Genomic DNA, 52,096 nt, shown 5'->3' on the forward strand with positions numbered 1-52,096 from the left:
TTTGCTTCTCGCGCCGATGTTTTGCTTCTCGCGCCGATGTTTTGCTTCTCGCGCCGATGTTTTGGGCATCAATCCTCTAAAATCGGATTGATGCCCAAATTAAAACATCCAACACGGCTACCATAAATCTCCCCTCTCTTTTTTACGCTTTCGCATTTCTTCCGTCCATGCCTCAACTTGTTCATGAATATCATCAGATCGTTCGTCAATTTCTGCTATTTTTTCCGAGCGAAAATCTTGCATTTGATCCATCATATTACGATACCGATCAGAAATTAGAGTCTTTAATTTGTCTCTTACATCGGAATCCAGCATTTCTTCCTCTCTCAATATAGCTAATGCTTCATCATACCTTGCTTTTTCATTTTTAATTATCGTACGAATAATTTCTAATTCTTTATCAAACCGCTCATATTCATCTAGTTTTTCCCATGGTCCAGGGGCTTTTGTAAATGCCCATGCCAGGTCGATATTCGATGGTAGCCATTCTTTTTCAATCGTTGTTTGCAAATCATCCGCATCATCAGCACCATAATATTCACCTTTACCAGCTGTTGATACTGCTTTAAGTTGACTTTCCGCATCTTTGTCTACGTGAAAGCCAATAATATTTACAGTTCGTTTTTCATTATTTTTGATAAATGCTTTTGCCTCTTTAACCGGATCGCCATCACACGTTTCTACACCATCACTGACGATGTAAACTGTTATCGTACCATCCATATCTTTGCTCATTTCCGTTGCTTTTTTAATCGCACCGGCTAATGGTGTCCACCCTTTACTTTTAAACGTTGCCAACGATTCCTCGAACACTTCTTGATCATAAGAATTCATTGGATATATTTCTTCTATCCCGGTGCAAGATAATTGCTTATCCGCATCAGATTCCGATCCCTTATGACCGTAAACAACTAAAGATACTTCATTCTCCTGACCAATTGTTTCCGCAAAACGCTTTACTGCATCCTTGGCTATATCCATTTTCACTTCGTCATCAACACGTAAAAGCATACTGGAGCTAGCATCTAACAAGATAATTGCTTTTCCTGATCTAGGTTCGTTTTTCACTTCCTCAGCAGACTTTCCCGGATTAGGTAAAAAAGGCTCTTCAAATTCGGGCTCAAAATCCTCCGCTTGCTCAATTACTTCTGGATAATAATGGCTTCCCAATAAGTAAACGAGACCCTTTTGCAGCTTTACAGGATTTTGCGTTTCATCCGTCAATTTTTCTAGGCTACTTTTCAATTCCCTGACTGTCTTATTGCTCAATTCAGCATTATCCGCTTGCTCCAATTCCGCTTTTAAAGTCATATCCTTCATCAATTTTCCACCTTGTTGTGCTTTTAATTTTTTTCGAGAATCTCCTAGAATTATGGAATTCACTTGATTAACAGGTGAAACTGCTTCCTTGCTTTTTTCTTCCGTATTATCCTTGTTCGTATCTTTACTAACTTGTTTATCCTTATCACTGCATGCACCTAGCACCAACAGCAATGAAATGAAAAAAATCCCCACATACATTTTTTTCATCATTCGCTCATCCTCTCTATCCATCCTATATAGAAGCATGAACAGATAGACCTTGTTAGTCAATCATACAAAGGTTCTAAAAATATATTCGAATAGGTATATGGTACTGAATTCAAACCTACAAAAAAATGATGTATAGCCGTTTCCATTATGGTACTTGTGTCATCTAATATAGAAACAAGTGATATAAAGGATGGTAAATATGAGTCCAAAACTTACGAAATTTGTTGATCGCCTGCCAATCTTGAAAACATTGAGGCCAACTCGATCAACTAAAAATAAAGATTATTATGAAGTTCGTATGGAAGAGTTCCGGCAGAAATTACACAGAGATTTAAGACCAACGCGTTTGTGGGGATACAATCGTCAGTATCCAGGTCCAGTAATTGATGTCACACGCGGCAGACCAATTCAAGTAAAATGGATGAACAAACTTCCGGGCAACCATTTACTCCCTGTCGATCGTTCCATACACAATGTAAAAGAACTTCCGGAGGTACGCACCGTTACACATTTACATGGCAGTGAAACCAAACCGGAAAGTGATGGGTATCCAGAAGCATGGTTTACAAAAGATTTTAAAGAGGTCGGGCCATTTTTTGAGCGAAAGATTTACGAATACCCGAACCACCAAAGGGCTACTTTGCTGTGGTATCATGATCACGCAATGGGCATTACCAGGCTTAACATGTATGCAGGTTTGGCTGGTCTGTACATCATTCGCGACAAGCAAGAAGAATCATTGCAGCTACCAAAGGGAAAATATGAAATTCCTTTGATGATTCAGGATCGGTCATTCAATCGGGATGGTTCGCTTTTTTACCCACGACAACCAGACGATCCAGCTGAAAATTTACCGGATCCTTCGATTACACCGTTCTTTCTCGGTGACACAATCGTTGTGAATGGTAAAGTATGGCCGTTTCTCGAAGTGGAGCCACGAAAATATCGATTTCGCATCTTAAATGGTTCTAATACACGAGCATATCAACTATACCTAGACACCAACAAACCATTTTATCAAATCGGATCAGATGGGGGCCTATTACAAAAGACACTAAAAGTAAAAAAGTTGTCAATCGAACCAGCAGAACGCGTTGATGTAATTATTGATTTCTCAGATTTTGCAGGTCAAAAAATACATTTAAAAAATGACCTTGGTCCAGATGCTGATCCAGCTGACGAGACAAATGATGTGATGCAGTTTATCGTAAACATTCCACTTTCTAAAAAAGGCAAAGATACCATTCCTAAAAAATTATCTTCCGTTCCTTCCCTAAAGCAAAATAATGTATCAGCAATTAGAAATCTAAAACTTGTCGGTTCAACAGATGAACTTGGCCGACCTTTGCTGTTACTTGATAATAAAATGTGGATGGATCCGGTTACAGAAAAACCGCAATTAGGATCAACAGAAATATGGTCGTTAATGAACGTAACAGGATTTACGCATCCAATTCATATTCACTTAATCCAATTTCAAGTCTTAGATCGTCGACCATTTGATCTTGATCAATACAATAAAGATGGAAGTATTGTATACACCGGACCAGCTGTTCCACCAGAACCAAATGAACGGGGATGGAAAGACACTGTTGCTGCCCATTCCGCTGAAATTACGCGGGTGATTGCTAACTTCTCTCCTTATACAGGATATTATGTCTGGCATTGTCATATTTTAGAACACGAAGATTATGATATGATGCGTCCATTTATTGTTATCGACTCTGAGGAACAGGAATAACCAAATCTATTTTTGGTATAAGAAGTCTTCCTTTTTAAAATAATGATTTTGTTCCCTCCCTCTAGTTGGAAAGGAATATGCATTTTTCGAAAAAATTAGTTATTTTGGCGTATTGTTCAACTTTTACTAGACTGCTATCCTTTAACTAATAGATATACTAAATAAATGGTAGTTCCATCTGGAGGTAACCAATATGTTTAACGTGCAATTTTTCCAGTAGTTGATTTTTAAAATTAAAATCATTAGGGAGGAAGCAAAATGAGCAATAGAAAAAGGGTATGGTTTGAAGAAGCCGGTCGTAAATTAGATCCAGGGTTAGTCGAACAATTACATCAAAAAAGAAAAGAAGATCCCTATGAAACAAGCAACGATGGCATTCCAGTAATTCTTTTTACAAAAAACATTGAAAAGGATAAGAAAAATGATTTGCTGAAAACTTGCCAACAGGATGCAAACAACAAAGTAGACAGTGAATCAGAAATCGACAATACTGTATGCGGCCACATGACACCAAAGATGATCAGACAAATTAAAGATCATGAAGCAGTGGATCGCATTTTTTATGACCGGTATGTTACAACCCTCCTTGACATCGCAACAGAGCAAATCGGTGCAGTGCATGTCCAAGAACAACTTGGCTTCACCGGAAAAGATGTCACGGTTGCTGTAATTGATACTGGAATTCATCCCCACACCGATTTAACAAAACCTACTAATCGATTGATTGCTTTTAAAGATTTTATAAATGAACAAGAAGAACCTTACGATGATAATGGACATGGGACACATTGTGCTGGAGATGTTGCTGGGAATGCTTATCAATCGGAGGGCAAATATATTGGTCCTGCTCCTGAGGCCTCTATTGTAGGTGTAAAAGTTTTGGATCAAGATGGTGGGGGCAGATTGTCAACGATCATGAAAGGGATTGAATGGTGTATCAAACATAAAGAAGAACACGCTATTCGAATCATTTCCCTTTCATTAGGTGCCCAAGCATACGAATCCTACCGTGATGATCCATTAGCATTAGCTGCTCAAAAAGCGTGGCACCATGGTATTGTGGTTTGTGCAGCCGCTGGAAACAGTGGGCCAAAACCGAAAACGATCAGCACACCTGCTATCAACCCATTCATCATTACTGTAGGATCGACAGCTGATCAAAATAGTGTGACCCGAACGGATGACGAAATTGCTGATTTTTCAAGTCGTGGACCAACGATTGACTCTCTGATCAAACCAGATATTTACTCACCTGGATCAGATATCATTTCACTCTTGGCACCAGATTCTAATCTAGAAAAGCAATTACCAGAACAAATTATTGAGGATCATTATTTACAGTTATCCGGTACATCAATGGCTACTCCAATATGTGCGGGCGTGATTGCCCTAATGTTAGAGGCGAATCCTCAACTGAGCCCCAATGATGTAAAAAGTATTCTGCAGACAACAGCGCAACCAATGCTTGATGACCATTGGGGATATATAAAGGCACAGGATGCAGTAACAATGGCTCAAAATTATTTTCACTTTCAACAGAGTGTATCGGAAGCTAAGTAATATATCTTTAGTACGACGAAGTTAATTAGCAATAGTCACTTTAGAAAAGCTGTTCCCAAAAACGGAGTACTCCTTTGTGGAACAGCTTTTGAACATTTGCACTTCTCCTTCCCCTCAAGTCATTCTTGCGCAAATCTATTAATCAATGCTTTAAACCAGAGATAACCGACAACACTCCTTCAAGGTCTGCTATTTCAAAATCCGGGGTTACTTCCTGCCGCTTTCTTTTATTGCGATTCACCCAAACAGAAGTAATCCCTGCTCGAGATGCACCAAAAATATCCGTCATGATATTATCCCCAACCATCACTGCTTCGCCCTTCTGAACAGAAAGAAGTTTTAATGCATGTTCGAAAATTGCCGGGTCCGGTTTTCCTTTGCCAAAAGCTCCTGATACAACAATATGGTCAAAATATGGTGCCAGTTTTGGTGTCAAATCAAGCTTGGTTTGTTGTAAATCAGGAGAACCGTTTGTCAATAACAGCAAGTGATAGTCCGCCTTCAACTGATCCAGTACACGAAATGTATCATCAAAAACAAATGGCATTTGCTTGCGCATCCTTGGAAATGTTTCCCCTAGTTCATAACCTAATTGAGAATCATCAATACCAGCGTCTTTCAACCCCAATGTCCAAGCTTCTTTCCGATATTCAGGAGCAAGCTTTCTCAGCTTGTGAAAGGTTTCGCCTTCATCTAAAAAATTCCCCCATAACCCTTCGAAAGGATTGATACCAATTTTCTGGGTAAAATCATAGGTATCATAAGAGGCGTACAACTGGCGGGCATTTTCCTTCACCTTTTCCTCTAACAAAATCGGATTGAGAGCATATTTATCTAGAACCGGTTTACAAGTAGCTTTAAATGCTTCGTTAATACTTTTATTATCCCATAGCAACGTATCGTCCAGATCAAACAAAATCGCTTTTATCATTTTTAACTTCCTTTCATATATCACCCTTTTTCTTTAATTCGACAAATAAGGAATAATTTCCTCTCTTATGTTTTAATTCACAAATGAAGCTGGCGCTTGAAACCCGGCCTCATTTTTAGTCTCATCCATAAAATGAAACTTCTATATATAGGGAGTTATTAATGCGCATTACGTTCTGCAGTATCCGAGATCTCCTGTCATAGGGATAAACAGTTATTGTGCCGTATAACCACCATCTAACAAAACAGCTTGACCTGTCACACCTTTTGCTTTATCACTTGCCAAGTACATCGTATAATCTGCAATTTCCTGCACTTCCAACAATCGTTTCTGTGGGACTAACGGATAAATAACGTCCTCTAACACCTTTTCAAGTGAAACATTTCGATTATTCGCCAAGTCTTCAAGTTGATTCCTCACAAGTGGAGTATCCACATATCCCGGGCACATCGCATTAACTGTTATTCCGTCTTCAGCCCCTTCCAAAGCTGCTACTTTAGTTAGACCGATTAATCCGTGTTTGACACTGTTATAAGCAGCTTTGCCAGCAAAACCGATAACTCCATTAATCGATGCCATATTGATAATTCGTCCATACCCTTGTTTTTTCATAATTGGAAAAGCATGTTTAATTGCTGTGAACGGTGCAACGAGCATTATTTTGGTGATCAGCTCAAATTTTTCTGTTGGAAATTTCTCAATCGGGGCAATGTACTGTAATCCTGCATTGTTGATTAATATGTCAAGTCTGCCATACTTCTCAACTGTTTGATCAATCGCATTGGTTAATTGCTCTTCATTTGTCACATCGCACGTGATGCCAAAACAATCACATCCGTCCTTGATCAACTTTTCAGTAACCTCTTGCAATTTTTCCTCGTTAATATCCGAAAAGACAACTTTTGCGTTGTCTTTCGCGAATTCAACACCAATTTCATGACCAATTCCACTTGCAGCACCTGTTATGAATACTACCTTATCATCTACTAACACCGGGATACCTCCAAAATCATTAATTTACTTAAATGTCATTTTATTTAAATTAACGCTCAAAATTCCAATTATCACATGGTACTTTTCCTCATTTCAATATACTCTAAACACTACTCCAACATAACCAGTGACAAAGTATAAACTTATTACCCAGGAAATAAGTTATGAAAAAATTCAATTGTACGCCTGTCTTCACAAGTAATTAAAGGTAAGAAGGAGTATAAACGAGAAAAAAGGGTCTGTCCCCACTTGAGGGATCAGACCCTTTTTTTACGATCCTGAAGTGCCTGGACGACTTTGGATATTGTACTTTTTTTCACCTTTTTTCTTTTCCCTATCTAATGCATTCAGTTCTTCCTTACTTTTGTTTTTGGCCTTTTTACTCATGACATAACCTCCTCATTTTTAGTTTGACTCATTTTAATAAAAAGATGAGCACTAAATCCTACAAACAATGCATCTCATTTTCCGCCTGATCCCAAGGCACTTTATACCCTTGGCCTTTTGCACAAAATATAGAGTTGGACGAGTATTCTGGGTCAGCATCTTTATTGTAGCTGATTTTTTTATAACCTCTTCTGCATTATGACAACGATCATACCCGCCAAACTGAAGATTTAACCTTCCTTTCCCGTGAGTAAAAGAAGCAAACTTGAGGTTGTAATTCATGAATGTTGCTACAGGTACGCTCCCCTGCACAATCACCTTGTCCCCTATCGTTTTCGGCGGGTCAAAAGTTCCATGTGCTTGCTGTATATCTGATAACACTCTCCCAATATGGTCTAACCCTACTTTTATTTTAAAGTTATAATATGGTTCCAGTAATACATTTTTTGCCTTTTCCAAACCTTGTCGTAACGCGCGGTATGTAGCCTCTCGAAAATCACCGCCAGAAGTGTGCTTGTTATGTGCCTTTCCAGTTAATAAGGTGATTTTTATGTCAGTGAGAGCTGAACCCGTCAACAGACCATGATGATCTCGCTCAAATAAATGGCGGTGAATTAAATTTTGATTTCCAATCGACAAATCATTTGGATGACAGTCCGATTCAAAGGTAATTCCACTGTTTCTCTCAGCCGGCTCTATGTTGAGATGTACTTCAGCATAATGCTTTAATGGTTCAAAATGTCCATAACCAACTACTTGGCTTTCAATTGTCTCTTTATACAGAATTTCAGGTTCGGCAAAAGAAATGTTAAAACCAAACCTGCTCTTAACAAGTTGTTCCAATACTTCCAGCTGGATGACTCCCATAACATGGATATAAATTTCTTGAAAATTTTCATCCCATAAAACGTGTAAAGATGGGTCTTCTGCATCTAGGATATGAAAGAATTGCAATACTTCTTTTACATGAATAGATGAATCAAAGACAACTTTTGACTTTAAGGTTGGTATCATTTCATAGTGAACCTTTTCTTTAAGCGTACCTACGCCGTCTCCAACAGACGCCTTTGATAGTCCAACAACACCAAAAATTTCGCCTGCTGAAACTTGCTCAACTGTCTTGAAACTTCCGCCATGATAAATTCTTAATTGTGTTACTTTCTCCGTCACCCTATTTTCTTCATCACCATAGCTAATCTCATCCCGAACACGTAATGAACCATTGACTGCTTTTAGAAAAGTTACTCTAGTCCCGTTGTCATAGCGAATTTTATAAACCTGACCAGCGAATTCACCCTTGTCTGAAAAAGAAGTTATGGTAAGTTGATCCAGGTTATCAAAAAATTTAAGAACACCAGTATCCTGTAAAGCAGAACCATTAGAACAAGCAAAAACTTTATTCTCCTTAATGAGCTGTTGTAATGTTCGGAGCCACAGGTCTTTGTCATAACCTGATTCCATATAATGTTCAAGAACATGTTCGTCACGCTCTGCGACAAATTCGATTAATTCTTCTTTCATTTCCCCATTATGAAAGGTTGTTGTAATATCGCATACATCTTCTGTTAGGTTGGTACGAATTTCGTCCAAGACAGCTGCTACATTAGCCCCTTCACGATCCGTTTTATTAATAAAGAAAAATGTAGGAACATGATATTTTTGCAGCAATTGCCAAACTGTTTCTGTATGACCTTCTACACCTTCAACCGCACTAACCATGACAATAGCATAATCCATCACCTGGATGGCTCGTTCCATTTCCGGAGAAAAGTCCACATGACCAGGGGTGTCAATCAGAAAATAATTGGAATCCTTATATGTAATTAGCCCTTGATCTGCAAATACCGTGATCCCCCGTGCCTTTTCAATATCATGACGATCAAGATAAGCATCTCGATGATCAACACGGCCTTTTTGTCGGATGCTTTTTGTATGGTAAAGTAGTTGCTCCGAAAAGGTCGTCTTCCCAGCATCAACATGTGCTACTATTCCGATTGTCTTATTCATTGTGTCACCCCGACCAAATTTTTACGAATACGTTTATTATACCAAAAAATCGTCCATCGTTTTTCATGAGGTGTTATAAGAGGTTGTTCAAAAAGTCACCAAATGATAAGCGGCGAATCTCTTCGTTGGCTTGTCTTTGCGGTCCTCAAGACTACGCCGCCTCGATCTTCTTGCTTCTAATTTGGCAACTTTTTGAACACGCACTATAAAGTAAAAATTTATTCAGCAGGGTTTTCTTTATCCCCACTGAATGTTGGTTGAACAGAATCGGGCTTTTACGGGCAGTCGCCCCCCCACTTACAATTATTTATTCCCTCGAATTTTTGAAGTGGAAGTATTACTGCCCGTTAATGCGAGATAAAAGTAAAAGAAAAGGCCTTACGTCTATCAAGGTCTAAAATGTTTCATATTTATTGACCGAAGATATCATCGATTCGTTTTATATCTTTGTCCGATAATGTGATTTCTGCGGCTCTTTTGTTACTCTTTACTTGTTCAGGTCGTTTAGCACCAGGTATGACCACATCCAATGATGGACGAGAGAAGTACCAGGCAAGAATAATGTGAGCAACCTCTTCATCATAGGCATTTGCAATTTCTCTAACCTGTTCTATTTTTTCTAAGTTTTGCGTAAACAAGTCTCCCTGGAAACTCGGTTTGTTCGCACGCATATCCGAGAATTTCGTGTTCTTATTATACTTACCTGCTAAAAGACCAGACTCAAGAGGGAAATATGGGATAAATGTGATGTTATTTTCTGCTGTGTACGGGAAAATGTCTGTTTCAGCTTCTCGTTTCAACAGATTATATTCAGATTGTAAAACATCTACATATCCATCTATATTAGCTTCTTTTACCTGTTCAATTGAAAAATTGGATATGCCGATAGAACGAATTTTTCCTTCATCCTTTAATTCTTTTAACGCACCAACAGCTTCATCCTTTGGAGTATCGTCATCTGGAAAATGAATATAATATAAATCGAGATAATCCGTTTGCAACCGGCGCAAACTATTTTCCACCTGCTGCTTCAAGAAAGCTGGTGAATTATCCATGATTGTATTATCCCCAACAAATTTATGTGCTCCTTTGGTTGCTAGCACAATATCTTCTCGGCGATATTCTTTGATCACCTTTGCGATCAATTCCTCTGATCGCTCCGGACCATAGATAAACGCCGTGTCAAGAAGATTGATACCATTTTCAATTGCAGTTCGAACCACATCTTTCCCTTGTTCTTCATCAAGCAGATCAGGATAGATATTGTGACCTCCAACTGCATTTGTACCTAAACCAATCGGATATACTGCAACATCTGATTTGCCCAAATATGTTTGAATTGCCATAGCGTTATCGACTCCTTTACTTCGACTATCAATGAAACTATTTTACTTCTTAACTGTACCCATACATCTCAAAAAATAAACTGCATTTATAAAGGCTACTAATAAACACGCACTATATGGAAAGTTATCAAGAAATTCACTTAACAAGCAAATCCTTCATTTGTTTTCCAGGATGATGAACTGGCAACTGATCTCCATGACCAAATAAATTATCTCGTAGTGAACTCCCTTCATACTCTCGTTGAACCAATCCTCTTTCCTGCAAGATAGGAACAACATACTCAATAAAGTCTTTAAACGTACCAGGTGTAATCGCATAAGCAATGTTAAAGCCGTCAACACCAGCCTCATTTACCCATTGTTCCATCGTATCAGCGACTTGTTCAGGTGAACCCACGGTATAGGCACTCATGCCCCCAATCCCGACGAAGTTTTTAATCTCTTCAACTGTCCATCCTTTATTAGGATCCATCTTTGTAAAACCTTCAAGTGCTGAGCGAATTGAATCATTCTCAATATAACTGATAACTTGATCTGGTTCATAAACGGATAAATCAATTCCGGTCCATCCTCCGAATAAAGCGAGTGCTCCCTCATGGCTTATATGCTGTTGATAATCTACAAATTTGGCATTCGCTTCTGCCTCTGTTTTACCAACTATCGGTGTAAACATCGTAAGGATTTGCACTTCTTCCGGAGATCTTCCCGTTTTTTTGATATCCGCACGGAGCCGTTTAACCGTCTCTTTGGCTACGGCAAGTGTTGGCGCACCAATGAACACACATTCCGCATTTTCAGCTGCAAATGCACGCCCTTTTGTAGATGCACCCGCTTGATACAGGACAGGCGTTCGTTGTGGCGATGGTTCACTTAAGTGTGCACCAGGAACTTTAAAATATTTTCCTTCATGATGAATATCATGGACTTTGTCAGGATCCGTGTAGATGCCATTTTCTTTATCAACCTTAACAGCATTATCTTCCCAACTTTCTTCCCAAAGCTTATAGCATACATCCAAATATTCTGCTGCAATATCATAACGTTCATCATGTTTCATTTGATCAGCTAATCCCATATTGACTGCAGCACTCTTGAGATAGGAGGTTACAATGTTCCATCCCACACGCCCTTTCGTCAAATGATCTAACGTTGTCATCCGGCGAGCAAATGGATAAGGATGTTCATGTGTGACAGATGCTGTAACACCAAATCCAAGATGTTTCGTTACAGCTGACATTAATGGAACGACTAATAAAGGATCATTAACCGGGGATTGTGCTCCTTGCCGAACAGCCGCATCCCGAGAACCTTGATATACGTCATACGTACCCAATACATCCGCAATAAATACAGCATCAAATCGACCTCTTTCCAGTAGTTTAGCAAGTTCAATCCAATACTCACTATCTTTGTAGCGATGTGATTCATCTTCTGGATGAGTCCATAGTCCAGGAGATTGATGACCCGCACAGTTCATATCAAACGCATTTAAATAGATTCGTTTGTTTGGCATATTTTGATTGCCCTCCTTCATTTTTTCTCAAGTGTTTCTTTAATACAATGAAGATGCTAGTGCATTTTGTTTATACACTAATTCGATAAAGTAATGTAGTTGCTTTTTGGTGCGTTGTAAAATGTCCCCATCAACTATTGGATTTTTCTTTTGTTTGTCAATCTGACTATCAAGTAGATAGATACCTTTTAGGTTATGTCCTTTTAATGTTGCTAGCACAGGCTTTAATGCATATTCAATTGCTAGAAGATGAGACATACTCCCACCTGTCATGAGTGGAAGGACCGGTTTATGTTTGAGCACATCTTGCGGAAGTATATCAAGCAGTGCTTTTAAAACTCCCGAATAAGCGCCTTTATAGACAGGTGAGCCGACTATGACACCTTTAGCTGCTTGGGCTAATGTCGCGATCTCCCGGACGGTCGGACTATCAAAATCTCCCGAAAATAAAGTTTCAGGAGGTACATCTTTAACCGAAATATGGGTCACCGAAAAATGCTCCTGTTTAAGTAAAGTTCCCAAATATTTTAGGACCTGCTCTGATCGGGAATATGCGGATGGACTTCCGGATAAAACAACAATTTCACTCATAAACAATCATCCCTTCTTTTTTTCTAACGTTCGTCATTTCGCTACTGTAAACTTTTTCATAAGAAAACCCCCTTTTCTTTTACGTGAGAAAAGAGGGTTATTACGATTAACATTCAAATTCCGCTCTTATCTCCCAAGAATTACTCCCGCTGGAATTAGCACCTTCCTGAAAAATGTCAGAGGTTGCTGAAGCTTCATAGGGCCAGATCCCTCGGCTTCTCTTGATAAGATTATTTAATTTTAATATATAGTTTATTCTTATTAATCCGATAAGTCAAGCATGAATTTAAATTTCTTATGTACTAGAAGGAGAGAAGGTACTGATCAATATGTCCCCTTCTCTCCTGTTACTTTATTCCGTCAACAATGGATAATACCCTTCTTCATTATGTGTTTCTGTTCCTACAAGTGGTGGATTAAATACACACACCATGCGCATTTGTGTTCTTGCGCGAAGTAGGTGCTTATCATTTTCGTCTAGTGTATACATTGTTCCTGCTTTAAGCTGCCATACTTCACCAGTTTCTACTTTTTCAATTTCCCCTTCACCTTCAATACAATAAACTGCTTCAATATGGTTTTTATACCAAAAGTAGTTCTCAGTACCAGCTTTAATTAACGTATCATTCACACTAAAACCAACATTGTCCTTTTTCAATAAAAACCGGCGACTCGTCCAGTTTTCTCCTGATGTTTCGTCCTCAGTACCTATAATATCTTCAAGTGATTTTACGATCATTTCTTCATTTCTCCTCTCCATTTATAAGCATATCTATTAAAATATATTAAGCAAGAACGTCATGTATGCTTTCTTCCAAGATTCCAAGTCCATTTTTAAGTCCTTCCTCATCAATAATTAGCGGTGGAAGGAACTTAATGACCTCATCGTTTGGTCCTGAAGTTTCAACAATTAAGCCACGGTTAAATGCTTCTGAACAAATTTTACTTGTAAGATCATTTGTATTGTCAACTGCTATCCCCTGCATAAGGCCTCTACCACGAGCCTCACCATTAAGCTCCGGGAATTTTTCGATAATAGATTTAATGCCTTCTTTTAAAATAAATGCCTTCTCTTTAATTGCCTGACTTAATTCATCTGTTTCCCAATGGGTCAATGCTTCCGCTGCAGCAATAAATGCTAGATTATTACCGCGGAATGTCCCATTATGTTCACCAGGTCCCCATTGATCATATTCTGGTTTAATTAGCGTAATTGCCATTGGTAAGCCAATTCCGCCAATCGATTTGGAAAGACAGACAATATCCGGATTAATTCCAGCAGGTTCAAAACTAAAGAAAGTACCTGTTCTGCCGCATCCTGCCTGAACATCATCAACAATTAATAAAATGTCCCAGCGTTTACAAATATTTTCTATTCTTTTCAGCCATTCCATTCTTGCAGCATTTATACCACCTTCACCTTGAACGGTTTCCAAAATGATAGCTGCCGGTAATGCTACACCGCTTCCACTATCCTCTAAAAATCGTTCCAAATACGCAATTGAATCTTGATCTTCCACGTATTCATCAAATGGCATGGAAACTGAATGGTGAAGTGGAATTCCAGCACCATGGCGTTTAAATGAATTTCCTGTAACAGAAAGGGAACCGATTGTCATGCCGTGAAATGCGTTTGTAAAGCTAATTACAGTATCACGTCCAGTAACCTTTCTAGCAATTTTAAGGGCACTTTCGACTGTGTTTGTTCCTGTTGGTCCAGGAAACATAATTTTATAGTCGAGTTCACGAGGTGTAAGTATAACGTCATTAAATCGTTCTAGAAATTTTTGTCTTGGCGTTGTACCCATGTCGAGGCTATGAATTATTCCATCATTACGTATATAATCAATCATTTTCTCTTGCATTGCCTCATTATTATGACCATAATTTAATGCTCCGGCACCTGCAAAGAAATCAATATATTCTTTGTCATCTATATCCCATAACTTATATCCTTTAGCCTTTGTAAAGATAGTTGGCCAGCCTCTGCTGTAACTTCTTACTGTAGACTCAAGTTCTTCAAACGTTTTCATTTTCGCATCGCTTAATACTGCTGTTGTCACCTGCATCATTCCCTTTATTTATTTTCTTCTGAAATAGGTCCAATCTTATACAACAATTCATCTTCATGTCCTGTTCGTGGAAAATCAATCGATAAAATGTAACTAGATGTTATACAATTCGTCTCAAGTTTTTTCGCAAGACCTAAAAATAAGTGCTGCGATGGTATATTCGATGGTGAGACTGTTGCTTCAACATAATGAACGTCCTCACAAGACTCACGATCTAGTAATTGAAAAAGCATCTTCGTCCCTAATCCTTGACCTCGTTGCGATTCATGAACAGCTACCTGCCAGATGAAAAGTGTATTCGGTTTATCTGGGCGAACAAACCCGGAAATAAATCCAACTGTTTCTCCGTCCCTTTTAGCAACGATTGACGTGCCTGAGAATATCTCACACCACATGATATAACTATAGGAAGAGTTAAGATCAAGAACACCTGTATGTTTGATCAATTCCCAGACTGCTGCGCCATCGTCTTTATCAGGCGTGCGAAAGTGAAATTCGGTTTTCATTTCTTTAGGCTTTACCATTTCTCCGATTCCGCTTTTATTAATGCTCCCACCTCCAAATTATTTTTTCTTCAATATTTTGCGTACTTTAAATAGCTTAAACTAGAGGAAAAATTCCGTCAAAATGGATTAAACTTTATATATTGTGTTTAAACAGGCTTAAGCTTGATTAAGAGGAAATAGGCGACAAAGCTTTTAAATAGCTATCAAATATTGAATAATAATCGGAATTTTAAACTATTCAGGGAATTATTCGACCCATCATACTAAACGGCTGTTTTCGCATTGTTGGTTGCTGCTTTAACAGGCTTACGAAAAACTAAAAATAGAGTTAGACAATCTTGCATTGGTTCATCATTTTTCCAAATGATATAATATACGCAATATGCTACACGAAGCAAAAAGTGATACGAGGAAGTGATTCGATATGACAACAAGCGGAAATACAGCAATCCAATTTAATGAAGTAAGCTATTCCAGTGATGGCCTGCATATTCTCAATAATATTACTGCTTCATTCCCCAAAGGTAAAATCACGACATTAGTCGGTCCCTCAGGTGCAGGTAAGACAACATGTTTCAAACTTTGCAATGGATTGAAGTCTCCAAATGCAGGCGAAATTTACATAAAAGGTAAAAACATCAATGACTATGAGCCAACCGAATTACGCCGGGATGTGGGGATGGCGCTTCAGCAGGCAACAATGGTTAACGGAACAGTTCTGAAAAATTTGACATTACCATTGGAACTTCAGGGTGAGCAAATTTCTGCAGATACAGCAAAGGATTTTATCAATATGGTTGGACTAGATGAATCGTATTTGCAACGTAATGTCAAGGATTTATCCGGCGGGCAGCGGCAAAAACTTTCGATTGCTCGTACCCTTGTCAATCGACCACAGATTCTGTTACTTGATGAAATTACCTCATCATTAGATCGAGTTTCCCAACAGGAAATTGAAAAATTGATTATAAACATCAATGAAAAATACAACACAACAATCGTTTGGATTACACATAATCTACAGCAAGCCAGGGAAATTGGGCATTATACGTGGGTGATGATGGCTGGAGAAGTTGTGGAAAGTGGAGAAATTTCACTATTGGATTCCCCTAAATCAGAACGTGTACAACAGTTTATTAAGGGGGAAGATCAATGAACTTTACAACATTATCACTAGCACTCTTATTTGTCCTTATCCCGATCATCCTGTCCAAAACACTGAAGCTGGGTCTTGAGAAAGACACCATCATTGCAACGGTCCGCTCGACCATTCAACTGCTAATTGTCGGTTACATACTTCAATTTGTATTTGATTCCGAAAATATGATCTATATTGGACTCATGGTTATTTTAATGATTGCCGCTGCCACACAAAACGCCCGAAAGAAAGGGGCATCAATCAAAGGAATTACCTGGAAACTAATTGTAACGTTTATTTTTGTTGAAGTTTTGACACAAAGCATTTTACTTGGTTTGGACATCACACCATCAACCGCCCAATATATCATCCCAATTAGTGGCATGATGATTGGAAATTCCATGGTACTTGGAATTTTGTTCCTTAATCGTTTTACAGCTGAGCTTGATGCACACTTGGATGAAATTGAACTTGTTCTGTCACTTGGTGGTACACCGAAACAGGCAATTCACAAACGACTCATTCAATCAATTAAGGCAAGCACAATTCCAACAATTGAAAGCCAGAAAACCATGGGCCTTGTCCAGCTTCCAGGCATGATGAGTGGGCAAATCATTGCCGGTGCGGATCCAGTCCAGGCAGTACTTTTTCAATTACTAGTATTATTCTTATTACTGACAACAGCAGTCACTACGAGTGTCTTACTTGGGTTTTTATCATACCCGACTTTGTTTAATAAGCGTATGCAGCTACTTGATGAAACTTTGAAGGAGATCGAATAGAAGAAAACAGCCAGTCGCCTTTCATTAGGAGACTGGCTGTTTTCTTCTATTAATAAACCATATAAAGTTATTCTTCTTCATCACTTGTTTCCTTTTCCTGATCTCCTAATTCCACATCATCAAGATCAAGCCAAGCAAGCATTTCACGCACAAGTTTATTTATTCTTTCGTCAATCGTCTCATCACCATACTTTTCCTTGGCCCGTTCAATGTTATCCAGGACATCATCACCGAATTGAATGACCGGTTTATCTTGTTCAAGGTTATTGAATAAATCAAGGATCTCGTCCAGTGCTTTATCAAATCTTTTGCTTTCTAATTCTGTCGCCTTCATCCATTATCACCCATTAATAGGATATCCAAATTAGAATATATTAATATGATGTGTTAACGCAGATATTCAATTCGGTAATCATCATTAATCGAATCGTCTTCCTCGACTTTATCATAGACACTTAGTCCATTGTTTCATTTACACCTTGTTTCCTAAAATATAATGCTCTAGCAGATCATGATTATTGAGAAATGCTTTACAAAGTTTATTTATATTCATTTCTTCAGCCTTAATTAACAGAATACAATAGACGGCATTGGTCATTGATACTTGATCAATATTTCTCATAATATTATCCCATGCTTGTTTACGGAGATAGAACTGACGATTACTTTTGATAAATAATTGCATTTTTTCATAATCTGCAAATGCCTGAAAGGTGCTATAGCGGTTACTATTCTCTTTCATATCATTACGTACAAAGTCTTTAATTTGCGTTAACAATTTTTCTATTTGCGGATGGATGGTCATGCCTTGTTTCCAATGGATTAGGTTGTCCAAATTTTCGATGTCATACGAAGTAGCATCTGGTTCATGACGAAATCCTTCTCTTTCCATGAATAGCCGAAATTCTTTCAATAGATCATTGGATTCATCAGTAGAGTCCTCTTTTTCTTCTTGTTTGTTAGGCAATAAACTCTCTACATCAACTAAATGCCCTAACTTATCCCGTAAAATCGTCACAACCTCTTCATATGACAGTTTCGACTCTACAGGTTCTTGAAATCCAGTCATTCGCAATAATGATCTACCTAATAATGATGAAACTGTTTCTGCTTCTTCACTATTCGGATCGCATTCCTTTTAATCAACATTGACAAAATATCACCATTACGATCACCATTTCCGTGGCATTTTTTACGATAGTAATCAAGATTCTTATATAGTGCAAATGACTCTGCCGTTAGCATCGAATCAAAATCTCCAAACACATGCCAACCAATCTGCGGTTCCGTAAAATCAAACTCCTCAAACGTTGTTTCCTTTGCCCGGTCCACATATACCCAAGGGCATTCGTAAGTCTTTTTATCAATTATATTGTCCATGAACGGATATGCTTCAACAAGTTCAAGAGATTCCTTATAAACATCCTCCCATTCTTTTTTATCTATTTGGTTTGGCATGATGTCAAGATTAATATAAACACCCATTATTCATCCCTCTCTTTTAATTTTGACATCTTTAATATGTGAACAACTGAAAATTGACGTTCTATTACTGTTACATTAATAATAGCAGGGAAAATATAAAAGACAACTAAAATAGCAGAATAATTTTACAACTAAATAAAGTTCGAATATTGTACTTGTAAATAGCGGGAAAATGACAGGGTTTTTAAAAGGCTGTTTTCTAAAGAATTGTTACTTTTTCAAAATGCTTAATTATCTAAGTTAATATAAACAAATCGCAATCCTTTTAGCATAGGTGAGATCGTTATTGTCACATGTGCTAATTATAAAACTTGATTGTTAATAAAGCTGTGGTCAATTTACCAATTTAGTAAATGACCACAGCTTTTTACGTTGTTTATCGGAATTTTTCAATTAAATATAATACCAATACTTCCCATCCCTTAACTCCCGTTGACATTCTCCCTTATTTCGCAAATATTCGAGATGGGCAAGTGTTTCGCCAACTGCAAACCGTGTCTCATGGATGGTTAGTTTTTTTGGAAACAATTTCTCACATGCATCTGCTACCGTTCCACCATTACGAATCGCTTCTAACGTTTGTATCAGCCGCTTATCATGGTGAGCTTTTATTTCATCAATACGATCATTCGCCCCATGAAACGGTTTTCCATGTGACGGGACAACAAAATCGACGTCAAGTTTCTTTATCTTTTCTAACGATGCTAAGTATGATGCTAATGGATCGGGATCACCATGAAACCAATACGAAATATTTGGCGTTATCTTCGGTAAAATATGATCCGTTGATAGTAGCATATTCTTTTCCTTATTATAAAATGTAACCAGACCATCTGAATGCCCCGGGGTAAAAATCACTTCATAATCATACTTGCCAATTACGACGTTTTCTCCTTCTTGAAAGTAGTGATCGACCGTTGGGTATGGTGTCACCTGAGCAACGAACTCATTTGTGTTGGCTGTCATATTTTGCCCCATGTCTTGTGAGATGCCTGCCAACGAATAGTTATCGTAAAGTTTTTCTAAAAAGCTATCTTGCCATGCATTTAGCCCTGCATCAGCATCAACTTTGGTCATGGAAACCTTTGCTCCGGTTATTTCTTGCATACGGCCGGCATAACCGAAATGATCTGGATGATAATGGGTAACAAGAATGTCGGTTACCTGCTTTCCAGCTAGTTCTTTTTCCCATCTTTCAGCAGTTTCCGCGTTATGGAGACCAGCATCAATGACCTTCCAACCATTCTCCCCTTCAGCAAGAAAACAATTCACATGATCAAGTCGAAAAGGCAGATCAAGCCTTATCAGTTTTAATCCATATTCTTCTAACAAACTACGATCACATCCTACTTTTCATACTGTCGTTCTGTAAAATGAGTTTCCGATCCTCTTTAACAATTTCAGCTCTTGCTTCTTCATAGGAAACCTGAAGTTCTTCAACAATTTCGGCAACAGATTGAATGTTCGTAATGGATCCAACACCTTGCCCTGCACCCCACACATCTTTCCAGGCCTTTACATTCGGGTCGTTTAATTTATTAAAATTTATTTCTTCTTTTTTCGCAAGATTATCGGGATCTAATCCAGCTTTTCGTATACTTGGAATAAGGTAATTTGCATTGACACCACTAAAGGCATCCGTATAAATAATATCCTCAATCGTTGAATCAACAACCATATCTTTGTATTCACTAGCAGCAGAACTTTCTATAGATGGGATAAACCTTGAACCCATATAGACAAAATCTGCACCAAGTACCTCTGCTGCTAGTATATCTTCTCCTTTTGACATCCCACCTGCTAAGATGATTGGACCATCCCAAAACTCTTTCACTTCATGAAGAAAAGCAATCGGATTCAAAATACCGCCATGACCACCTGCACCACTTGCGACTAATATTAGCCCATCTGTTCCCTTTTCGATCGCTTTTTTGGCAAACTTTACGTTGATGACATCTGAAAATACAAGACCACCATACTCATGGACAATTTTTACAACCGCACTTGGATCTCCTAATGACGTAATCACAATTGGTGGCTGATATTTTTCGATCAAGTTAAGGTCTTCTTCATATCTTTTATTGGAGTGGTGAGTAATATAGTTGATTGCCCATGGTGCAATTTTTTTATCCGGATGTTTGCTTTTCATTTCCTCTAATTCTGTATTAATTTGTTGCATCCATTCTTCTAAAATATCACCTGTTCTTGCATTCAGTGCAGGAAATGAGCCAATGATTCCAGATGCACAGGAATTAATAACCATTTCAGGATTAGATACCAAGAACATAGGCGCCGCAATTACGGGTAGTTTCATCGATTGTTTTATCTGTTTAACTGCTTCTTTTGGCATATCTATCAAGCTCCTTTCACATCAAAAATCAGGGGAGATCTAAATCGATATCTCCCCACAATAAATACTTACTTCTGACTTAAAACTTCTTCATTCGCTTTTTTAAAATTTGGTTCCCGCTTTTCTTTAAATGCTTGAACCCCTTCTTTGTGATCCTCTGTTGAAACAACTGTCGCTTGGGTGATACGTTCTTGTTCAAGAATTTCATCTAGGCTTGAAGTAAGCGACCGATCGGCAATCTTTTTAATAAATCCATATGCTGTTGCAGGACCTGCCGCAATTTTAGCAGCGAATTTACTTACCTCTTGCTCAAATTCATTCAATGGATAAACATGATTGACTATGCCTAAAGAGTGAGCTTCATCAACGGTAATTGGCTCTGCATTGAATAATAACTCCTTCGCGCGGTAAGGCCCGATTAATCTTGGCAGAAAATATAATCCTCCTCCATCAGATATCAAGCCTACTTTGGAAAAGCTTAAAACAAATTTACTTCCTTCTGCCGCTAGAATCATATCGCAGGCGAGAGCAAGATTAAATCCTGCACCCGCAGCAAACCCATGTACAGCAGCAATGATTGGTTTTTCTAAATCTCTCATCGCACGAATTAACTCATTTAATTCACCAATATGTTCGAAAGTTTCCATTGCACCACTTTCACCCATTGTCTTAACGTCTCCGCCAGCACTGAAAGATCGACCCGAACCAGAAATGGCAAGAACGCGAATCGTATTATCATCCTTTGCTTGTTTTATCGCATCCTTTAACCCAGTGATCATTTCTGGACTAAAAGCATTCAAACTATCCGGTCGATTTAAAGATAAATGCATCACACCCTCATTAACCCTCGTCAATAAGTGCCTATTTTCTATTTGTCCCATCATTCATACTCCTCTCAATATACAATATAAAATATTATTATACAAATTTTCTTTCTAATTAGATAGCATGATTAGCCATGTTCGTTTCTAAATTCTCTCGTAAGGAAAGCGGAATCGGTTCTGTTTTTTGCTCTACATAGTTAAAACAAACGAGCGTAGCAGAAGCTTCCGCTACAACTGCATCTGAATCAGCATTTGTGATGACCTGGTCTAGACGAAAACTTTTCGTACCTATCTCCGCAACATATGTGGCAATTTTTAACGTTTGGCCAGCAAATGCTTGTGCTACATAATCACATGTAGTTGAGGCTAAAATAAAATTCAAATACGAATGTGTAGGCTCTTCTCCGATGCCAACGACTTTAAAGAACTTTGTACGTGCTTCTTCAAGATACAAAAAATGGCTCGTATTATTGACATGTCCAGCTGCATCTGTCTCACTAAACCGAACATATACGTCAACTTCGTGCGATGCTGTCATCTTATTTTCCTCCAATCTGCCCCGTTTCGTAACGTTTTAGGAAGACGCTATGTTCGTTCAATAATAGTTGCAATTCCTTGACCTCCGCCGATACAAGCTGTAATAAGTGCAAAGCGTCCGTTAGACCGTTTTAATTCATACGCCGCTTTTGTTATAAGAATCGCACCAGTAGCACCCAACGGATGGCCATGTGCAATGGCTCCACCGTTCACATTTAATTTTTCAGGATCCATTTCAAGCTCACGATCACAGGCAAGTACTTGAGCAGCAAAAGCCTCATTAATTTCAATAATATCCATATCATGCAAGCTAAGTCCCGTCTTATCCATAACTTTCTTCGTAGCAGGAACAGGGCCAATCCCCATGATATTCGGGTCAACTCCTGCTACAGCTGATCCCCGAACGGTGGCCAATGGTATAACACCTAATTCCTCTGCCCTCTCTCTCGACATGACGACAAGGGCGGATGCAGCATCATTTAAACCGGAACTATTTCCGGCTGTTACAGTACCACTCTGAAGAAATGCCGGCCGTAACTTTGCTAATCCTTCTTTAGTCGATCCTGGACGTGGGTGTTCATCCTTTCCAAATAAAATTGGTTCCCCTTTTCGAACAGGGATGGTAATTGGTACTATTTGTTCATCAAAACGACCTTCTTCCATTGCCCTGGCCATTCGTTGTTGGCTTCGCAATGCAAATTCGTCTTGTTCTTCTCTGCCAATTTTATACTTTTCAGCTAAATTTTCCGCCGTAATGCCCATTGGAGGATCACCGATTTCTTCTGGGGATAACGGCGATTTTCGAAATTTTGGTGGTGCGGGACTATAAGCTTTCTCAGCACGTTCTAGTAAATATGGCGCGCGACTCATGCTTTCTGCCCCACCAGCGACATAAACATCCCCATTACCGGCATTAATTGCTTGTGCGGCTAAATTAACAGCATTAATTCCGGAACCACACTGGCGATCAATCGTAAGCCCTGGCAAATTTGTCGATAGCCCTGTCTGTAAAGCTGTTAATCTAGCAATATTTCCACCGCCACTTAACACATTTCCCAAAATAACATCATCAATTACTTGTGGATCGACCCCTGCACGTTTTACTGCCTCTTTAACAACCTCTGCTCCAAAAACATGCGCAGGAATTGATGCTAATGCACTCCCTTGCCTCCCGATAGGTGTTCGAACAGCAGAAACAATAACAGCATCCCTTTTCATCTATTCATACACTCCTCATTTCACCGTCAAGACGGGATTCTTAATACGTTTTAAATGTTACTGTTCCTTTTATTACGTTTTTTCCATCCTGATTGACAGCCGCTACGTTAAAATCAAGTGAATGTTCGTTAACGTCCTGTACAACCGCTTTCAATGTAATGATATCGTTCAAGAAAACCATACCAGAAAACCGAATTTTATATTCTTGAATAAAACCTTCTTCATAATATGGTGTGAACAGTTTTGCCAAGTTTCCCATCGTCCACATTCCATGGGCGATAATACCAGGTAATCCTGCTTTTGTTGCTTCTTCATCGATCGTATGAATAGGGTTATAATCTCCGGAAGCACCGGCATATTTAATCAAATCAAGTCTTGTTACAGGGGCAAGCGTTACTTCTTCCATTGAATCGCCTTTTTGTAATGCTACGAAATGTTTCATCGTACCAGTTCCTTTCTCACAGCTTCTGTAATAATAACAACCTGTTTCTCTGTAAAGATGGTTTTTCCTTCTGGATCGTCACCATATCTTTTTAAGATAATAAATCCCATTAACCCATTGCCACCACTTTTTTCATAATAATCCGCTACTTCCGTGTAACAGTAAACGACTTCACCTACTAGCAATGGTCTATCATAATGGTAGGTTTGCTCTCCATGTATTAATCCTTTATTAGGTAAGTGTAAATCTTCAATTTCTCCATATTCAAAGACCCGCGGAAACGTTGGTGGTGCAATATTTTGTCCATACCTTGAGTTTTTTCCAAACGCTTCATCGACAAAGATAGGATGGAAATCACCAATGGCTTCTGCAAATTTTCTTACCATTCCGCGTTCCACAATGTTTTTAACTTTATCAGAGCGTTTTCCTATCGCTTCTTTAAACATACAAGCTCAACTCCCCCATGTAATTTAATAACTTAATCTTTTGGTCCACCTGCAACATAAATCACCTGCCCATTGACAAACGATGATCTCTCATCTGCAAAAAAGGCAACAGCATTTGCGATATCAGCAGGTTTTCCACTTCGGCCAACAGGAATAGTACTAACACTTGCTTCCACCAGTTTTTCAAAAGGAACCCCTATCCGCTCTGCAGTTTCTTTTGTCATTTCCGTCTCAATAAAACCTGGGGCGACAGCATTTACCGTAATCCCGAATTTACCTAATTCAATAGCTAACGTTTTGGTTAAACCTTGTAAACCTGCTTTGGCTGTCGCATAATTTGCTTGTCCACGGTTTCCTAGTGCAGACGTTGATGAAGTATTGATGATCCGTCCATATTTATTATCAACCATATACTTTTGGGCAGCACGAGCGGCATTGAACGATCCTTTTAAATGAACGTCCATTACTTGTTGCCAATCGCTATCCGTCATTTTAAATAATAGATTATCACGGATGACCCCTGCGTTATTGACTAAAATATCTAGCGATCCAAATGTTTCTACAACTTCTTTCACGGCATTTTCCACTTCATCTGCATTCACAACATTTGCTGTTTTTGCGAAAACTTCATATCCTTGCTCTTTAAACTCGTTCTCCGTTTCGCTTAATGCTTCTTCGTTAATATCAATAATTGCTACCTTGGCTCCTTCTTCGGCAAACCGCTTAGCAACCCCTTTTCCAATCCCACGACTACCACCTGTAACAAAAGCTACTCTATTTGCAAATTGATCTGACATATAAATTCCTCCTGTTTTTATAAAGTGTTGGTTTTAGATATATTGTCCTACTTTGACATTTCCTTTTAATAGATTCCTTGAAATAATCAAGCGCTGAATTTCATCCGTACCATCGTAAATCCGCCATAACCTTGCTTCACGATACCACCGTTCAATTGGTAATTCTCTTGTATACCCCATTCCACCGTGAATCTGCATAACGCGATCTACTACTCTATTTCCCATATTTGAACCATATAATTTGGCCATTGATGCGAGATGACGGTTATCTTCTCCTTGATCAAGAGTGAATGCAGCATTTAAGACAAGCCACTTTGCAGCTTCAATTTCAACTGCTGAGTCAGCAATTTGCCACTGTATTGCTTGTCTATCAGCAATTGGCTTACCAAATGTTTCACGTTCTTGAGAATAATCGATCGCCATTTGTAATAGACGTTCAGCAGACCCTACTGCCCGTGCTCCAACAACCCATCTAGCAAAGCCAATCCATTCTAAACCAAGCTGATAACCCCCATGTACCTCTCCTAATATATTTTCTTCTGGTACTCGTACATTATCGAAAACTAAACCAGCTGGTCCCCATTCTCCCATTGTATGAATATATTCGGATTTCCATCCCATATCTCGATCGACAATAAAACAAGTTACACCATCTCTACCGGTCTTTTGATGGCTTTCTTTGTCTGTTATCGCAATAACCATCACGAAATCGGCTTCATTCCCACCTGTAATAAATGTTTTTTCCCCGTTAATAACCCATTCATTGCCATCTTTCACTGCCGTTGTTTTGATATTTCTTGTATCTGATCCTGCACCAGGCTCCGTCATCGCGAAACAGGATTTTTTATCCCCCTTAATTGTAGGTATCAAATATTTCTCTTTCTGTTCATCGTTTCCATAATAAAGGATATTATCTGCTGAGCCACCGAATTCAAACGGAACAAACGTTTTGGAAACTTCCATTAATACGATCGCCAGCATCATTTGACCGATATCTGCGCCCCCATATTCACTCGGTGTATTTATCCCCCAAAAGCCAGCCTCTTTTGCTTTTAACTGAAGCTCTTTCATTTTTTCCTGGGATAAGCTTGGTTTACCTTCCCGCTCGTTTCTAAGTACTTCATTTTCAAGTGGCTTTAATTCCTTTTCCACAAATTTTCGGATTGTTTGTTGCACCATTTTTTGTTCGTCGGTTAGGCGTAAATACATTTTCGTCACTCCATTTCTATTCTTTGTTTTATCGTATTCATACTAACTGGTAAGTATGTTCGGGAAAAAAAGAAGGGGAAAACGAGTAAAGGCAATTTTCCCTATTTACTACTATATATACTTCGACATTACTGTACGTTTTTCCTGTTTTCTCGTCACAAAATTAAGATTATAATTTGTAATTTTAATCTATTTCTACTAATCCAGTGGAATAGAAATAACTTCTCCATCCTCTACTGCACCAGCCTCAGATTTCCACTGTATACTACCTTCTTCCGTTATTTCATTGAAAGGAAGGACCATTTTTTCATCATTACTAAAGATTAAGTGTACCACCGTCAATCACAAGTATTTCTCCGGTAATAAAAGAAGCTTCATCAGATGCCAAAAAGAGAACTGCGTTAGCAACTTCTTCTGGTTTACCAATTCTTCGCAAGACATTTGCAGTAGATAAAATAGGCCACTTATCTGTCTTTTTCCAATCGTCTACCATTTTTGTGTCAATAATTCCTGGGGCAACAGCATTCACACGTATATTTTTCCTTCCAAACTCAGTAGAAGCCGTTTTGGTAAGTGCCATGACACTGCTTTTTGATGCAGAGTATGCGGAAACGAGTTTTTGCCCCTTTATTCCGGCAATGCTGGCCGTATTAACGATCGAACTGCCTGACTCCATACAAGGAATAACGTATTTCATTCCTAGAAATACACCAGTGAGATTGATATCAATAACTTTCTGCCATTCCTCAAGCGAAACGTCGGGAATTTTCTTCTCATCGGCATTCACACCTGCATTGTTGTACAAGATATCAATGCGACCAAATGTATCAATCGTCCCATGAGCCATATGCTTAACATCTTCGGGATTGGTCATATCTGTGCAAATAAATTCTGCCTTACCGCCCATTTCCCTAATGAGATTTACTGTTTCAAGCCCAGCTTCTTCGCTAATATCCGTTACCATAACCCTGGCCCCTTCTTCAGCGAACCGTAAAGCTGTTGCTCTTCCAATGTCACCGCCACCACCAGTTACAATGGCAACTTTGCTTTCTAAACGCATGTAATCCTTCCTTCCACTGTCACTTCATTTTATAAATACTGAATGGATGGTATGTTGTAAATAATACTGATAGCAGGCTCTATTAAAACCCCGTTGGCCAATTAGCAAGACGCCGTTCACTTTTCGAGCCATTTTTGGTACAGGCATATTCCAATGTTTGTGAGAGAAACTTTCTTGTGTCTCTCGGGTCAATTATATCGTCAATTAAATGTTTCCCTGCAGCTTTATAAGGTGAACTGTCAAACCCCCATGATTCCAGTAATTCCAAACGTTTTTGTTCCGCATTTTCCGCTTTTTGAAGCTCACGTCCGTAAACAACGTTGATCCCAACTTCAGGACCCGTAAAATTAATCTCAGCTGTGGGCCAGGCCACAACAAAATCTGCGCCCATCGTTGGGCCACACATATTTCCATATGCCGCCCCAATACTCTTACGGATGACAATGGAAATCTTTGGAACCGTTGATTGGGCAAGCGCTTGGTTCCACATCATGATTTTGGTCGGCATTTTTAACTTCTCCGCTTCACTTGATACACGAAAACCTGGAATGTCATGTAAAAAGATGAGTGGAATATTATACGAATCACATAAGCAAATGAAATCAGTCGCCTTGTCACACTCCTTAGCTCCTGCAGCACCCGCAAATTTCATCGGCTGATTTGCAATAATACCTACTACCCTTCCATTTATTCGTGCTAAAACGGTAATAAGTGCTGTGCCATACAATGCTTTAAGCTCGAAATATTCTCCACCATCGACAATTAATTTAATTACCTTTTTCATATCATAAGCACGTTTTTTTCTTGTTGGTACGGTATTTACCATCTCATCAATTCTTCGATATGGATCATCCATCGTTTCTTTATATGGTGGTTCTTCTCCACTATGGAGTGGCATATAGTCCAAAAACTGTTTCATTTCTTCAATGGAAGCTTCTTCACTTTCGGTAAAACGTTCTACCTGGCCGGTAAAATCTGCATGTACTTCCCACCCACCAAGTTCTTCATTCGATACTTTCTCTCCAGTAGCTACTTCCAACATACGTGGCCCAGCTACTGCCATGGAAGTTCCTTTCACCTGTGTGACAAAATCAGAGGAAACTGCTGTCCAAGTCGGTCCGCCAAAACTATCTCCTAAAATCGCTGTAATCATAGGAACTTCCCGACGATGTAGTAAAAGTTCATTTGGAAAAAGCATCTGACTGATTCCATCTGATCCCATTCCATCAGGCATCCTGAGACCCCCGCCTTCCATTAAACTAAGTAATGGAAAGCCTCGCTTCACCGCAAATTCGTGAGCAGCTTGTGTCTTGCGAAAATAGACCATCCCCTCCGTTCCAGCAAAAACTGTTTTATCTGCTGCCTGTAAGACAACTGGGCGACCATTTACTTTTGCCAACCCTGTTATGACCCCATCGCCTGCACTTTGCTCTTCCGTACCGATTTGATCAGAATGGGCCAGCAATCCTAATTCAAGAAAGGTATCTGGATCAACAAGCATATCAATCCGTTCTCTTGCGGTGCTATATCCTAGACCGTGCTGTCGTTCAATTTTATCCTTACCGCCTCCTAGTTTTGCCTTCGCTTTTCGTCTTTGTAAGTCTTCTATTGCCTTTTCCATATTCTCCTCTTTTAACTTTTCCATGTATTTCTCCCTTACCTTAAAGTATTGTTTGCGTGTTATATTAGAAAAATCTATTATTCTTTTAAAAGCCTCCTAAGTACTTTATCAGAGGATGTTGCTGGTAAATGGTCACGAAATTCTACCTCACGTGGGTACTTATATGCTGCCATTTTTTCTTTGGCCCACTTAATTACTTCAGTCTCCGTAACCTTGTTTTTATATTCCGGTTTTAATACGATGTAAGCTTTTACACTTTCGCCCCGTTTTTTATCTGGAACACCAATTACAGCTACTTGCAAAATCGCTTCATGATCGCTCATTAAGGATTCAACATCTTCCGGAAACACACTGAACCCTGACGATTTGATCATTTCTTTCACACGACCGTTAAAGGATAAATATCCATCGTCATCAAGTGTGCCTATATCACCAGTAAAAACCCATCCATTCCGGAGTGTTTCTGCAGTTGCTTCAGGGCGATTTAGATACCCTTTGAATACACCTGGATTTCTAACAGCAATTTCGCCTTGCTTTCCTGGAGGCAGATCTTCCCCCGTTTCCATATCAACAATGCGTAGCTCTGTATCGAATGTAGCAATACCACATGTACCAAATTTAATTTGATCTATAGGCATCATGGTGTCACACGTATGCGTTTCACTTAATCCATACGATGCTTCAAAAAGTAGACATCCATCTGTGAGCTTTTTCCATGCTTCCGCCAATTTTTCATCGACTGCCATTCCAAAGCTTGTAGCAAAATTCAGTTCCAGTGATGTTAAATCCCTATTTTCAACCCCTGGGTCATGCAATATTGCGTTATTCATTGGGGCGACAGTGTATAATTTGCTTACCTTGTAGTTCTCAATCGCTTTTATTGCTGCTTCAGGATCAAAACGAGTTAGTAAAACACACGATGAAGCACTATATACAGGTATATTTACGCCCATTACCATACCAGCAATATGGCAAAGTGGTGCAGCAGCCAATGTATTATCCTGATGTGTAACCAGATAGCCATGGGCAGAAGCGGCTGTTTTGAACAGTGCATTTCCAAAGGTAAGCATTGCCGCTTTTGATCGTCCTGTTGTTCCAGATGTAAAAACCATCAAACCAACGTCTTCCCATAAATCAATTTGGGCAGTCTCCTTAATAGGGTCACTCGTATTAATCGCTTCCACCATATTAAACGTGCTTTTTATTTCTTGCTTTTTGATTTTCAGTTCATCCGGTAAAGGCAGTGTCTGTTTCTCGGAAAGAAAATCTGCATAATTAGTCGTCACCATAAATTGAAGGGATGGGATCTTATTCTTTATGTTTTCCACCTGTATATATAATTCCTGACCAGTGATAACAGCCTGAATTTCAGCTTCATTAATGAAATATTCCAGCTCTGATTCCTTATACATCGGATTAAGCGGAACAACCATCGCACCAAGCATTTGAATTGCATAATGTCCAATTAGATATTGCGGACAATTTTGCATAAACAAGGCAACCCGACTTCCTTTTGTCACACCTTGATGTTTAAGAAATTGAGCAAATCGCTGGGTCTTATCATTTAGCTGCTCCCATGTGATCGTATTTCCATAATAGATATAGGCTGCTTGGTCCGGTCGTTTAATCGCATTTTGCATGAGATATTCATGTAATGGTTTTTCACCCAGACGATAATTTAATGACTCAGGCACCTCTTTTGGCCAACTTTTCTTTAAAACTGATTTCATCTTTTTCTCCTCTTTCTATAGCTTGATATCTGTCCGAAAATGGGGCGATGTGGGACAGCTAACCTGTCCCCATGTCCCAGTAACTCACACGGATTCTTCTCTTATTTTTCGTCGTAATATTTTTCCGACATTTGTTTTTGGTAGTTCTTTTCTAAATTCAACGATTCGTGGAACTTTATATGCCGCCATATTTTCCCGGCAATAAGCGATTAATTCCTTTTCATCGGCAAGCTGACCTTCTTTTAGCACGACAACTGCCTTAACCGTTTCTCCACGATACGGATCAGGAATCCCAACAACGACTGCTTCCTGAACAGCAGGATGTTCATAGATTATTTCTTCTACATCTCTCGGATAAATGTTATACCCACTCGCAATAATTAGATCCTTTTTACGGTCAACAATAAATAGATACCCATCTTCATCCATATAGGCGATGTCCCCAGTATAAAGCCATCCATCTCTGAGTGTTTGCTCAGTTTCTTTCGGCATATTCCAGTAACCCTTCATCACCTGAGGCCCTTTTATAATTACTTCACCAGTTTCTCCTGTTGGAAGTTCTTTGGTCCCATCAGCTAAGTCAACAATTTTATAATCAGTAGACGGAAAGCCAATCCCAACACTTCCAGGTTTTCGTGGACCGAATAAAGGATTGCAATGTGTAGTCGGTGAAGTCTCCGAAAGTCCATACCCTTCTAATATGGTTGCACCGGTTTTATTTTCAAATGTCCGTAATATCTCCCCAGGCATTGGTGCACTTCCACTGTTACAAATTTCGATACTATCAACACCATATTCGTTCACTTTTGGGTGATTGATTAAAGCTATATACATGGTTGGTACTCCCGGAAACGATGTCGGTTGTACATCTTTGATCGTTTGTAACACTTCCTCCAGATCAAACTTTGGCAACATGATACTCATTGAACCAGTATAGATAGACAAATTCATGCACGATGTCATTCCATATACATGAAATAGTGGGATGACGGTGAGAAAACGTTCTTTCCCAGGTTCAATTCCATCTTGAAAATACTCGTATGATTGCATGACATTTGCCAGCAAATTACGATGAGTAAGCATAGCACCTTTTGAACGACCGGTTGTACCACCTGTATATTGGAAAATGGCAACATCTTCTGTAGCATTAATCGCAACAGGCTCAGGCTGTTTCTTTGCCTTTTTTATAAATTCATTAAATCCTGTTGCCATGCTATCTTCCGTTTCTCGACCTTCTAGATTCACTTTAATCACGTGTTTTACCGATGTTTTGTCTATGACTTGATTTAAAGCAGGCAACAATGGCTCATAAACAACAATGGTTTCAGCACCGGAATCCGCTAAAATGTACTCCAGTTCTTTTCCAACAAGCATCGGATTTAGCTGTGTTACAATTCCACCTGCTTGCAATGCCCCATAATAACTGATAACGTATTGCGGACAATTAGGTAGCATGATGGCCACACGGTCTCCTTTCACTACTCCATTTTCCTGTAGTGAGGCAGTGAATCCATCAACCAATTCACCAAGCTTCTGATACGTCATTTCATTCCCATAAAAATAAAGCGCCTTATTCTCTCCATAGGTAGCAATTGTTTCTTTTAACATATCTGGCAGTGTTTTCTTAGGTATCTCCAGTTCCGCCTGTATATGTTCCGGGTAATGTTTCTTCCAGACTTTTTCCATTGAAATTCCTCCTTGTATATTATTGTTAACGCTTACAATATCTTGCTCAATAGCCTCCATTAAAGAGAAAACAGTTGCTCAATAACGGCATCTGACACACCCTTACGCTTTAACGAGGGAACAATATTTTCAAACACATGAACAGGATGCCAATTTCTAACGAGATATGCTACTTCCTCGCTCATTTCCGGGTATCTTCCCAACCAATAATTAATCGAATCATGGGAGAGCATAATTTGTTTTTCATATCCTTCATCAAGGAGTTTTGCTAATGTTTCGATACGTTCTTCATCCATTGGAGCCCCAACTAATTTTTGAATACCAAACCGATCAAAACCTATTTTCACACCGGTTTGCAATGTTTTCTTATGATAGTCTACATCCGTGTTTCCACACATATGACCAATAACAATTTTGTTGGGATCCACACCGGAATCAATTAATAGATTTGCTTGTTCCGGCCCCATTGTTCCTTCCTGAGTATGCGTGAGAATCAGAATTCCTGTTTCCTGATGCACCTTTGCAGCAATATCAAAAAACATTTTCTCATACGGGGTAATTTCATCCTTACTTGATGCTAATTTAATAATTCCAGGTCGAATTCCCGTTCCAGCTATCCCATCGTTTATTTCGGTCATAAACATTTCATAAATATCTTTTTCCGCAGTGCCTAATGAATGACGAAATTTAAAGTACGTTGTTGCACCTTCACCCTCGTAATAGTATCCAGTAGCGCAAATAATCTGTAATCCGGTTGTCTCAGAGATTTCCTTTAATATTTGCGGATCCCTTCCACATTCATTTGGTGTTGGATCCACAACGGTTTTGACGCCAAATTTCATGACGGCATTTGCTGCCTCTACACCAGCACGTACCGCCTCTGCTCGATTATATGGGCCTAGTGTTACATCACCACTGTAACCAGGATATCCAAACTGGAAATGTTCATGAATCAATGTCTTACCCATATCCTCGACTGGAATCTTGCCAGTAACCGTCTCTATCCATTCTCCCATACGTTCAACCCCTTAAAATTATTGGAAAACCTAACAGTCTATCCACATAATCAGCTCTCTTGTAATTCTCTCCACAAGATTTTTCCGCTGCTTGTAGTCGGAAAACGATCTGTAAATTCGACAATTCGCGGATATTTGTATGCCGCCATTTGCTTTTTGGACCATTCGATAATGTCATTTTCGGTTATTTTTCCAACAGAATCCTCATTCAAAATCACAAATGCTTTGACCGTTTCCCCGCGCTTTACATCTGGTGCACGGACAACACATGCTTGCTGGATTGCTGGATGTTTATATAAAGTGGACTCTACTTCAGTTGGCCATACTTTAAATCCGGCCGCATTAATCATCCGCTTTAGCCGGTCAACAATGAAGAAATAGCCGTCTTCATCCATCTTTACAATATCACCGGTGCGAAAAAATTGTTTTCCATCAAGTTGAATATGGGATGCGCGATTCTCTTCCTCTCGATGATAATAGCCTTTGAACACCTGGGGACCATGAACGATAAGTTCTCCCTCTTGATTGGCGCCAAGCTCTTTACCAGTTGTTAGGTCAATTATACGTGCATCAACATCAAATGAAGGAATTCCTAGGCATTGTAATTTTGGTCGATCTGGTGGGTTGAAATGTGTATGTGAAATTGTTTCCGACAACCCATACCCCTCCACATAACGTAACCCGGTTCTTTCATATAGCTGTTCCCCAACTGCTTCAGGTAAGGGAGCACCGCCACCACCAATCAATTCTAGTGACGATATGTCGTAGTTTGCTAGATTCGGATTTGCTAAAAAGTCAATTAACATGGTACTAATATTAATCCAATGAGAGCAACCATACGTCTCAATTGCTTCCGCTGCATAATTACGATCCCAACGTGTGAGCAACTCGATCGTACTTCCTGCTAAGATTGGTGTGAGAATACTGTGCAGTAATCCGGTTACATGAAATAATGGTAATGCTGCCAGTACTACAGCATCTGGAGTCACGCTCATCCAATGATAAGCTCCAGTTGTATTTGCTTGAACAGTACTATTTGTGTGGATACATCCTTTAGGCAAACCTGTTGTTCCAGATGTATAAGGAATAACCGCAACATCTTCCTTCACGCCTTGATATAGTGAAGGATGCTGTTTTGCAGTTAATGCATTTTCCCATGCAATGTCTTCCGTGATTTCACTAGCAGGAGCAACAACCTCTGGGGGTAAATTGCCAAGTGCATCATCAGCTGAAGTATAGTCGGAATAAGCTGCAACGATAATTTTTTTAAGCGATGTATTTTTCTTTAATGGGGTAACTTTGGTGTACAATTCCTGCCCAACCAATGCCTGTTTGATATCACAGTCCTGCACATAAAATGCCAGATCCTCCGTTGTACTCATCGGATTAATCGGTACAACGACAGCACGCACGCGCAATATGGCAAAAAAACTTATCACAAATTGAGGAGAATTTTGCATGAACAACAGTATTTTGTCTTCATTTTGGACACCCATATTATTTTCTAAATATCCAGCCAGCTGGTTCACTTCATCCAAGAGTTGTTGGTACGTATATGTTTGCCCGTAGTACCGAATCGCAATTTTGTGTGGGTATTTTTTAGCCGTAATTGTTAAATTATCATACAAGGTTGTTTCTGGTACTGTCAGTGTTTTAGGCAAACGTGAGGGCCAATGCTTGAAATGATTTGTATGCATGAATACGTCACCCTTCCTGTTTTTATCGTTTCTTACAAGCAATCTTTCTATGGGATTAACACAATCTTACCTTTCGTTTTCCTATCCTGAAACAGCTGATGAACTTCAGCTGCTTGAGCTAATGGATAAGTACTACCGATCGTAAGCTCCAAATTCCCTTGACCTACATACGTGAGGAGTTCCTGGAGACTGCTTTTGAACAAAGTAGGCCTTTTCATTATTTGTGGCAAGAAAAAACCAACAACGGATTGATTGCGCTTCATTAGTGACGATGGGTAAAATTTTGATTGTTCACCACTTGCTACCCCGTAAATTACCAAGCGGCCAAATTCTGCTAAGCATTTAAGTGTCTTATAAAAAACACTACCGCCAACCATTTCAAGCGCTACATCAACGCCTTTCCCATCGGTTAGTTCCCGTATTTCATCTTCCCATCTGTCTTCCGAATAGTTAACTAAATGATCCGCGCCCATCTTTCCAGCAAGCGCTAATTTTTCTGGTGTACTAGCCGTTGCGATCACCTTTCCTGCACCAAATTGTTTTGCCAGCTGTACAGCCAGTAAACCGACTCCGCCTGATGCCGCATGAACAAGGACTGTCCCCCCTTCCTCTAATCGCCCCATTGTTTTTAAAATGTGGTATGCACTTAATCCTTGTACTGGAAGAGCAACAGCTTTTTTATAGGACACATCATCTGGAATGGGTATCAACGTATTTGCATCCACAACCACATATTCGGAATAGCCACCTGATTCAAGTAACGCAACAACTCGCTCCCCCTTTTCTATCCCTTGAACTTGCCCGCCGACTTCTGAAACCAAACCAGCAACCTCCGTACCCGGAATAAACGGTAATGTTGTAGGAACGACATACTCACCCTGCCGTCTTGCAGTGTCAGCATAATTCACGCCAATTGCTTTCGCTTCAATCAAAACATCATTTTCCCCAATTGCCGGTGTTTCAATTTCCGTAACCTTCAACACATCTGGCCCACCATATTCATTGAATTGTACAGCTTTCATAACCTTATTTCCTCCTAATTTTCTTTACTTACTGCCGCTTTCTCTTCCACGATTGTTTTTCCTTCAACTAATCGAGGAATAACGGATAAAATGCCACGTTGATTTACGTATGAGATGTCATCTTGAAATCCATAATTTTCGAGCATATGTCCTACACGGGAATCACGAAGTACGGCTTGATCAGACACATTTTCATAAAACAACTTTGCGGTTAACGCACTGTCCGTTACATCTATCTGTCCACCGTATTCGTTTACAAGTTGCGCGATGAAAAACCCAGCACCATAAAAATCCTCCATACAAAATTGATTTTTCGACCCAGAACAAACAACAATAATCGTCTCATTATCATACATATCAGCAATCTGTTTACTAACTGCACTTCCATTTAATAACGATGCTATATATACCTCTTTGGCTGATGCTGCTTTACGAATAGCAACTGTTCCATTTGTCGTTGATAATACTACTGTTTTCGCTGCTACATGTTCTTTCAAAGCTAATGGTGCCGGATCTAAAAATCCATCAATCGTTTTCCCATCATATTCCCCAACAAGTGAAATATCTTCCGGCGAGAAGTTCTTTGCCTCCCTTAATGCTTCCGCTTCATCCATCACAGGAATTACTTGCTTTGCTCCATAGTCGAGACAAGCAGTGATGGTTGAGGTTGCAAGTAATACATCAAATACAACCGCAATTTTATTTTCATCCATTTGTACCGTATCAATTTCTTCTTTTTTTAATAACAGATGAACTTTCATCATTCACACACCCTTAGCAGAATGCAGCGCATGGCTAATTAAATTCACAACATAGTGATTAAGATTGGCAAACCTAGCATCATTCGTTTGTCCTTTGTAATATCGGTAATAGATTTGCTGGATGATTACGGCTAGTTTAAAGTAGGCAAACGTTAAGTAAAAATGCATATCCGACACATCGCGACCACTTTTTGTTGCGTAGTCTTGCAAAAACTCCCGTCGTGTGAAAAACCCTTCTTTTATTGTTACAGAGGGTTTTCCAAGTCCTGTCTGCAGTTCTTCAGGGTCATCCGGTTCAATCCAATAACTCAATGCTGCACCAAGGTCTGCCAGTGGATCACCTACAGTTGTCATTTCCCAATCAAACAATCCTGTCATCTCACTAAAATCCTCTGAAAACATAGCATTATTTAACTTATAATCGTAATGAATAATGGTAGGTTCTGGTGATACAGGAATATTAGCTTGCAACCATTCCGTCAATTGCTCAACACCTGATACATCTTCTGTTTTCGCTCGTTCATACCGTTTAATCCAACCGTTTACTTGACGTTCCATAAATCCATCTGGTTTTGACATATTAACTAGATTCGTTTCGGCAAAATCAATCTGATGAAGTTCTACTAGTTTATCCACCATCAATTCAGAGATTTTTCGACCTAAGGCTGGTTCGTAAACAATATCATCAGGAAACTTAGAATCCACTACAATTCCTTTTCGGCGCTCCATAATAAAAAACGGGCTGCCAACAATCTGTTCATCTTCTGAAAAGACATATGGCTTTGGTGCCGCTTTATACAACGGATTCAAACCCGATAATATCTTGTATTCTCTTTCCATATCATGAGCTTTTGGAGCTACAGGACCAAGTGGGGGCCGTCTCAGTACTGCCTCCCATGATCCAATCCGTAACAAGTAAGTTAAATTTGAATGACCCGCGCCAAATTGTTCAATTTCCAATGATCCATCGGGAATGCCCAAGATATTTTCCCGAACGAATTGCTGCAATGCTGTCTTATTAAGTTCCTCGCCTTTTCGAACGTTGATCGTATCGCTATATGAAGCTTTCATTGCTCTTCACTCCTCTCACGCCGTCTGCAAATGTTCTTGTAATGCTGCTTTAAATGAATCCGGAATTATCGCTGCTTTTTGCTGGACTATATCTACATATACAACGGTCGCCTCACCTCTTGCGATCAGATTGCCCGACTCTTTATCACACATATCTGTACACAATGTAAAACTTGTCTTTCCGATTCGTTGCACCGTTGTTTTAACATCCAGTGTTTGTCCGAAATATCCCTGTCTGATAAAATCACACTTTGCTGATACTAGCATAATTGAAAAATCGTCATCACGAACATTTATTCCAAGTCTTTGTAAAAACTCAAGCCGTGTTTCTTCCATATACGTAAAATAACTTGCATTATTAATGTGGCCTAACATATCTGTTTCACTTACACGTACATTAATCTCCACTTTAGCAATCGCCTCCTGGACCGTTGTCATGGCACGTATAATTTGTATATACTAATCAGTTGGTATGTTTATACTATTCGGAAATTTTATTTTATATTACTACCTGTAAAAGATAGTAATCCCGTCCCGTTCATTTCACTTTGTAATTCCAGCTAATATCATATCCGCATAGATGTCCACCAATTCTTCTGGTGAAACTTCTCCGTCTGGCTTAAACCAATTATAGCTCCAGTTCGTAACCCCTAATATGCCAAACGTAATAATATCAACTCTTAGATCTTCCTTAAATAATCCTTGATTAATTCCTTCCCGTACAACATTTTCAACATTTAAACGGAATTGTTCCCTTTTCTGTTTAATGTTTTCAATGTTTTCATCTGCTAAATGCCGTATCTCACGAAAATATACACGAGCACTTGGACCATTCTCCGTAACATCCATGATTAGTAACCTGATTATGTCGGTTAACTTTTCCATTGGCGTCGAATCATTACCTATAATCCGTGCTTGGCGGTCTAATAAATTCGTAATATAAGCATGATGAATTTCCATTAATAGCTGTTCTTTACTGGAAAAATAGTAATAAAATGTCCCCTTTGTAACGCCCAGTATATTCACAATATCTTGAATGGATGTTTCACTAAAACCTTTCTTTTCAAAGAGCAAAATACTCTCCTTTATAATGTCATCTCTCATATGCATTTTCCTCACCTAGTTGTACTATTTTATCTAGTTTTAATTTATCACAACACCTAAAATAATTCATCCTAATAGAGGTTGTTCAAAAAGTCACCAAATGATAAGCGACGAATCTCTTCGTTGGCTTGTCTTTGCGGTCCTCATGTAGATTTTAGCTACACTCCGGTCCTCAAGACTACGCCGCCTCGATCTTCTTGCTTCTAATTTGGCAACTTTTTGAACACGCACTAATAAGCGTGTGAACCACCATCAACAGCTAAAATATCACCACTTACAAAGTCAGACGCTTTTGAGGCTAAGAATAATGCCGCACCTTGTAAATCCGCATCATTTCCTAATCGATTCAATGGCGTTCCTTCCAGGATTTTCTCTTCTCCTTGTTCTAGCAGACCACGGGACATTTTGGTCGGGAAAAATCCTGGCGCAATGGCATTTACATTGATATTGTGCTGTCCCCATTTAACGGCTAGATCCTTCGTAAATGTCATAACGGCACCCTTACTTGTATTGTAACCAATCGTGTCCATGTACCGTGGATCTGTTCCACCGAAACCAGCAACTGATGCAATATTAATGATTTTCCCTTGGTTTTGTTTAATCATCGTTTTCCCGACTTCCTGACTCATTAAAAATGTACCGGTTATATTCACGTTGATAACCTTCTGCCATGCTTCAAACGGCATATCCAGAACAGGCGCACCCCAAGTAGCTCCACTATTATTTACTAAAATATCAATGGCTCCAAAGTGATCAACTGTTCCTGCAACAACTTTTTTGACGTCTTCAGGATTCGATACATCACAAGCAAAAGCTAACGAGTCTACTCCTAGTTGCTTCAGCTCTTCACTCATTTTTTCACACGCCGCTAACTTTCTTGAGCAGACCACCACATTTGCACCTGCTTCGGCAAATCCTCTGGCAATTTGCGCGCCTAATCCTCTTCCTCCACCTGTTACAATAGCTGTCTTTCCATCTAATTTAAATAAATCAAGTACACTCATATTAAGCTCTCCTCTTTCTTATATTTTCGAAGCTCTAATTTAGCTATCTGTCTGCGATGAACTTCATCTGGACCATCCGCAAGTCGAAGTGTCCTTGCGTTTGCCCAATGATTGGCAAGCGTGAAATCATCGCTAACACCTGCACCACCATGTGCTTGAATTGCCCGGTCAATAACCCGTAATGCCATATTTGGTGCCACTACTTTGATCATCGCAATTTCCGTTTTTGCTTCTTTGTTTCCAACTGTATCCATCATATACGCGGCTTTTAGCGTTAATAATCGCGCTTGTTCAATATCAATTCGCGATTCGGCAATCCATTCTTGGACAACTCCTTGATCAGCTATTTTTTTACCGAAAGCGGCTCTGTATTGAACACGCTTACATAAGTCTTCAAGTGCTCTCTCAGCTGCACCAATTAACCGCATACAGTGGTGAATTCGGCCAGGTCCAAGGCGTCCTTGAGCAATAGCGAATCCTTTTCCTTCACCCCACAACATATTTTCAGCAGGTACCCGTACATTGTCATACGTGATTTCCGCGTGACCATGTGGGGCATCATCATAACCGAATACCGGAAGCATCCGCTCAATCGTAACACCGGGTGTGTCTAATGGAACCAGAATCATCGACTGTTGCTCATGTTTAGCCGCTGTTGGATCATTTTTTCCCATTACAATCGCAATTTTACAGCGTGGATCCCCTGCACCAGATGACCACCATTTTCGACCATTGATTACGTATTCGTTTCCATCTCGAACAATGCTGGACTCAATATTTGTTGCATCACTTGAAGCAACATCAGGCTCCGTCATCGAAAAGCATGAGCGAATTTCTCCAGCGAGAAGTGGCTCAAGCCATTGTTTTTTTTGTTGTTCAGTGCCATAGCGAACGAGAACTTCCATATTTCCTGTATCAGGTGCACTACAATTAAACACTTCTGGCCCAATTAGAGATCTTCCCATTATTTCACAAAGCGGCGCATACTCCTGATTTGTTAAACCAGCACCATACTCGCTTTCTGGCAAAAATAAATTCCATAACCCTTCTTCTTTCGCTTTTTGTTTTAATTCTTCCATAATAGGTGGTACTGCCGACCAGCGATTTTCTTGCTGGTTCAATTGTTCTTTGTATACTTTTTCATTGGGATACACATGCACTTCCATAAAATCAGATATTTTTTTCTGTAAATCTATTACCTTGCTAGAATATGAAAAATCCATCTACCTCTCCCCCAATCATATATTTCGTTTACAAACCTACCGGATAGTATGTTCAGAATCTTACGTATAATTATAACAACTAAAAATACAAATGCAACACTTTTCTGTATGTTATAATAATTATTCAAACAGCTCATCCACATCAGTATATTCTATGGTTAAGTCGCATTATGACTTAAAACAAAGAAGTCGAAATTTTTTCTTACGGGGCTGTTCAAAAAATCGCGGGTACCATATGTGTTGTAACAAACGGTACCCGCGGAAGATTCTAACGGCGGAAAATTATTTTTCAGTGACAGGCAAAACAACTTTCGATGAATACGCCCCACCATGATGTACTTGTTCAAAGGCAATTTTTCCCGATGATGCTGTTTTTGTTGTTTGTCCCGTATTAAGATTTACATCATAAAGTGGTGCATTACTTGCGGCTAGATCTACTCGTAAGCGATGCCCCTTTTTTAGTTGGTATGCAGTATTGCCAACATCGACATGGATACAGAATGGCTGACCAATTTCGCTTACGTTTTCGCGATGATAGGTATCCATAATCGGAAAAACGTTACCTGATGGTTCTACATCAGATAACCGTATAGCCAGATCCATTAGCGATGTTGGGGAAGTTACCCAAATACTTGCTGTTACTGTGCCCAGCATGTTGAGATTTTCTTCTAACGGCAACCCCGTGTAAACAAGCACATCTTCTCTATCTTGAATATCGCCTATTTCAAACATCCCCGACTGATGACCGGCTATTAGCACACGACCACCCCGTGTTGGGACAGGTTCAGCGGGATCTAATTTTAACATACTAGCTGTTGGCGACATGGCTGGGACATCTAAAAGCTGACCATCCCCATCTCGCGTTTGTGATTCACCCTTACTATGAAGAAACAGTTCTTTTTTCATTGAGGCAGGGGGCCATTCTTCGTATGCTTCCCACTTTGTTTGTCCCATTCGATAAAGTTGTACAGGTTTTTCGACTGGCATCGGTTTGTCCTTTAGCCACCTGTCAAACCATTTAATATGAATTTCGGTTGGGTCTGTGATTTGATCAACACCGATGTTTTTTGCTGCATGCTCAAAAAATTTTTCACCTGCCCGACCACTCATTTCCTCATGTGTCCAAGGACCAATCCAGAGCATCCGCGGTCCGTTATAGTTGTTATATGCCTTTAATGTTGGTTTTAACAATGAATCAAACCATCCTCCCATAAATAAAGCGGGAATTTCCACATAGTGAAGTTTTTCGTTAAGTTGCATTTTCGTTATGTAATCCGGGTCCATTTTTTCATGCATGACGTCAAAAAAGAATGATTCGGGATCAAGATCTTTCATTGGTGGCCAATCATTTGCAGGGGTGTAAGATAACCATTCTGTCATATTCGCGATGTAGTTTTGGACCTTTGAACGTTTCGGATCATTTCGACGTTTTAATTGATCGGAAACAATTGATCCCAATGTCCATGTTTCAAAATTGCCAACTCCACTTGCCCCATTTTGTCCATTCAACATATCTTCCCACGGATCTGCCATTGTCATAACAGGTGCAATGGCTTTTAAGGAAGGTGGCTTTTCGACCGCTGCGGCCAGTTGCGTGTAACCGTGGTAAGACATTCCAAACAAGCCAACTTTTCCATTTGCATAAGGAAGTTTTGCCGCCCATTCGACAGACTCATATCCGTCACTTCCTTCATGAATAAATGGATAATAGTCTCCTTCTGAAGCAAAACGCCCACGGACATCCTGTAGAATGACGACATAGCCCGCTTCAACCATTCGGGGAACCTCAAGATATTCATCAAAGTAGCGAGGTGTCTTTTTATCATAGGGCAAACGAATCATAAGGACCGGATAATTCCCCTCATCGTTTGGACGGTACACATCTGAACGAAGAACTGTGCCGTCAGATAATGTACATGCCACATTTTCTTCAAATCTAAATGTTTCATTTGTCATCGTTGGTTCTCCTTCTATTAAATTAGCACTTGGTGAAGGGCCAAGTGCTAATTGTTTTATTAAACGGTTTGTGGTTTTGATGATTTAACAGGATGGAGTTTTCGTTCAATCCAACCCATTACAAGGTCAGCAATAATCGCCATTAATGCTGTTGGTATAGCACCTGCAAGAATAATTGCTGTTCCATCTGTTGCGTTTGTTCCACGCAAAATAATTGCACCGAGCCCGCCAGCGCCGACGAACGCACCGATCGCAGCAATACCAATACCTACAACTAAAGCCGTACGTAGTCCTGCCATGATAACACTAATGGCAAGTGGAAGCTCGACCATTCTTAACAACTGAAACTTGGTCATACCAGAAGCGAATCCTGCTTCCACGACTGTTTTATCGACTTCTTTCATTCCAACATACGTATTCTGTGTAATCGGAAGTATCGAGTACAGCATCAATGTTAAAATAACCGTGTTTGTACCAAGTCCAAGCACAATCATAATGACTGCCATTGCGCCTAAGGCAGGTATCGTTTGAATAATACTTCCAAATGCAAGTACCCAGCTGCTTAACTTCCCATACTTTGAAATTAAAATACCTAAGGGAATCGAAATCACGGCAGCGAATAAAACCCCGTATGCTGCCATTAGAAAATGCCGGTAAAATTGCACCCAAATGTAGCCACTATTTTGACTCACATACGAAACCAATTGATCCCATGTTTCCATGTTATTCTCCCCCCTTTTCTTCAGTTGCAAAGTAGTTGTTTTCTTCAAGGAACTCTCTGGCAACTTTTCCTGGATTCATTAATTTTACATCTGCTTTATAATTCAGTTCTTGCATTTTTTCCGTCGAAATCTGACCTGCTAGACGTTCGGTAATATCCGTGATTTCTGGATATTCCTCAAGTAGTTCGTTTTGGATTACCGGTGATGCGTCATATGGTGGGAAAAACTTTTTATCATCTTCAAGAACTTTCAAATCAAATTCTTGAATCCGCCCGTCCGATGAATAGGCTAATACTACATCCATATGTCCGCTGGAGGCAGCCTGATAAACAAGGCCAACATTCATCGGATATACTTCACCAAAATCAAAATATATTTCTTTAAATCCGTCATAGCCGTCCCCTTTACGGTTAATCCATGCGTTATCGACACCAAATCGTAATTCATCAGCATAGGGTTCCAAATCCGAAACGGTTTCAATATTATTTTCTTCCGCAAACTCTCTTGTTATCGCTACAGAATAACTGTTTTCAAAACCATAGGATGGAGCCCATGTCTGATTAAACCGTTTCTGAAACTCCCGCTGTACAATGTCCATTGCTTTTTCTGGATCGGTAATCGGTTCCATGCCAAGTGCACCGGATAAATCGGTACCAGTATAACGAGTAGGTGTTATATCTAGATCTCCTCTTGTCATTCCCTGGTGTTGGACGATCGAAGAACCAAGATGGGTAACAAGTTCTGTATCTAAATCGGTTTCTCGTTCAATCATAATCGACATAACTTCTCCAAGAATTTCTGATTCTGATGTTCCGAGCGTCCCAATTTTAACTGTCTTTGAAGTTGTACTGGCTAAACCAGGTAAGGAACAGCCGGAAACCAATAAGAGAAGCAGCATGACCATCACTAGTTTATATCGTATTTTTTTCATCTCGTTCACCTCCGTGTTACGCTGCTTGATAGGTTTCTTTCAATCCATTCGGTGTTAACTTTCCTTCGATTGCATGAAGCCCACGATCTGCTAATAATGCAAGAATCGTCGCTGGTACCGTACCTGCAACAATTAATGCTGGCTGATAAAGATTCAATCCGTCAAAGATAAAATCGCCCAGGCCTCCACCGCCAATAAAGGCTGCAAGTGTTGCCCATCCAATTAAATAAACAGTTGATAAGCGAACCCCGGCCATGATTACAGGTAATGCCAATGGAAGTTCAATTTTAAAAATGGATTGCCAATTATTCATCCCCATTCCTTTTCCAGCCTCGCGTACACCACTATCAACACCGCGAACACCGATATATGTATTTCGTAAAATTGGTAACAGCGAATAGAAAAACAGTGCGATAATTGCTGGGAATTTTCCTACTCCCATAATCGGTATAAAAAAGGCAAGAATGGCTAAGCTGGGAATCGTTTGTAAAATACCAACGAAAGAAATAAGACGATCCGCCATTTTTGGAATGCGGGAAAATAAAATCCCTAGTGGAACTGCAACAACAACGCCAAGTAAAATAGCAGCTAATGATATATATAAATGTTCCCACGTCTTAACGATTAGCTCACTGCCATGTGAAGCAAAAAATTCTGTCATAGTAATACACCTCCTAATCTACTAAAGCTACCGGTTCTGGTTGGTCAATTTCAAAACCATCGCCCCAGATCGTATCATAGACTAAATTAGCCAATGTCGCTCTTGTTACAATTCCAGCAATTTTATGGTTTTCATCGACGACAGGAACATATTTTATGCCGCGGCGGAGAATTTTATGGACGGTGTCACGTAGTAGGCTTTCTTTTGAAACAGAAAGAAAATCAATTTCCATTACTTCTTCCACACTGGTATGTTTTTTGTAGTTTGCGTTTATGATTTCAATATCAATATAACCCTTTAATACATTTCCCGAATCAACGACTAGCAACGAATCTACGTGTCTATCGCGCATCGTTGTAATAGCTGTTTTAAGAGTTTCACCCAATTGTACGGTAACAGGAGATCCCTCCATAATTTGACCAACAGTTGTAACATCTGGTCGGCCTTGAATCAATCGTTCTTTGCCAAGGAAATCTTCAACAAATTCATTTGCTGGGTGACGCAAGATCTCTTCCGGTGTGTCTGCCTGGACCACTTCTCCATCCTTCATGATTACAACACGATCGGACAGTTTCAATGCTTCATCCATATCATGTGTAACAAAAACAATTGTCTTATGCAGCTCTTTCTGCAATTTTTTAAATTCATCCTGCAGTGAATCTCTTGTAATCGGATCAAGTGCACCAAACGGCTCGTCCATTAGAATTAGCGGTGGATTTGCGGCCAGTGCCCGTAATACCCCAATTCGTTGTTGCTGTCCACCACTTAATTCATGTGGGTATTTATCTAAGTATTCTTCTGGTAAATCGACAAGTTTAATTAATTCTTTCGCCCGTTCATCTTTACTTTCGTTTGACCATTTTAATAATGTGCCAACCAACACAATATTTTCTTTTATTGTCATATGTGGCATCAAACCGATTTGCTGAATAACGTAGCCAATCGAACGACGCAGTTCGACAGGATCTTGCTGATTAATATCTTTTCCATCGACCAAAATGGATCCATCTGTGATATCAATCAAACGGTTCACCATTTTCATCGTAGTCGTTTTCCCACAGCCACTAGGCCCGATAAAACAAACAAATTCTCCCTTTTCTATTTTTAGATTTAACTTATTAACAGCAGGTTTACCACCGTTATAACTCTTTGTCACGTTTTTAAATTCTAACAAAGTGTAAACACCTCCGTGTGAATTTTTGTCGAAATGTACTAGTTAAGTATAGAAAAGAAAATCCAGAGTGTAAACTTTAAAAAATATATAAAATTTTTATTTCACAAACTTTATAATGTGTATACCTTTGATTTGCTTCGTTTTTCGTGGATTTTGTATCAAATTTGTTTTTTGTTTTTTTATACTGACATGTTAGACTATTAATGGATTTAGTTGGAGGGAGAGCGATGAATACATATTCTGAACCACACATTTTGGCAGAGCTTGAACGAGCAGAAGATCAAATTTCCGATCGGATTGCTGATAATATGAAAACATTTGGAGTTTCTTCAACAGTCGGCCGCCTGCTTGGTATTATTTATCTGAATCGAGCACCAATGACACTTGACGAGCTAGCAGAAGAAACGGGAATGAGTAAAACCAGAATGAGTCAAGTGGTGCGCCAGATGATGTCCTTAAACATTGCTGAAAAGGAATTTGTTAAGGGCAGTCGAAAAGAGCATTATAGAGTTGAAAATGACTATATCCAGACGTTTATTTCTTTATTCACAACCAATTGGAAGGAAGTAGTCGGCAAAAATTCGCAACTTGCTAGACGTCTCCAAGACAAAATTGCCCGAATCGAACAAGCTCACAAATCAAACTTTTCACCAGAAGTAGAACAAAAAGTAGCGGAATTAAAAGAAGAATTAACCCAGTGGATCAGTTACTATGATTGGATTAATAGACTGGTAGAATTCTTTGAGAGTGGGAAAGTTCTTGATTCCGTACCAGTTAAAGCTGATTTGGATAATAAATAGAAGGAGGATGGAACCACCGAGTTTCATCCTTCTTCAATGGAGTGGTATATTTTCTGCACTCAATTCCAATAATACAGGCAAAGGAAAATTATATGGAGGTTTGTACATATGTCGACCGAGCAGAACATAAAACTTACTTCAGCAGAAATTTCCCAGCTTTGGACATCTTATCAAAATGATAGCGGTTCTATTTGCATGTTAAAGCATTTTTTGCAGGTTGTTGAGGACTCCGAAATTCGCCCGATAATCGAACACGCATTACGATTATCACAACGTCATATCCAAAAACTTACTACCATTTTTACCAAGGAAAATTATCCATTGCCTAAAGGATTTTCCGAAAGCCAAGATTTAAATATCGACTCATCACGATTATTCACGGACAATTATATGCTACAATTTATAAAACAATCAGCCCAAATATCTCTAAGTGGCTATGGTGTTGCGAAATCTTTAGCCGTACGGTCTGATGTTGACGAATTTTATGCGCAATGCCTGGCAGAGGTAAATCGACTGGACACAATGACCAAAAACGTTTTACTGTCAAAAGGCCTTTATGTACGTTCTCCATATATTCCCTATCCGAATAAGGTTGATTTTGTTAAAAAACAATCGTTTCTTACAGGGTGGTTTGGAGAAAGACGACCACTATTATCACTGGAAATAACAAATCTCTTTTCCAATTTTCAACGTAACGCTTTAGGAGTAGCAACCCTCACAGCGTTCAGTCAAGTGGCAAAGTCAAAAAAGGTTGCACAATTCTTTATACGTGGGAAGGAAATTGCTACAAAACAAAACGAGATATTTGGATCTATCTTACGTGAAGATGACCTTCCAGTTCCGATGGGATCAGATACGTATGTCACCGAATCAAAGGTCGCGCCATTGTCCGATAGATTAATGATGTTTACAGTTACGGGTTTAATTGCATTAGGTATCGGATATTATGGAACAAGTATATCTACAAGTTTAAGACGAGATCTAACAACACACTATGATCGATTTATACATGAAATCTTGAAGTATTCGGAAGACGGCGCAAACATCCTGATTGACAACGGTTGGATGGAAGAACCTCTACAAGCAAGTGACCGTGACGAATTATCGAACTAAGGATATTAAAACTGGAAAATCCTTTTTTATAAGTAGTAAACCTGCTGAAATGGGCTAAAACAACCTAGAAATCATTATTAGCCTGAACTTATTACGCCTTGGCTTTATACATGCTTATTCTAGATGTTAATAAGGCGGCTCCTTTCCCTCGATCTGATGCGCAGTCATAGAATTACGTTCCACTTCATATGAGTAGTACCTTGAACCGATGTCATTCTCTTTTTTCCAGGTCTCTGTAAACGTAACAATATATTTCTCATCACCAACTTTTTTTGCTGTAGTTTCTCGTTCAATGTTATAACCATCTATTTTCTCTTTCAGCTTCCCTATCTTTTCAGGAAAACGATCGATAACAGTTCCCTGTCCAGAGGTTGCAAATTCAACCGCATCTTCCTTGGTAAACGGAGGCATTGAAGGAGATAGGATCTGTAAGACACCCCAAGATAAGCAGTAGATAAGAACAGGTGTAATAATAAACATTTTTACACCTTTTTGCTTTTTCTGCCTCGTATATATCCACCGATCAACAATTGCATACCCTATTGCAACAAGCATTCCACTTACGCTAAGCAACCAATTTAGGAAAATCAAACCGACCACCAGTCCAAAAACTGCATGTAAAATAACAAATAACCAATTTTGTCGCCGATTCAACCATCTGGTTCGTAAAAACTCCAACGCAATGGATACTACATTACCATATAGCATGATGATGACTCCAACATACATCATATATACAAAGGACCAGCCCATAAGTGTATTGCCAAGGTTGTATGTGGGCTCTGAATGATATGTTATCACAAATAAAAAAGCCATTATAATTGAGGTCAGAGTCGTAACGATAAATGTGGTTAATAGTTTTCGAATCACAAGATTTTGCAAAACACTCAAGACAATCCCCCCTTTTGGTATACAGCCCCCATCTATCAAAAGGAATTCTTAAACACATAACTCACTTTGTCATAATTCATTTTGTCCTCGTAAAAACGATGAGCATCCTCACGCTGTAATCCCGAAGATAGGGCTACACTTTCATAATGATGTTCTGTTGCCCATTCATGAACATAAGTAAGCAGTCTTTCACCATAACCTTTGGAACGTTTGTCACGATCCGTAACTAAATCACATACCCAAACAAATTTGCCATAATATAGTGTAATCATCGGTTTAAAGCCAGTAACCGCAACGACCTTATCATTATCGAACAAGCCAAACATTTTATACCTGTCATTCGCCATGGCATCTGTAACCAATTCAAGATAAGTAGTTTCATCAAGATGTGTTCGTAATTGCTTGATTACTGGAAACGCCTCGACAATTTCCTCCTGTGATTGTAGTTCTTTAATTATTAACGTGTTCATAGCAAAAGCCCCTTTTCGGAATTTTAATTTAGTTTATCATATATTATGTGCTCCACTAAATGTAATTTCGTCATAAAAATGCCCTCCACTTGTTATGAAGTGAAGGGCATTTTCGATAATGCCTATTCTTGAGGCGCAGAAGGGGTAGAAATATTAGACAGTGCTTGTTCGGCTTTGCTATCATATTGATTATCGACTGCAAGGTCACCTAATGCGACCATACCAACAATTTGACCATTTTCAACAACTGGCAGACGGCGAACTTGTTGCTCCGCCATCATTTGTGCCACCTGTTCGACGCCCATGCCAGGATCAGCCTGAACTACTTGTTGTGCGGTCATCACTTGAGAAATTGGGGTCTGTGCATTCTCACCCTGCGCTGTTGAACGGAGTGTAATATCACGATCAGTTAGCATCCCAACCATTTGACCGTTGTTGTTGATAACTGGAAGCGATCCAATATTTTTTGCACTCATGATCTCCGCTGCTTCCTGAATAGATTGTGATTCATTCACGGTAGCTACATTCTGTGTCATAATGTTTCTAATTTGTTGGTTCAAGTTGAGACCTCTCCTTTCACACAATAGGGTTGGTTATTTTGTTTTTTTTATGAGAGGGAATGATTGCATTTTAATTTGCCTGAGTTAGTGGCAAAATCAATACCCTATTTAGATTTTCCATGAACCGTTCCTTTCCTTACTTTCTCCATTAAGTAACTAACAAAAGCATCATCCCTAGCAAGCCAGGCTTCATAATTCCTTTTTAGAAATTTTTCACCCTCCACAAAGCTTGTAAACGTCTCTTTTACATTTACTTTGTTTCGTTCAATCATCCATTTATGCTCATTTTTCGGATAAAGTAAAAACAGATCATCTGATCGATTTTTATACAAGGAACCGAAATCCGACTGTTTCACATTAAATCGATTGCGCTTCGCATCTTCATGCAATGGGTCCAGATGAAACGTTTTGGCCACAAACTGCTTGTATGCGGCTTCGGTTAATATGCTGCCCGATGCTTTTTCGTGCCCCCCTCCACCAAAGTGACCAGCCACTTTGGATACATCAACATGATCATGAATCGTTCGAAACCCCATTCGTTTGCCACCCATATTTAAAATAACGATATAATCAAGATGTGGGTATTCTTTCCCTAGCTCATTTCCCAATTCTGAATGATACGATTCCGCATGCACGACCCCAGTAAAGTGTTCACCCGCTTTTACTTGGATCAGCTGACGCCTTTTTCGGCGAATATAACGTTCGATATTGTTTTCTTCTATTTCCAGTAGTTGCTTTTCAAACACATCGAAATGAAAATGTTCACTTGAATTTAGCCGATGAATCATTTTTTCTTCAAATGCATCAATTGATATTAAGAAAAAAAGTGTATTAAGCCGCTTCGCTGTAATGTTTTCATTTTTCTCCCAATCCCATGTATCATACTGCCTAACAAGTTCAACAAATTCCGCTATGACATCTGACGGATCTAATAGTTGACGTGAGACTAAGTATTCGTAAAATAATGATGTTGCCGAAGTCGCTTTTCCTTCCGCATCTTCAACTTGCACATATGCCCACTGATAATCATTAAAGTACAAAGCCGTTTTATGATGATCCAGCAGTTTCACCTTGCCCCCTTCCTGATAAAAACTCTCCACTCTTTGTTCATTCTCTGCATTAATGGACAAATCTGTAATAAACAAACTTGTGTCCTTATTGCCATTTTCCAAAAAGTGTTTCACTTCACGGTCAAGGGCGGAAATGGAATTGTACCTGACGTTAACCTGATTACCAAATGCAAGCTTTGCCAAAATTCCACATCCAACACCATCCAAATCATTATGTGACAACAATTTATACATTCACTTCACCTCAGAACGTAGTATTCGTTTTTGTTGGTGAAATTATCATTTTAAATTTACGCTGTTTGTGCATTATTTGTTGCTGAATAATGTCGCAGTTGATAGAAAATA

50 protein-coding genes, 1 pseudogene and 1 riboswitch are annotated in these 52,096 nt (G+C 39.3%); of the genes and pseudogenes, 6 read left to right on the forward strand and 45 right to left on the reverse strand.

The window, feature by feature from the left end:
* Positions 1 to 117: 117 nt before the first annotated feature.
* Complete coding sequence (locus ACW2QC_RS16955; protein WP_457545128.1) at positions 118 to 1,533, reverse strand: vWA domain-containing protein; 1,416 nt, start codon at positions 1,531 to 1,533, stop codon at positions 118 to 120.
* A 199-nt stretch (positions 1,534 to 1,732) separates the two neighbouring features.
* Here ACW2QC_RS16955 and ACW2QC_RS16960 point away from each other — a divergent pair, with 199 nt between their 5' ends.
* Both ACW2QC_RS16960 and ACW2QC_RS16965 read left to right on the forward strand, forming a co-directional pair.
* Complete coding sequence (locus ACW2QC_RS16960) at positions 1,733 to 3,274, forward strand: multicopper oxidase family protein (protein WP_457545129.1); 1,542 nt, start codon at positions 1,733 to 1,735, stop codon at positions 3,272 to 3,274.
* 258 nt (positions 3,275 to 3,532) lie between these two features.
* Positions 3,533 to 4,834 (forward strand): S8 family peptidase, encoded by a 1,302-nt coding sequence (locus ACW2QC_RS16965; RefSeq protein WP_457545130.1) that lies wholly within the window; start codon positions 3,533 to 3,535, stop codon positions 4,832 to 4,834.
* A 142-nt stretch (positions 4,835 to 4,976) separates the two neighbouring features.
* Here the strand turns inward: ACW2QC_RS16965 and ACW2QC_RS16970 are convergent, their stop codons facing one another.
* The 9 genes and pseudogenes from ACW2QC_RS16970 to ectA form a co-directional block, all read right to left on the reverse strand.
* Complete coding sequence (locus ACW2QC_RS16970) at positions 4,977 to 5,765, reverse strand: HAD family hydrolase (protein WP_457545131.1); 789 nt, start codon at positions 5,763 to 5,765, stop codon at positions 4,977 to 4,979.
* Positions 5,766 to 5,978: 213 nt separating this feature from the next.
* Positions 5,979 to 6,758: a 3-hydroxybutyrate dehydrogenase gene (locus tag ACW2QC_RS16975; protein ID WP_457545132.1), complete on the reverse strand. Its 780-nt coding sequence runs from the start codon at positions 6,756 to 6,758 to the stop codon at positions 5,979 to 5,981.
* Positions 6,759 to 7,203: 445 nt separating this feature from the next.
* A pseudogene (locus tag ACW2QC_RS16980) lies at positions 7,204 to 9,152 on the reverse strand (GTP-binding protein).
* 410 nt (positions 9,153 to 9,562) lie between these two features.
* A complete protein-coding gene (locus ACW2QC_RS16985) occupies positions 9,563 to 10,498 on the reverse strand; it encodes an aldo/keto reductase (protein WP_457545133.1) in 936 nt (311 codons plus the stop codon).
* Between the two features lie 136 nt (positions 10,499 to 10,634).
* Positions 10,635 to 12,011 (reverse strand): LLM class flavin-dependent oxidoreductase, encoded by a 1,377-nt coding sequence (locus tag ACW2QC_RS16990; RefSeq protein ID WP_457545134.1) that lies wholly within the window; start codon positions 12,009 to 12,011, stop codon positions 10,635 to 10,637.
* Positions 12,012 to 12,050: 39 nt separating this feature from the next.
* On the reverse strand, positions 12,051 to 12,602 hold the full coding sequence (ssuE, locus tag ACW2QC_RS16995; RefSeq protein WP_457545135.1) for an NADPH-dependent FMN reductase: 552 nt from the start codon (positions 12,600 to 12,602) through the stop codon (positions 12,051 to 12,053).
* A gap of 123 nt (positions 12,603 to 12,725) precedes the next feature.
* Positions 12,726 to 12,833: riboswitch (SAM riboswitch) on the reverse strand.
* A gap of 121 nt (positions 12,834 to 12,954) precedes the next feature.
* Positions 12,955 to 13,341: an ectoine synthase gene (locus tag ACW2QC_RS17000; protein ID WP_457545136.1), complete on the reverse strand. Its 387-nt coding sequence runs from the start codon at positions 13,339 to 13,341 to the stop codon at positions 12,955 to 12,957.
* A 46-nt stretch (positions 13,342 to 13,387) separates the two neighbouring features.
* Positions 13,388 to 14,635 (reverse strand): diaminobutyrate--2-oxoglutarate transaminase, encoded by a 1,248-nt coding sequence (gene ectB, locus ACW2QC_RS17005; protein WP_457545174.1) that lies wholly within the window; start codon positions 14,633 to 14,635, stop codon positions 13,388 to 13,390.
* Between the two features lie 44 nt (positions 14,636 to 14,679).
* A complete protein-coding gene (gene ectA / locus ACW2QC_RS17010) occupies positions 14,680 to 15,198 on the reverse strand; it encodes a diaminobutyrate acetyltransferase (protein WP_457545137.1) in 519 nt (172 codons plus the stop codon).
* Positions 15,199 to 15,604: 406 nt separating this feature from the next.
* Between ectA and ACW2QC_RS17015 the strand changes: the two genes are divergently transcribed.
* Together ACW2QC_RS17015 and ACW2QC_RS17020 are read left to right on the forward strand one after the other, a co-directional pair.
* Entirely contained in the window at positions 15,605 to 16,336 is a 732-nt protein-coding gene (locus ACW2QC_RS17015; RefSeq protein ID WP_457545138.1) for an ABC transporter ATP-binding protein, read from the forward strand.
* Positions 16,333 to 17,100, forward strand: a complete 768-nt coding sequence (locus ACW2QC_RS17020) for an ABC transporter permease (RefSeq protein ID WP_457545139.1) — start codon at positions 16,333 to 16,335, stop codon at positions 17,098 to 17,100. Before ACW2QC_RS17015 ends, ACW2QC_RS17020 begins: the two co-directional genes overlap by 4 nt.
* A gap of 67 nt (positions 17,101 to 17,167) precedes the next feature.
* On the opposite strand, the gene ACW2QC_RS17025 is transcribed toward ACW2QC_RS17020, so the two are convergent.
* The 31 genes from ACW2QC_RS17025 to ACW2QC_RS17175 all read right to left on the reverse strand — a co-directional run bounded on the left by ACW2QC_RS17025 (position 17,168) and on the right by ACW2QC_RS17175 (position 46,847).
* On the reverse strand, positions 17,168 to 17,434 hold the full coding sequence (locus ACW2QC_RS17025; RefSeq protein WP_457545140.1) for an atypical membrane-integrating protein (Mistic protein): 267 nt from the start codon (positions 17,432 to 17,434) through the stop codon (positions 17,168 to 17,170).
* 138 nt (positions 17,435 to 17,572) lie between these two features.
* Entirely contained in the window at positions 17,573 to 18,175 is a 603-nt protein-coding gene (locus ACW2QC_RS17030; RefSeq protein ID WP_457545141.1) for a hypothetical protein, read from the reverse strand.
* Positions 18,176 to 18,186: 11 nt separating this feature from the next.
* On the reverse strand, positions 18,187 to 18,585 hold the full coding sequence (locus tag ACW2QC_RS17035) for a hypothetical protein (RefSeq protein ID WP_457545142.1): 399 nt from the start codon (positions 18,583 to 18,585) through the stop codon (positions 18,187 to 18,189).
* 393 nt (positions 18,586 to 18,978) lie between these two features.
* Entirely contained in the window at positions 18,979 to 19,917 is a 939-nt protein-coding gene (locus tag ACW2QC_RS17040; RefSeq protein WP_457545143.1) for an MBL fold metallo-hydrolase, read from the reverse strand.
* A gap of 7 nt (positions 19,918 to 19,924) precedes the next feature.
* Entirely contained in the window at positions 19,925 to 20,935 is a 1,011-nt protein-coding gene (locus tag ACW2QC_RS17045; RefSeq protein ID WP_457545144.1) for an NAD(P)H-dependent flavin oxidoreductase, read from the reverse strand.
* Positions 20,936 to 21,003: 68 nt separating this feature from the next.
* Positions 21,004 to 21,816: an enoyl-CoA hydratase/isomerase family protein gene (locus ACW2QC_RS17050; RefSeq protein ID WP_457545175.1), complete on the reverse strand. Its 813-nt coding sequence runs from the start codon at positions 21,814 to 21,816 to the stop codon at positions 21,004 to 21,006.
* Positions 21,817 to 21,874: 58 nt separating this feature from the next.
* Positions 21,875 to 22,297, reverse strand: coding sequence for an acyl-CoA thioesterase (locus ACW2QC_RS17055; protein ID WP_457545145.1), 423 nt, complete (start codon positions 22,295 to 22,297; stop codon positions 21,875 to 21,877).
* A 47-nt stretch (positions 22,298 to 22,344) separates the two neighbouring features.
* A complete protein-coding gene (locus tag ACW2QC_RS17060; protein WP_457545146.1) occupies positions 22,345 to 23,514 on the reverse strand; it encodes a thiolase family protein in 1,170 nt (389 codons plus the stop codon).
* A gap of 40 nt (positions 23,515 to 23,554) precedes the next feature.
* A complete protein-coding gene (locus ACW2QC_RS17065) occupies positions 23,555 to 23,956 on the reverse strand; it encodes a MaoC/PaaZ C-terminal domain-containing protein (protein ID WP_457545147.1) in 402 nt (133 codons plus the stop codon).
* Positions 23,953 to 24,402: a MaoC family dehydratase N-terminal domain-containing protein gene (locus tag ACW2QC_RS17070; RefSeq protein WP_457545148.1), complete on the reverse strand. Its 450-nt coding sequence runs from the start codon at positions 24,400 to 24,402 to the stop codon at positions 23,953 to 23,955. The genes ACW2QC_RS17065 and ACW2QC_RS17070 overlap by 4 nt, the downstream gene beginning before the upstream one ends.
* A gap of 32 nt (positions 24,403 to 24,434) precedes the next feature.
* Complete coding sequence (gene fabG, locus ACW2QC_RS17075; RefSeq protein ID WP_457545149.1) at positions 24,435 to 25,199, reverse strand: 3-oxoacyl-ACP reductase FabG; 765 nt, start codon at positions 25,197 to 25,199, stop codon at positions 24,435 to 24,437.
* Positions 25,200 to 25,232: 33 nt separating this feature from the next.
* Positions 25,233 to 26,408 carry an acyl-CoA dehydrogenase family protein gene (locus ACW2QC_RS17080; RefSeq protein ID WP_457545150.1) on the reverse strand — a complete coding sequence of 392 codons (1,176 nt, stop codon included), beginning with the start codon at positions 26,406 to 26,408 and terminating at the stop codon, positions 25,233 to 25,235.
* A 198-nt stretch (positions 26,409 to 26,606) separates the two neighbouring features.
* Positions 26,607 to 26,750 carry a hypothetical protein gene (locus tag ACW2QC_RS17085; protein WP_457545151.1) on the reverse strand — a complete coding sequence of 48 codons (144 nt, stop codon included), beginning with the start codon at positions 26,748 to 26,750 and terminating at the stop codon, positions 26,607 to 26,609.
* Positions 26,725 to 27,468: an SDR family NAD(P)-dependent oxidoreductase gene (locus tag ACW2QC_RS17090; RefSeq protein WP_457545152.1), complete on the reverse strand. Its 744-nt coding sequence runs from the start codon at positions 27,466 to 27,468 to the stop codon at positions 26,725 to 26,727. The genes ACW2QC_RS17085 and ACW2QC_RS17090 overlap by 26 nt, the downstream gene beginning before the upstream one ends.
* An 82-nt stretch (positions 27,469 to 27,550) precedes the next feature.
* Entirely contained in the window at positions 27,551 to 29,113 is a 1,563-nt protein-coding gene (locus tag ACW2QC_RS17095; protein ID WP_457545153.1) for an acyl-CoA carboxylase subunit beta, read from the reverse strand.
* 53 nt (positions 29,114 to 29,166) lie between these two features.
* The gene (locus tag ACW2QC_RS17100) at positions 29,167 to 30,819 is read right to left on the reverse strand and encodes an AMP-binding protein (RefSeq protein ID WP_457545154.1); all 1,653 of its coding nucleotides are present in this window, start codon (positions 30,817 to 30,819) and stop codon (positions 29,167 to 29,169) included.
* Between the two features lie 84 nt (positions 30,820 to 30,903).
* Positions 30,904 to 32,505 carry a long-chain-fatty-acid--CoA ligase gene (locus tag ACW2QC_RS17105; protein WP_457545155.1) on the reverse strand — a complete coding sequence of 534 codons (1,602 nt, stop codon included), beginning with the start codon at positions 32,503 to 32,505 and terminating at the stop codon, positions 30,904 to 30,906.
* Positions 32,506 to 32,564: 59 nt separating this feature from the next.
* The gene (locus ACW2QC_RS17110; RefSeq protein WP_457545156.1) at positions 32,565 to 33,521 is read right to left on the reverse strand and encodes a phosphotriesterase family protein; all 957 of its coding nucleotides are present in this window, start codon (positions 33,519 to 33,521) and stop codon (positions 32,565 to 32,567) included.
* 50 nt (positions 33,522 to 33,571) lie between these two features.
* Positions 33,572 to 35,218: a long-chain-fatty-acid--CoA ligase gene (locus ACW2QC_RS17115; RefSeq protein WP_457545157.1), complete on the reverse strand. Its 1,647-nt coding sequence runs from the start codon at positions 35,216 to 35,218 to the stop codon at positions 33,572 to 33,574.
* A 47-nt stretch (positions 35,219 to 35,265) separates the two neighbouring features.
* Positions 35,266 to 36,240 (reverse strand): quinone oxidoreductase family protein, encoded by a 975-nt coding sequence (locus tag ACW2QC_RS17120; RefSeq protein ID WP_457545158.1) that lies wholly within the window; start codon positions 36,238 to 36,240, stop codon positions 35,266 to 35,268.
* 14 nt (positions 36,241 to 36,254) lie between these two features.
* Positions 36,255 to 37,004 carry a 2-phosphosulfolactate phosphatase gene (locus tag ACW2QC_RS17125; protein WP_457545159.1) on the reverse strand — a complete coding sequence of 250 codons (750 nt, stop codon included), beginning with the start codon at positions 37,002 to 37,004 and terminating at the stop codon, positions 36,255 to 36,257.
* Positions 37,005 to 38,072, reverse strand: coding sequence for a phosphotransferase family protein (locus tag ACW2QC_RS17130; protein WP_457545160.1), 1,068 nt, complete (start codon positions 38,070 to 38,072; stop codon positions 37,005 to 37,007).
* 15 nt (positions 38,073 to 38,087) lie between these two features.
* On the reverse strand, positions 38,088 to 38,480 hold the full coding sequence (locus tag ACW2QC_RS17135) for an acyl-CoA thioesterase (RefSeq protein WP_457545161.1): 393 nt from the start codon (positions 38,478 to 38,480) through the stop codon (positions 38,088 to 38,090).
* Between the two features lie 135 nt (positions 38,481 to 38,615).
* Entirely contained in the window at positions 38,616 to 39,176 is a 561-nt protein-coding gene (locus ACW2QC_RS17140; RefSeq protein WP_457545162.1) for a TetR/AcrR family transcriptional regulator, read from the reverse strand.
* Between the two features lie 230 nt (positions 39,177 to 39,406).
* Positions 39,407 to 40,180: an SDR family oxidoreductase gene (locus ACW2QC_RS17145; protein WP_457545163.1), complete on the reverse strand. Its 774-nt coding sequence runs from the start codon at positions 40,178 to 40,180 to the stop codon at positions 39,407 to 39,409.
* The gene (locus ACW2QC_RS17150) at positions 40,177 to 41,403 is read right to left on the reverse strand and encodes an acyl-CoA dehydrogenase (protein WP_457545164.1); all 1,227 of its coding nucleotides are present in this window, start codon (positions 41,401 to 41,403) and stop codon (positions 40,177 to 40,179) included. Before ACW2QC_RS17150 ends, ACW2QC_RS17145 begins: the two co-directional genes overlap by 4 nt.
* Before the next feature lie 282 nt (positions 41,404 to 41,685).
* Positions 41,686 to 43,359: a CocE/NonD family hydrolase gene (locus ACW2QC_RS17155; protein WP_457545165.1), complete on the reverse strand. Its 1,674-nt coding sequence runs from the start codon at positions 43,357 to 43,359 to the stop codon at positions 41,686 to 41,688.
* A gap of 59 nt (positions 43,360 to 43,418) precedes the next feature.
* The gene (locus tag ACW2QC_RS17160; protein WP_106497900.1) at positions 43,419 to 44,081 is read right to left on the reverse strand and encodes an ABC transporter permease; all 663 of its coding nucleotides are present in this window, start codon (positions 44,079 to 44,081) and stop codon (positions 43,419 to 43,421) included.
* A gap of 1 nt (position 44,082) precedes the next feature.
* Entirely contained in the window at positions 44,083 to 45,012 is a 930-nt protein-coding gene (locus ACW2QC_RS17165; protein ID WP_457545166.1) for an osmoprotectant ABC transporter substrate-binding protein, read from the reverse strand.
* Positions 45,013 to 45,028: 16 nt separating this feature from the next.
* Positions 45,029 to 45,673, reverse strand: coding sequence for an ABC transporter permease (locus ACW2QC_RS17170; protein ID WP_457545167.1), 645 nt, complete (start codon positions 45,671 to 45,673; stop codon positions 45,029 to 45,031).
* Between the two features lie 13 nt (positions 45,674 to 45,686).
* A complete protein-coding gene (locus ACW2QC_RS17175; RefSeq protein WP_457545168.1) occupies positions 45,687 to 46,847 on the reverse strand; it encodes a betaine/proline/choline family ABC transporter ATP-binding protein in 1,161 nt (386 codons plus the stop codon).
* A 227-nt stretch (positions 46,848 to 47,074) separates the two neighbouring features.
* On the opposite strand from ACW2QC_RS17175, the gene ACW2QC_RS17180 reads away from it, so the two are divergent.
* Both ACW2QC_RS17180 and ACW2QC_RS17185 read left to right on the forward strand, forming a co-directional pair.
* Positions 47,075 to 47,647, forward strand: coding sequence for a GbsR/MarR family transcriptional regulator (locus ACW2QC_RS17180; RefSeq protein WP_457545169.1), 573 nt, complete (start codon positions 47,075 to 47,077; stop codon positions 47,645 to 47,647).
* A 108-nt stretch (positions 47,648 to 47,755) separates the two neighbouring features.
* The gene (locus ACW2QC_RS17185) at positions 47,756 to 48,760 is read left to right on the forward strand and encodes a DUF3231 family protein (protein ID WP_457545170.1); all 1,005 of its coding nucleotides are present in this window, start codon (positions 47,756 to 47,758) and stop codon (positions 48,758 to 48,760) included.
* 126 nt (positions 48,761 to 48,886) lie between these two features.
* Here ACW2QC_RS17185 and ACW2QC_RS17190 read toward each other — a convergent pair whose 3' ends face one another.
* The 4 genes from ACW2QC_RS17190 to ACW2QC_RS17205 form a co-directional block, all read right to left on the reverse strand.
* On the reverse strand, positions 48,887 to 49,651 hold the full coding sequence (locus ACW2QC_RS17190) for a hypothetical protein (protein ID WP_457545171.1): 765 nt from the start codon (positions 49,649 to 49,651) through the stop codon (positions 48,887 to 48,889).
* Positions 49,652 to 49,686: 35 nt separating this feature from the next.
* A complete protein-coding gene (locus ACW2QC_RS17195) occupies positions 49,687 to 50,121 on the reverse strand; it encodes a GNAT family N-acetyltransferase (RefSeq protein ID WP_457545172.1) in 435 nt (144 codons plus the stop codon).
* Between the two features lie 122 nt (positions 50,122 to 50,243).
* Positions 50,244 to 50,657, reverse strand: a complete 414-nt coding sequence (locus tag ACW2QC_RS17200; protein ID WP_457545176.1) for a CBS domain-containing protein — start codon at positions 50,655 to 50,657, stop codon at positions 50,244 to 50,246.
* A gap of 128 nt (positions 50,658 to 50,785) precedes the next feature.
* Positions 50,786 to 51,985: a DHH family phosphoesterase gene (locus ACW2QC_RS17205; RefSeq protein ID WP_457545173.1), complete on the reverse strand. Its 1,200-nt coding sequence runs from the start codon at positions 51,983 to 51,985 to the stop codon at positions 50,786 to 50,788.
* Positions 51,986 to 52,096 lie beyond the last annotated feature (111 nt).

It is taken from the genome of Virgibacillus sp. FSP13 (assembly GCF_054048505.1).

Bases quoted from the DNA above. Each gene is read 5' to 3' on its own strand.
- ACW2QC_RS17150 (WP_457545164.1), bottom strand. From the start codon at position 41,403: ATGGATTTTTCATATTCTAGCAAGGTAATAGATTTACAGAAAAAAATA.
- ACW2QC_RS17055 (WP_457545145.1), bottom strand. From the start codon at position 22,297: ATGACAGCATCGCACGAAGTTGACGTATATGTTCGGTTTAGTGAGACA.
- ACW2QC_RS17170 (WP_457545167.1), bottom strand. From the start codon at position 45,673: ATGACAGAATTTTTTGCTTCACATGGCAGTGAGCTAATCGTTAAGACG.
- ACW2QC_RS17205 (WP_457545173.1), bottom strand. From the start codon at position 51,985: ATGTATAAATTGTTGTCACATAATGATTTGGATGGTGTTGGATGTGGA.
- ACW2QC_RS17180 (WP_457545169.1), top strand. From the start codon at position 47,075: ATGAATACATATTCTGAACCACACATTTTGGCAGAGCTTGAACGAGCA.
- ACW2QC_RS16955 (WP_457545128.1), bottom strand. From the start codon at position 1,533: ATGATGAAAAAAATGTATGTGGGGATTTTTTTCATTTCATTGCTGTTG.
- ACW2QC_RS17165 (WP_457545166.1), bottom strand. From the start codon at position 45,012: ATGAAAAAAATACGATATAAACTAGTGATGGTCATGCTGCTTCTCTTA.
- ectA (WP_457545137.1), bottom strand. From the start codon at position 15,198: ATGGTAAAGCCTAAAGAAATGAAAACCGAATTTCACTTTCGCACGCCT.
- fabG (WP_457545149.1), bottom strand. From the start codon at position 25,199: ATGTCAGATCAATTTGCAAATAGAGTAGCTTTTGTTACAGGTGGTAGT.
- ACW2QC_RS17105 (WP_457545155.1), bottom strand. From the start codon at position 32,505: ATGGAAAAAGTCTGGAAGAAACATTACCCGGAACATATACAGGCGGAA.
- ACW2QC_RS17110 (WP_457545156.1), bottom strand. From the start codon at position 33,521: ATGGGAGAATGGATAGAGACGGTTACTGGCAAGATTCCAGTCGAGGAT.
- ACW2QC_RS17125 (WP_457545159.1), bottom strand. From the start codon at position 37,004: ATGATGAAAGTTCATCTGTTATTAAAAAAAGAAGAAATTGATACGGTA.
- ACW2QC_RS17185 (WP_457545170.1), top strand. From the start codon at position 47,756: ATGTCGACCGAGCAGAACATAAAACTTACTTCAGCAGAAATTTCCCAG.
- ACW2QC_RS17140 (WP_457545162.1), bottom strand. From the start codon at position 39,176: ATGAGAGATGACATTATAAAGGAGAGTATTTTGCTCTTTGAAAAGAAA.
- ssuE (WP_457545135.1), bottom strand. From the start codon at position 12,602: ATGAGTGAAATTGTTGTTTTATCCGGAAGTCCATCCGCATATTCCCGA.
- ACW2QC_RS16990 (WP_457545134.1), bottom strand. From the start codon at position 12,011: ATGCCAAACAAACGAATCTATTTAAATGCGTTTGATATGAACTGTGCG.
- ACW2QC_RS17090 (WP_457545152.1), bottom strand. From the start codon at position 27,468: ATGCGTTTAGAAAGCAAAGTTGCCATTGTAACTGGTGGTGGCGGTGAC.
- ACW2QC_RS17200 (WP_457545176.1), bottom strand. From the start codon at position 50,657: ATGACACAGAATGTAGCTACCGTGAATGAATCACAATCTATTCAGGAA.
- ACW2QC_RS17000 (WP_457545136.1), bottom strand. From the start codon at position 13,341: ATGATCGTAAAATCACTTGAAGATATTATAGGTACTGAGGACGAAACA.
- ACW2QC_RS17145 (WP_457545163.1), bottom strand. From the start codon at position 40,180: ATGAGTGTACTTGATTTATTTAAATTAGATGGAAAGACAGCTATTGTA.
- ACW2QC_RS17070 (WP_457545148.1), bottom strand. From the start codon at position 24,402: ATGTTTAAAGAAGCGATAGGAAAACGCTCTGATAAAGTTAAAAACATT.
- ACW2QC_RS17045 (WP_457545144.1), bottom strand. From the start codon at position 20,935: ATGCCAAAAGAAGCAGTTAAACAGATAAAACAATCGATGAAACTACCC.
- ACW2QC_RS17120 (WP_457545158.1), bottom strand. From the start codon at position 36,240: ATGAAAGCTGTACAATTCAATGAATATGGTGGGCCAGATGTGTTGAAG.
- ACW2QC_RS17130 (WP_457545160.1), bottom strand. From the start codon at position 38,072: ATGAAAGCTTCATATAGCGATACGATCAACGTTCGAAAAGGCGAGGAA.
- ACW2QC_RS17020 (WP_457545139.1), top strand. From the start codon at position 16,333: ATGAACTTTACAACATTATCACTAGCACTCTTATTTGTCCTTATCCCG.
- ACW2QC_RS17025 (WP_457545140.1), bottom strand. From the start codon at position 17,434: ATGAAGGCGACAGAATTAGAAAGCAAAAGATTTGATAAAGCACTGGAC.
- ectB (WP_457545174.1), bottom strand. From the start codon at position 14,635: ATGAAAACGTTTGAAGAACTTGAGTCTACAGTAAGAAGTTACAGCAGA.
- ACW2QC_RS17015 (WP_457545138.1), top strand. From the start codon at position 15,605: ATGACAACAAGCGGAAATACAGCAATCCAATTTAATGAAGTAAGCTAT.
- ACW2QC_RS16965 (WP_457545130.1), top strand. From the start codon at position 3,533: ATGAGCAATAGAAAAAGGGTATGGTTTGAAGAAGCCGGTCGTAAATTA.
- ACW2QC_RS17195 (WP_457545172.1), bottom strand. From the start codon at position 50,121: ATGAACACGTTAATAATTAAAGAACTACAATCACAGGAGGAAATTGTC.
- ACW2QC_RS17060 (WP_457545146.1), bottom strand. From the start codon at position 23,514: ATGAAAAGGGATGCTGTTATTGTTTCTGCTGTTCGAACACCTATCGGG.
- ACW2QC_RS17100 (WP_457545154.1), bottom strand. From the start codon at position 30,819: ATGAAATCAGTTTTAAAGAAAAGTTGGCCAAAAGAGGTGCCTGAGTCA.
- ACW2QC_RS17065 (WP_457545147.1), bottom strand. From the start codon at position 23,956: ATGAAACATTTCGTAGCATTACAAAAAGGCGATTCAATGGAAGAAGTA.
- ACW2QC_RS16960 (WP_457545129.1), top strand. From the start codon at position 1,733: ATGAGTCCAAAACTTACGAAATTTGTTGATCGCCTGCCAATCTTGAAA.
- ACW2QC_RS16970 (WP_457545131.1), bottom strand. From the start codon at position 5,765: ATGATAAAAGCGATTTTGTTTGATCTGGACGATACGTTGCTATGGGAT.
- ACW2QC_RS17155 (WP_457545165.1), bottom strand. From the start codon at position 43,359: ATGACAAATGAAACATTTAGATTTGAAGAAAATGTGGCATGTACATTA.
- ACW2QC_RS17095 (WP_457545153.1), bottom strand. From the start codon at position 29,113: ATGGAAAAGTTAAAAGAGGAGAATATGGAAAAGGCAATAGAAGACTTA.
- ACW2QC_RS17160 (WP_106497900.1), bottom strand. From the start codon at position 44,081: ATGGAAACATGGGATCAATTGGTTTCGTATGTGAGTCAAAATAGTGGC.
- ACW2QC_RS17035 (WP_457545142.1), bottom strand. From the start codon at position 18,585: ATGGGTGTTTATATTAATCTTGACATCATGCCAAACCAAATAGATAAA.
- ACW2QC_RS17115 (WP_457545157.1), bottom strand. From the start codon at position 35,218: ATGCATACAAATCATTTCAAGCATTGGCCCTCACGTTTGCCTAAAACA.
- ACW2QC_RS17050 (WP_457545175.1), bottom strand. From the start codon at position 21,816: ATGGGACAAATAGAAAATAGGCACTTATTGACGAGGGTTAATGAGGGT.
- ACW2QC_RS16985 (WP_457545133.1), bottom strand. From the start codon at position 10,498: ATGGCAATTCAAACATATTTGGGCAAATCAGATGTTGCAGTATATCCG.
- ACW2QC_RS17080 (WP_457545150.1), bottom strand. From the start codon at position 26,408: ATGTATTTACGCCTAACCGACGAACAAAAAATGGTGCAACAAACAATC.